This window comes from Micrococcus sp. Mcc89, from assembly GCF_024519795.1.
In the GTDB taxonomy this organism is placed as follows: Bacteria; Actinomycetota; Actinomycetes; order Actinomycetales; family Micrococcaceae; genus Micrococcus; species Micrococcus luteus.
On sequence record NZ_JALJRI010000007.1, the window covers coordinates 56,485 to 101,121 of the forward strand.

The 44,637-nt window shown below is 73.2% G+C and carries 44 protein-coding genes (1 of these 44 only partly in view); 23 read left to right on the forward strand and 21 right to left on the reverse strand.

Annotated elements, in window-relative coordinates:
• A protein-coding gene (locus NR072_RS00540) for a DUF808 domain-containing protein (RefSeq protein ID WP_041105414.1) crosses the window boundary here: on the forward strand, window positions 1-671 show its 3' portion. Its footprint begins 277 nt before the window's first position; the window shows 671 of its 948 coding nt (coding positions 278-948); its start codon lies beyond the left edge, outside the window; its stop codon occupies window positions 669-671.
• 126 nt (window positions 672-797) lie between these two features.
• Here NR072_RS00540 and NR072_RS00545 read toward each other — a convergent pair whose 3' ends face one another.
• The gene (locus NR072_RS00545; protein ID WP_041104952.1) at window positions 798-1,631 is read right to left on the reverse strand and encodes an alpha/beta fold hydrolase; all 834 of its coding nucleotides are present in this window, start codon (window positions 1,629-1,631) and stop codon (window positions 798-800) included.
• 128 nt (window positions 1,632-1,759) lie between these two features.
• Between NR072_RS00545 and NR072_RS00550 the strand changes: the two genes are divergently transcribed.
• The 5 genes from NR072_RS00550 to NR072_RS00570 all read left to right on the forward strand — a co-directional run bounded on the left by NR072_RS00550 (window position 1,760) and on the right by NR072_RS00570 (window position 7,685).
• Window positions 1,760-2,494, forward strand: coding sequence for an NUDIX hydrolase (locus NR072_RS00550; protein WP_041104954.1), 735 nt, complete (start codon window positions 1,760-1,762; stop codon window positions 2,492-2,494).
• A gap of 28 nt (window positions 2,495-2,522) precedes the next feature.
• The gene (gene nadA / locus NR072_RS00555; RefSeq protein WP_061867051.1) at window positions 2,523-3,851 is read left to right on the forward strand and encodes a quinolinate synthase NadA; all 1,329 of its coding nucleotides are present in this window, start codon (window positions 2,523-2,525) and stop codon (window positions 3,849-3,851) included.
• On the forward strand, window positions 3,848-4,768 hold the full coding sequence (gene nadC / locus NR072_RS00560) for a carboxylating nicotinate-nucleotide diphosphorylase (RefSeq protein ID WP_041104958.1): 921 nt from the start codon (window positions 3,848-3,850) through the stop codon (window positions 4,766-4,768). The genes nadA and nadC overlap by 4 nt, the downstream gene beginning before the upstream one ends.
• Window positions 4,765-5,937, forward strand: a complete 1,173-nt coding sequence (locus NR072_RS00565) for a cysteine desulfurase family protein (RefSeq protein WP_041104960.1) — start codon at window positions 4,765-4,767, stop codon at window positions 5,935-5,937. Before nadC ends, NR072_RS00565 begins: the two co-directional genes overlap by 4 nt.
• Before the next feature lie 110 nt (window positions 5,938-6,047).
• Window positions 6,048-7,685 (forward strand): alkaline phosphatase, encoded by a 1,638-nt coding sequence (locus tag NR072_RS00570; protein WP_052520106.1) that lies wholly within the window; start codon window positions 6,048-6,050, stop codon window positions 7,683-7,685.
• A gap of 27 nt (window positions 7,686-7,712) precedes the next feature.
• Here the strand turns inward: NR072_RS00570 and NR072_RS00575 are convergent, their stop codons facing one another.
• From NR072_RS00575 to NR072_RS00590, 4 genes are read right to left on the reverse strand one after another with little or no spacing between them, the layout of a single operon-like run.
• Entirely contained in the window at window positions 7,713-8,720 is a 1,008-nt protein-coding gene (locus NR072_RS00575) for a glycine betaine ABC transporter substrate-binding protein (protein ID WP_134416720.1), read from the reverse strand.
• On the reverse strand, window positions 8,717-9,469 hold the full coding sequence (locus NR072_RS00580; RefSeq protein WP_036316433.1) for an ABC transporter permease: 753 nt from the start codon (window positions 9,467-9,469) through the stop codon (window positions 8,717-8,719). The genes NR072_RS00575 and NR072_RS00580 overlap by 4 nt, the downstream gene beginning before the upstream one ends.
• Window positions 9,466-10,473: an ABC transporter ATP-binding protein gene (locus NR072_RS00585; protein ID WP_134416722.1), complete on the reverse strand. Its 1,008-nt coding sequence runs from the start codon at window positions 10,471-10,473 to the stop codon at window positions 9,466-9,468. Before NR072_RS00585 ends, NR072_RS00580 begins: the two co-directional genes overlap by 4 nt.
• Entirely contained in the window at window positions 10,470-11,111 is a 642-nt protein-coding gene (locus NR072_RS00590; protein ID WP_002855197.1) for an ABC transporter permease, read from the reverse strand. Before NR072_RS00590 ends, NR072_RS00585 begins: the two co-directional genes overlap by 4 nt.
• 228 nt (window positions 11,112-11,339) lie before the next feature.
• Between NR072_RS00590 and NR072_RS00595 the strand changes: the two genes are divergently transcribed.
• Entirely contained in the window at window positions 11,340-12,641 is a 1,302-nt protein-coding gene (locus NR072_RS00595; protein WP_158183880.1) for a dicarboxylate/amino acid:cation symporter, read from the forward strand.
• Between the two features lie 73 nt (window positions 12,642-12,714).
• Here the strand turns inward: NR072_RS00595 and NR072_RS00600 are convergent, their stop codons facing one another.
• Window positions 12,715-14,196, reverse strand: coding sequence for a sugar porter family MFS transporter (locus tag NR072_RS00600; RefSeq protein ID WP_141843619.1), 1,482 nt, complete (start codon window positions 14,194-14,196; stop codon window positions 12,715-12,717).
• A 138-nt stretch (window positions 14,197-14,334) separates the two neighbouring features.
• Here NR072_RS00600 and NR072_RS00605 point away from each other — a divergent pair, with 138 nt between their 5' ends.
• From NR072_RS00605 to arfB, 3 genes are all read left to right on the forward strand, one after another.
• Complete coding sequence (locus NR072_RS00605) at window positions 14,335-16,077, forward strand: bifunctional 3'-5' exonuclease/DNA polymerase (protein WP_256835771.1); 1,743 nt, start codon at window positions 14,335-14,337, stop codon at window positions 16,075-16,077.
• Window positions 16,078-16,209: 132 nt separating this feature from the next.
• Complete coding sequence (locus tag NR072_RS00610) at window positions 16,210-17,655, forward strand: MFS transporter (protein ID WP_256835773.1); 1,446 nt, start codon at window positions 16,210-16,212, stop codon at window positions 17,653-17,655.
• On the forward strand, window positions 17,648-18,103 hold the full coding sequence (arfB, locus tag NR072_RS00615; protein WP_036338705.1) for an alternative ribosome rescue aminoacyl-tRNA hydrolase ArfB: 456 nt from the start codon (window positions 17,648-17,650) through the stop codon (window positions 18,101-18,103). Before NR072_RS00610 ends, arfB begins: the two co-directional genes overlap by 8 nt.
• Before the next feature lie 24 nt (window positions 18,104-18,127).
• Here the strand turns inward: arfB and NR072_RS00620 are convergent, their stop codons facing one another.
• Window positions 18,128-19,594 (reverse strand): beta-lactamase family protein, encoded by a 1,467-nt coding sequence (locus NR072_RS00620; RefSeq protein WP_256835775.1) that lies wholly within the window; start codon window positions 19,592-19,594, stop codon window positions 18,128-18,130.
• Window positions 19,595-19,627: 33 nt separating this feature from the next.
• A complete protein-coding gene (locus tag NR072_RS00625) occupies window positions 19,628-20,635 on the reverse strand; it encodes a cation diffusion facilitator family transporter (protein WP_256835777.1) in 1,008 nt (335 codons plus the stop codon).
• A gap of 143 nt (window positions 20,636-20,778) precedes the next feature.
• Between NR072_RS00625 and NR072_RS00630 the strand changes: the two genes are divergently transcribed.
• Window positions 20,779-21,909, forward strand: a complete 1,131-nt coding sequence (locus NR072_RS00630) for a trans-acting enoyl reductase family protein (RefSeq protein WP_256835779.1) — start codon at window positions 20,779-20,781, stop codon at window positions 21,907-21,909.
• Window positions 21,910-21,937: 28 nt separating this feature from the next.
• Here NR072_RS00630 and NR072_RS00635 read toward each other — a convergent pair whose 3' ends face one another.
• From NR072_RS00635 to NR072_RS00645, 3 genes are all read right to left on the reverse strand, one after another.
• Complete coding sequence (locus NR072_RS00635; protein ID WP_036338696.1) at window positions 21,938-23,590, reverse strand: AarF/ABC1/UbiB kinase family protein; 1,653 nt, start codon at window positions 23,588-23,590, stop codon at window positions 21,938-21,940.
• Between the two features lie 43 nt (window positions 23,591-23,633).
• Window positions 23,634-24,956 (reverse strand): DUF4921 family protein, encoded by a 1,323-nt coding sequence (locus NR072_RS00640; protein ID WP_225348576.1) that lies wholly within the window; start codon window positions 24,954-24,956, stop codon window positions 23,634-23,636.
• A 70-nt stretch (window positions 24,957-25,026) separates the two neighbouring features.
• Entirely contained in the window at window positions 25,027-26,037 is a 1,011-nt protein-coding gene (locus NR072_RS00645) for an NADP-dependent oxidoreductase (protein WP_206482132.1), read from the reverse strand.
• Between the two features lie 187 nt (window positions 26,038-26,224).
• Between NR072_RS00645 and NR072_RS00650 the strand changes: the two genes are divergently transcribed.
• Window positions 26,225-27,739, forward strand: coding sequence for an acetyl-CoA hydrolase/transferase family protein (locus NR072_RS00650; RefSeq protein WP_256835782.1), 1,515 nt, complete (start codon window positions 26,225-26,227; stop codon window positions 27,737-27,739).
• Window positions 27,740-27,878: 139 nt separating this feature from the next.
• Here NR072_RS00650 and NR072_RS00655 read toward each other — a convergent pair whose 3' ends face one another.
• Together NR072_RS00655 and NR072_RS00660 are read right to left on the reverse strand one after the other, a co-directional pair.
• Window positions 27,879-28,304, reverse strand: a complete 426-nt coding sequence (locus NR072_RS00655) for a membrane protein (protein WP_036382887.1) — start codon at window positions 28,302-28,304, stop codon at window positions 27,879-27,881.
• Window positions 28,304-28,723 carry an organic hydroperoxide resistance protein gene (locus NR072_RS00660; protein WP_002855232.1) on the reverse strand — a complete coding sequence of 140 codons (420 nt, stop codon included), beginning with the start codon at window positions 28,721-28,723 and terminating at the stop codon, window positions 28,304-28,306. The genes NR072_RS00655 and NR072_RS00660 overlap by 1 nt, the downstream gene beginning before the upstream one ends.
• A 111-nt stretch (window positions 28,724-28,834) precedes the next feature.
• Here NR072_RS00660 and NR072_RS00665 point away from each other — a divergent pair, with 111 nt between their 5' ends.
• Window positions 28,835-29,326, forward strand: coding sequence for a MarR family winged helix-turn-helix transcriptional regulator (locus NR072_RS00665; protein WP_049145888.1), 492 nt, complete (start codon window positions 28,835-28,837; stop codon window positions 29,324-29,326).
• A 33-nt stretch (window positions 29,327-29,359) separates the two neighbouring features.
• Here the strand turns inward: NR072_RS00665 and NR072_RS00670 are convergent, their stop codons facing one another.
• The 4 genes from NR072_RS00670 to abc-f form a co-directional block, all read right to left on the reverse strand.
• On the reverse strand, window positions 29,360-30,166 hold the full coding sequence (locus NR072_RS00670; RefSeq protein WP_256835783.1) for an alpha/beta fold hydrolase: 807 nt from the start codon (window positions 30,164-30,166) through the stop codon (window positions 29,360-29,362).
• Window positions 30,167-30,192: 26 nt separating this feature from the next.
• Window positions 30,193-31,203 (reverse strand): NADP-dependent oxidoreductase, encoded by a 1,011-nt coding sequence (locus NR072_RS00675; RefSeq protein WP_129043965.1) that lies wholly within the window; start codon window positions 31,201-31,203, stop codon window positions 30,193-30,195.
• A 42-nt stretch (window positions 31,204-31,245) separates the two neighbouring features.
• Window positions 31,246-31,929, reverse strand: a complete 684-nt coding sequence (locus NR072_RS00680) for a type 1 glutamine amidotransferase domain-containing protein (protein WP_041103944.1) — start codon at window positions 31,927-31,929, stop codon at window positions 31,246-31,248.
• A gap of 114 nt (window positions 31,930-32,043) precedes the next feature.
• Window positions 32,044-33,696 carry a ribosomal protection-like ABC-F family protein gene (gene abc-f / locus NR072_RS00685; RefSeq protein WP_256835786.1) on the reverse strand — a complete coding sequence of 551 codons (1,653 nt, stop codon included), beginning with the start codon at window positions 33,694-33,696 and terminating at the stop codon, window positions 32,044-32,046.
• A gap of 208 nt (window positions 33,697-33,904) precedes the next feature.
• On the opposite strand from abc-f, the gene NR072_RS00690 reads away from it, so the two are divergent.
• From NR072_RS00690 to NR072_RS00720, 7 genes are read left to right on the forward strand one after another with little or no spacing between them, the layout of a single operon-like run.
• Window positions 33,905-34,993 carry a catalase family protein gene (locus tag NR072_RS00690; RefSeq protein WP_256835788.1) on the forward strand — a complete coding sequence of 363 codons (1,089 nt, stop codon included), beginning with the start codon at window positions 33,905-33,907 and terminating at the stop codon, window positions 34,991-34,993.
• A gap of 53 nt (window positions 34,994-35,046) precedes the next feature.
• Complete coding sequence (locus NR072_RS00695; protein ID WP_044659971.1) at window positions 35,047-35,742, forward strand: hypothetical protein; 696 nt, start codon at window positions 35,047-35,049, stop codon at window positions 35,740-35,742.
• Window position 35,743: 1 nt separating this feature from the next.
• Window positions 35,744-37,150 carry a Dyp-type peroxidase gene (locus tag NR072_RS00700; RefSeq protein WP_256835792.1) on the forward strand — a complete coding sequence of 469 codons (1,407 nt, stop codon included), beginning with the start codon at window positions 35,744-35,746 and terminating at the stop codon, window positions 37,148-37,150.
• Window positions 37,147-37,536, forward strand: coding sequence for a hypothetical protein (locus NR072_RS00705; protein WP_256835794.1), 390 nt, complete (start codon window positions 37,147-37,149; stop codon window positions 37,534-37,536). Before NR072_RS00700 ends, NR072_RS00705 begins: the two co-directional genes overlap by 4 nt.
• A gap of 30 nt (window positions 37,537-37,566) precedes the next feature.
• Window positions 37,567-38,292, forward strand: a complete 726-nt coding sequence (locus tag NR072_RS00710) for a histidine phosphatase family protein (protein WP_256835796.1) — start codon at window positions 37,567-37,569, stop codon at window positions 38,290-38,292.
• On the forward strand, window positions 38,289-38,831 hold the full coding sequence (locus tag NR072_RS00715; RefSeq protein WP_049145873.1) for a DUF3090 domain-containing protein: 543 nt from the start codon (window positions 38,289-38,291) through the stop codon (window positions 38,829-38,831). Before NR072_RS00710 ends, NR072_RS00715 begins: the two co-directional genes overlap by 4 nt.
• Window positions 38,831-39,613 (forward strand): SCO1664 family protein, encoded by a 783-nt coding sequence (locus tag NR072_RS00720; protein ID WP_256835797.1) that lies wholly within the window; start codon window positions 38,831-38,833, stop codon window positions 39,611-39,613. The genes NR072_RS00715 and NR072_RS00720 overlap by 1 nt, the downstream gene beginning before the upstream one ends.
• 43 nt (window positions 39,614-39,656) lie before the next feature.
• Here the strand turns inward: NR072_RS00720 and NR072_RS00725 are convergent, their stop codons facing one another.
• Genes NR072_RS00725 through NR072_RS00735 form a run of 3 tightly spaced genes read right to left on the reverse strand, consistent with a single transcriptional unit; the run spans window position 39,657 to window position 40,740 of the window.
• Window positions 39,657-40,223: a mismatch-specific DNA-glycosylase gene (locus NR072_RS00725; RefSeq protein ID WP_041103934.1), complete on the reverse strand. Its 567-nt coding sequence runs from the start codon at window positions 40,221-40,223 to the stop codon at window positions 39,657-39,659.
• A gap of 1 nt (window position 40,224) precedes the next feature.
• A complete protein-coding gene (locus NR072_RS00730; RefSeq protein ID WP_041103932.1) occupies window positions 40,225-40,479 on the reverse strand; it encodes a Txe/YoeB family addiction module toxin in 255 nt (84 codons plus the stop codon).
• Window positions 40,480-40,740, reverse strand: coding sequence for a type II toxin-antitoxin system Phd/YefM family antitoxin (locus NR072_RS00735; RefSeq protein WP_036340860.1), 261 nt, complete (start codon window positions 40,738-40,740; stop codon window positions 40,480-40,482).
• A gap of 326 nt (window positions 40,741-41,066) precedes the next feature.
• Between NR072_RS00735 and NR072_RS00740 the strand changes: the two genes are divergently transcribed.
• The 3 genes from NR072_RS00740 (at window position 41,067) to NR072_RS00750 (ending at window position 43,835) form a co-directional block, all read left to right on the forward strand.
• Window positions 41,067-41,982 (forward strand): IS5 family transposase gene (locus tag NR072_RS00740; protein WP_256748804.1). Its coding sequence is split into 2 segments (ribosomal slippage): window positions 41,067-41,441 and window positions 41,443-41,982, totalling 915 coding nucleotides; the frame shifts between segments, so codons are not numbered across the junction.
• 135 nt (window positions 41,983-42,117) lie between these two features.
• Window positions 42,118-42,528, forward strand: coding sequence for an FAD-dependent oxidoreductase (locus NR072_RS00745; RefSeq protein ID WP_070708869.1), 411 nt, complete (start codon window positions 42,118-42,120; stop codon window positions 42,526-42,528).
• Between the two features lie 185 nt (window positions 42,529-42,713).
• Window positions 42,714-43,835: an L-dopachrome tautomerase-related protein gene (locus tag NR072_RS00750; protein WP_049145958.1), complete on the forward strand. Its 1,122-nt coding sequence runs from the start codon at window positions 42,714-42,716 to the stop codon at window positions 43,833-43,835.
• Between the two features lie 174 nt (window positions 43,836-44,009).
• Here NR072_RS00750 and NR072_RS00755 read toward each other — a convergent pair whose 3' ends face one another.
• The gene (locus tag NR072_RS00755; RefSeq protein ID WP_002855901.1) at window positions 44,010-44,420 is read right to left on the reverse strand and encodes a four-helix bundle copper-binding protein; all 411 of its coding nucleotides are present in this window, start codon (window positions 44,418-44,420) and stop codon (window positions 44,010-44,012) included.
• Between the last annotated feature and the right edge of the window lie 217 nt (window positions 44,421-44,637).

Here is a 44,637-nt window from a genome sequence, read left to right on the forward strand (position 1 = left end):
TGCCGTGGCTGCTGCTGGCCGGCGGCACCTACCTGTCCTATGAGGGCGCGCACAAGGTGTGGGGCAAGCTCACCGGCCACGGGCATGCCGACGACGAGGAGCCCGCCGTCGAGCGGGGTCCGGAGGCCGAGGACACCGTGGTGCGCGGGGCCATCACCACGGACTTCATCCTGTCCCTGGAGATCATGGTCATCTCCATGAACGAGGTGGCCGACCTGGGCTTCTGGATGCAGGCGGCGGTCCTGGCGGTGGTGGCCGTCCTCATCACCGTGGGCGTGTATGGGGCCGTGGGGCTGATCGTGAAGATGGACGACGTCGGCCTGCACCTGCACCAGAACGCCTCGACCTCCGGCGGCCGCTCGTTCGGCGCCGGGCTGGTCAAGGCCATGCCGCACGTGCTGCGCGTGGTGACCGTCATCGGCACCGTGGCGATGCTCTGGGTGGGCGGCCACATCGCCCTCGTGGAGCTGGACGCACTGGGCGTGCCGTGGCCCTACGCCGTGCAGCACGGGATCGTCGAGCCCGTCACACACGCCGCCGGCGCGTTCCTCGGCTGGCTCACGGAGACTGCGACGTCGGCTGTGTGGGGCCTGCTCTGGGGCTCGGTCGCGCTCGGGGTGGTCCTGCTCGTCGGACGCCTGCGCGGGAAGAAGGCCGCGCCCGCCCACTGATGCGGCGGCTGACGGGTCTACTCCCACCCGCGCCCGACGCCGAGGCCCGCAGACGCGCCGCTACGCACGGAACGTAGCGGCGCGTCTGCGGGCCTCGGCGCTGTCTCCGTCTCCCGACGGGCCCCGTCAGTCGGCGGTGAGGAAGGTGCGCACCGCGGAGACGAAGGCCTCGGGCTGGTCGGCGTGCAGCCAGTGGCCGGCGTCACGGACGGTCACGCGCACGACGCGCGGGAACAGCTCCTTCATCCGCGGCACGTCCTCGTCCTGGACGTAGTCCGACTCGGCGCCGGCCAGCCACAGGACCGGATGGTCGAACACGCGCGCCGGGTCCTCGGGGACCACCGGGTCCGGGAACGAGCCGATCTCCCGCAGGTGCTCGAAGAGCATGGCCACGTTGGGCTGCCACGCGAAGTGGCCGGCCGCGCGCCGCAGGTTCTGCAGCAGGAAGCCGCGCACCCGCGCGTCGTGGACGTGCTCGGCCATGGCCGCGTCGGCCTCGGCCCGCGAGTCGTACGCGTCCAGGTCCATGCGCAGCATGGTGCCCAGCAGGTGCACGAACTCGTCCGTGGCCTGCGGTGAGAGCCGCGGGGAGATGTCCTCCACGATCAGCCGGTCCACGAGCTCCGGGTGCCGCAGGGCGAGCACCATCGCGACCTTGCCGCCCATCGAGTGGCCCAGCAGGTGGACCGGCCCGTCGGCGGCGAGACCGCCCCGCAGGTGGGCAGCCACCCGGTCCGCGATCTCGCGGTAGTCCACCCGGTCCGTCCAGGGCGAGGCGCCGTGGTCCGGCAGATCGATCAGCTCCACCGTGAAGTCGTCCCCCAGCTCCTTGGCCGGGCCGGTGAAGTTCCGGCCGCGGCCCATGAGGCCATGCAGGAACGCGACGCGGCGCGAGCCCTCCCCGATGCGGGTGGAGGCCAGGGGTGCGTCGGACAGGGCGGAGGCGGCGGTCGTGTTCACCCGACTCAGGCTAGCGCGGGACCGGACCGGCGCCTCCCCCGACTTCCAGTCATCTTGACCCTCTGAGATGGGCGGGAACAGTGTCATACTGACCAGAACAGCCCCGCCAGTCCACTCCGGGAGGTCCCATGCCCGTCGCTGAGGCCCGCGTCAGCGTCGCCGTGTCCACGGCCGTCTTCGGCGTGCGCCCGGACCCGCACGGCGTGCCCCGCCTCTGCGTCGCCCTCGTCCCGCGGATGCGCGAGCCGTTCCTGGACCGGTGGGCGCTGCCGGGCGCGTGGCTCGGCGCGGACGAGGAGCTGGCCGACGTCGCCGCACGCGTGGCCGCCGAGTGCGTGCCCGGTCCCGTCCGTCGCCTCGAGCAGCTGGCGGCGTTCGGCGCCGTGGACCGTTCCCCCACCGGACGCGTCCTCACGGTGGCCCACTGGGCGCTCAGCCCCGTCCTGGACGACGACGGCGCCGCCCCGGCGTCCCGCCCGGACCCGGACGTGGCCGGGCTGCCCATCGGGGTCCATGTGCGCTGGCACCGGGCCGACGCGCCGCCCGCGCTGGCGTTCGACCACGCCCAGATCCTGGCGGCGGCCGTGGCGCGTCTGCGCGCGGACCTGCCGCGAGCCGGCGTCGGGCACGCGCTGCTGGGGCCCTCCTTCACCCTTGCCGAGCTGCGCGCCGTGCACGAGGCCGTCCTCGGCCGCGGCCTCGACGCCGCCAACTTCCGCCGCGCCACCCTCGCCGCCGGGGCCCTCGAGGAGACCGGCGAGGTCCGCGGCGGCACCCCGCACCGCCCGCCCAAGCTCTACCGCTACCGGCCCGCCGGGCCCGGGACCGACCCCGATCCCGCCGGGCCGGACGCCCGCCGCTGACCCACCAGCCCCGACCCAGGAGTCACCCATGACCACCCCGACCGGGACCACCGCCTCGGTGGCCCGCACCCTGACCCTGATCGACAAGGACGCCGCGCGCGGCTCCTCGTGCTCCCCCGACCTGACCCGCGGCCCCTGGGCGTTCGACGCCGGCCTGCCCGCCTACGGCCCCGGCGCATCGCAGGACGACGCCGTCCCGGCCGACGCCCCCGTGCAGGGCCGCATCCCCGAGGAGTACCAGCGGGCCTCCGACGAGGAGCTCCACGCCCGGATCAGCGCGGCGCGGCAGACGCTCGGCGAACGCGTCGTCGTGCTGGGCCACTTCTACCAGCGCGACGAGGTCGTCCAGCACGGCGACTTCGTGGGCGACTCCTTCCAGCTCGCGCGGGCCTCCCAGGGCCGGCCCGAGGCGGAGGCGATCGTGTTCTGCGGCGTGCACTTCATGGCGGAGACCGCGGACCTTCTCTCCACCCCGGACCAGGCCGTCATCCTGCCCAACCTCGCCGCCGGCTGCTCCATGGCGGACATGGCCGACCTGGACTCGGTCGAGGACGCGTGGGAGCAGCTCGAGGCGGTCTACGGCACCGAGCCGGACGACGACGGGCGCGTGCCCCTGCTGCCCGTGACCTACATGAACTCCTCCGCGGCCCTCAAGGGCTTCGTCGGCGAGCGCGGCGGCATCGTGTGCACGTCCTCCAACGCCTCGGCCGTGCTGGACTGGGCGTTCGAGCGTGCCCAACGCGTCCTGTTCTTCCCGGACCAGCACCTGGGCCGGAACACGGGCCGCGCCAGGGGGATCCCACTCGAGCAGATGCCGACGTGGAACCCCCGCCTGCCGCTGGGCGGGAACTCCGAGGACGCCCTGCGGGACGCGAAGGTCCTGCTGTGGCACGGCTTCTGCTCGGTGCACCGCCGCTTCACCGTGGCGCAGATCGAGCAGGCCCGCGCCGAGCACCCGGACGTCCAGGTGATCGTGCACCCCGAGTGCCCCCTGCCCGTGGTGGAGGCCGCGGACTCCTCCGGGTCCACCGACTTCATCGTCAAGGCGATCCAGGCGGCGCCGGCCGGCTCGACCTTCGCGATCGGCACCGAGATCAACCTCGTGCAGCGCCTGGCCGCCCAGCACCCCGAGCACACGATCTTCTGCCTCGACCCCGTGATCTGCCCGTGCTCCACCATGTACCGCATCCACCCCGGCTACCTCGCGTGGGTGCTCGAGGAGCTCGTGGCCGGCCGCGTGGTCAACCGGATCACCGTGCCCGCGTCCGTCGCCGACCCGGCCCGCACCGCGCTCGAGCGGATGCTGGCCGTCGCGCCGAAGCAGTCGGCCGCGCAGTCCGCCGGGGCCGGGACGTGACCCCGGCCGACCGCGCCCCGGCGACGCCGGCCCCGCAGCCGGACGTGGAGCGGATCGTGGCCGCCGCGCTCGCCGAGGACGCGCCCTGGGGTGATGTCTCCTCGGAGGCCTTCGTCCCGGAGCAGGCCCGGATCACCGCGCGCGTGGTGGCCCGCGAGCCCGGGGTGCTCTCCGGCACGAACGCCCTCGAGGCCGCCTTCCGGCTCGTCGACCCGGCCGTGTCCGTCACCCTGCACCTGACCGACGGCGCCGACCTGTCCCCCGGCGCCGTCGTCGCCGAGGTCGCGGGCCCCGCCCGCTCGGTGCTGCGCGCCGAGCGCGTGGCGCTGAACCTCGTCCAACGGCAGTCCGGGATCGCCACGACGACGGCCGCCCACGTGGCCGCCGCGCGCGCCGGCGGCGGGCACGCGCGGGTGGTGGACACCCGCAAGACCACCCCGGGTCTGCGCGTGCTCGAACGGCAGGCGGTGCGGGACGGAGGCGGGCACAACCACCGCTTCAGCCTCTCGGATGCCGTGATGCTCAAGGACAACCACCTGGCCGCGCTGGGGTTCGGCGGTGCCGGCGACCCGGGCGAGGCCCTCACCGCGGCCCTGCGCGCCGGGATGGCCCGCCTGCCGCACACCACCCACGTGGAGGTGGAGGTCGACCGGCTCGAGCAGATCCCGGCGGTGCTCGCCGCCGGGGTCGACACGATCATGCTGGACAACTTCTCGCCGGCCGAGCTGCGGGCCGGCGTCGAGCTCGTGGCGGGCCGCGCCGTCGTCGAGGCCTCCGGCGGGGTGAGCCTCGAGACGATCGGGGCGATCGCGGCCACGGGCGTGGACGTGATCTCGGTGGGAGCACTGACCCATACCGTCCAGTCCCTGGACCTGGGCCTGGACGCCGTGGTCGAGGAGGGCTCGCCGCGCCGATGAGCACCACCCTCGACCTGGACCACGCGGCCACCGCGCCCGTCCGGCGCAGCGCGCTGGAGGCGATGTGGCCCGCCCTCACCGGCGTCTACGGCAACCCGTCCTCGGCGCACGAGGCCGGCCGGGCGGCGGCGGCCCTGCTCGAGGACGCCCGCGCGCGGGTGGCCCGCGCGATCGGCGCCCGGGCCGGGCAGGTCGTGTTCACCTCGGGCGGCACGGAGGCCGACGCGCTCGCCGTGCTCGGCACGGTGCGCGCCCGGATCCTCGCCGGACGCCCGGCGGGCCACGTGCTGACCACGGGGATCGAGCACAGCGCGGTGCGGCAGTCCTGTGACCAGCTGGCCCGGCTGCACGGCGTCGAGGTCGAGCACCTCGCGCTGGACCGTGACGGTTTGACCTCGGCGGACGACCTCGCCGCCCGCCTGCGCCCGGACACCGCGCTGGTCAGCGTGCACCTGGCCCACAACGAGGTGGGCACGGTGCAGCCGGTGGCCGAGCTGGCCGCCGTCGCCCGGGAGGCGGGCGTGCCGCTGCACGTGGACGCGGTGCAGGCCGCGGGGCAGATCCCGGTGGACGTGCGCGCCCTCGGGGCGGATCTCGTGGCGCTGTCCGGGCACAAGGTCGGCGGGCCCAAGGGGGTCGGCGCGCTGTGGGTGCGCCCGGGTCACGCCCTGGAACCGCTCGTGCCCGGTGGCGGCCAGGAGCGGGGCCGGCGGTCCGGGACGCAGAACGTGGCCGGTGCCGCCGGGTTCGCGGCGGCCTTCGAGGAGGCCGAGGCGGAGCGCACCGCGGCCGCGGACGCGTGGTCCGGGCTGCGGGACCGGTTCGCGGCGCGCGTGCTCGACGGCGTCCGGGCGCTCGTGCCCGACGCGCGGCTGACCGGCCATCCCGCGCGGCGGCTGCCGCGTCACGCCTCGTTCGTGCTGCCCGGCGTGAACGGCGAGTCGGTGCTGGAGGAGGCGGCCCGCCGGGGCGTGCTGGCCTCGGCGGGGTCCGCGTGCTCGGCCCACGACGCCGAGCCGTCCCCGGCCCTGCTCGCGCTGGGCCTCAGCGAGGACGAGGCCCGCACGGCCCTGCGCTGCACGTTCGGCCCGGACGCCGACGCCCCGCTGCTCGACGCCGCGGCGGACGCGATCGTCGACGCCGTCCGGACGGTCACCGCCCTGCGCTGAGCGGCCCCGGGCCGGTCGACCCCGATGCCGCCGGGGGCCGGCGTCGGACGTTCACCCGGGGGTCAGCCCGAGGCCACATGTCCCTCGCCTGCGTGCCCCACCCTGGCCCCGTGAAGCAGACCACCGCACCCCTGTCCCACTCCGCCTCCCGCCGTTCGGTGCTCGCCGCGGCGTCCGCCGCCGTACTCGCCCCCGCCGCCCTCGCCGGCCCCGCCGCCGCCCGTCCGGCCCGCCACACCCCCGGTGGCCTGGTCGCGTCCCGTCTGACGCTGCCGTCCGGCGTCGCCACCGGCGACGTCACCTCGAACTCGGCCGTGCTGTGGGCGCGCTCGTCCGGCCGTTCGCGCCTGCACGCCACGCTGCGCGCGGTCGACGAGGACGGGAAGGTGCTGCGCGGCCGCTTCGCCCGCGGGCTGACCCTGCGCTCCGGCTGGGTCGACGGGGCCACCGACCACACCGCGAAGATCCTCGCGGACACGCTGCCCTCCGACACCCGCTTCGAGGTGACGTACGCGTTCGAGGACGAGGCCGGCCGCCTGGGCGAGTCGGCCGTGGCCCGCTTCACGACGGCGCCCGGCGCGCGGTTCGGCCGGAAGACCTCCGCCGCCCAGTCCTTCGTGTGGACCGCGGACACCGCGGGGCAGGGCTACGGCATCAACCCGGAGATCGGCGGCATGCGCGGCTACGCGGCGATGCACGCCACGATGCCCGACTTCTTCCTGCACTCCGGCGACACGATCTACGCGGACAACCCCATCCCGGAGACCCTCGAGGTGGCCGGCGAGCCCACCTGGCGCAACCTCGTCACGGAGGAGACGTCCAAGGTCGCCGAGACGCTGAACGAGTTCCGCGGCCGCCACCGCTACAACATGATGGACGACAACCTCCGCGCCCTGTACGCGGACGTCCCCGTCATCGCCCAGTGGGACGACCACGAGACGACCAACAACTGGTGGCCGGGTGAGGTCCTCGAAGACCCGCGCTACACCCAGGTCCGTGACGTGGACACGCTGGCCGCCCGCGCCCGCCGCGCGTGGCAGGAGTACATGCCGATCGCCGACTCCACAGCCCTGCGCCGCGGCTCGGGCTTCGAGCCCGCCCGCATCTACCGCAGGATCCCCCGCGGCGCGACCCTCGACGTGTTCGCCCTGGACATGCGCACCCACAAGGGCGAGAACACCCCGGGGCTCGAGACCCACGAGACCCCGATCCTGGGCGACGAGCAGCTGCAGTGGCTCATCCGTGGGCTGCGCGCGTCGACCGCCACGTGGAAGGTCATCGCCAACGACCTGCCTCTGGGCCTGATCGTCCCCGACGGCACGGGGCAGGAGTCCCTGTCCAACGGCGACGACGGCGCCCCGCTGGGCCGCGAGCTGGAGATCGCCCGCCTCCTGAAGGCGATCAAGGACCACGGCGTGAAGAACGTCGTGTTCCTCACCGGCGACGTCCACTACTGCGCGGCGCACCACTACTCCCCCGACCGCGCGGCGTTCACCGACTTCGAGCCGTTCTGGGAGTTCGTGGCCGGCCCCATCAACGCCGGATCGTTCGGCCCGAACACGCTGGACGGCACCTTCGGCCCGCGCCTGGACTTCGAGGCGCACGGGCCGGTCATGGGCTCGCCGCGCTCCGGCGAGCACCAGTACTTCGGCCACGTCGAGATCCCCGAGGACGGCCGCGAGTTCCGGGTGCGTCTGATCAACGCCGCCGGCCGGACGGTCTACTCGCGCACGCTGACGGCGGCCTGATCCGCCGTGCCACGCGGCGGGTGACCGTCAGTCGGTGATCAGGCCCTCCTCGCGGAGCCAGTCCCACGCGACCTGGGTGGGCTCCTCGCCGTCGACGTCCACCCGGGCGTTCAGGCGCGCGGCCGTCGCGTTGTCCAGGCGCGCGGTCACGGGCGCCAGCAGGTCGGCGATCTCGGGGTGCTCGGCCAGGACCTCCTCGCGCACGATGGGGGCCGCGTTGTACTTCGGGAAGAAGCTCAGCGGGTCCTGCAGGGTCGTCAGGTCCAGCGCGGCGATCCGCCCGTCCGTGGCGTACGCCTCCCCGAAGGTGCACGACCCGTCCGCCACCGCGGCGAACACCGCCCCGATGTCCATCTGGCGCAGCCGGGATCCGGTGGGCCGTTCGATCCCGTAGGCCTCGAGCATGGGCAGGAACCCGTCGTTGCGGGCGGCGAATTCGGCGCTCACGCAGAAGGACTGGTCCTCCGTGGGGAGGTCCTTGATGTCCGCCAGGGTCTCCAGGCCGAGCTCCTCCGCCCGGTCCTGGCGCACGGAGAAGGTGTAGGTGTTGTCGAGTTCGGCCGGCGGCAGCCACACCAGGCCCTGCTGCGCGTCCTCGTCCCGGACCGCGGCCCACTGCGCCTGGGCGTCCGGGATCGGATCGGTGTGGCCCAGGTACGTGATCCAGGCCGTCCCCGTGTAGTCCCACTCGACGTCCACGACGCCTGCGACCTGGGCCTGGCGCGCACTGAGCGAACCCGGCATGTTGGTCAGATCCTCGACGTCGGCCCCCGCGGAGCGCAGCAGGATCGCGGTGATCTTGCCGAGCACGACGCCCTCGTTGAAGTTCTTGGAGCCCACCGCCACGTGGGCGCCCTCGAGGTCGATCCCGGCGACGTCGCCGGCGGGCGTGCCCGAGGGCAGGTAGCCGCCGGCGGTGCTCAGCCCGCACCCGGACAGGACCAGGGAGGCCGCCAGGCCGAGCGCGGCGAGCGCGGCACGAGCGGGGGTCCGGCCGCGGCGGCGGGACGGGGTGGTCGCGCGCGGGGTGGTCATGCGAGCCCCCTCGGCGTGGCCAGCGTCTCGACGAGGCGGCCGATCCACTCGATCATCAGGGCGAGGGCGGCCACGAGGATCGCCCCCGAGACGAGCAGCGGGAAACGGAACAGGACGATCCCGGTCTGGATGAGCAGGCCGAGGCCGCCGGCGTCGATGAACGTCGCGAACGCCCCGGTACCCACCAGCAGCACCAGGGCGGTCCGCAGACCCGCCATGATCACGGGCAGGGCCAAGGGCAGCTCCACCCGGAGCAGGGTCTGCAGCGGCGACATGCCCATGCCGCGGGCCGCCTCGACGACGGTGGGGTCGACGCCCCGCAGCCCGGCCAGCGTGTTGGCCAGCACGGGCAGGAACGCGTAGAGGGACAGGGCCAGGACGGCGACCCGGAAGCCGAACCCCCACGCCATGGCGAGCAGGACGATCACACCGATCACGGGAGCGGCCTGGCCGGCGTTGGCCAGCCCCATGGCGACGGGGGTGAACCGCCGGGCGGCGGGGCGGCTCAGCAGCACGCCGAGCGGGACGGCCGTCGCCACGACCAGAACGGTGGACACGCCGACGAGGGCCAGGTGCTCGGCGGTGAGGCGCAGGACGGTGGGCCAGGTCAGCAGCCGGGCCTCGACGTCGTCGAGGGCGGCTCCGCGCACCCAGACGGTCCACCCGATCAGCAGGGCGGCCACCAGCAGCGGCAGGCCGATCAGGAGCAGGCGGTCCTCGGCGGAGGCCGCACGCAGCCGGGCGATCACGGCCGAGCCTGCTCGTCGCCGGCGCGGGCGTGCGCGCGCAGTGTCGGATAGTCGAGCAGACCGATGACCGTGCCATCACGGACCACGGCGATCTCCTCCGCCGGGGCCGTGACCAGCACGGCGAGGGCCTCGCTGATCGGGGTGGCCGCGTCGAGCACGGGCCCGCCCGGCAGCGTGCCCGTCGGGTGCTGTGCGATCGGGCGCAGCGGCAGCGAGTCGACCGACCGCAGCCCCAGCCGCTTGAGCCCCGCCCCCGACCCCACGAAGTCGGCCACGAACTCGGTGGCCGGCCGCGCCAGGACCTCTTCGGGGGTGGCGTACTGGGCCACGTGCGCGCCGGGTTCGAGCACCAGGATCCGGTCGCCCAGGAGCACGGCCTCGTCCACGTCGTGGGTGACCATCACGATGGTCTTGCCCACCCTGGCCTGGATGTCGAGCATCTCCTTCTGCAGGCGCTGGCGGGTGAGGGGGTCCACGGCGCCGAAGGGCTCGTCCATGAGCAGCACGGGTGGATCCGCCGCGAGGCCCCGCGCCACGCCGACGCGCTGCTGCTGTCCGCCGGACAGCTCGCGCGGGAAACGGTCCCGGTAGATCGCCGGGTCCAGGCCGACCAGGTCGAGCAGCTCGTCCACGCGGTCGGCGATGCGCCGGCGGTCCCACTTGAGCAGGCGCGGCACCAGGCCGACGTTCTCGGCGACGGACAGGTGGGGCATCATCCCGCCACCCTGCACGACGTAGCCGATCTGACGGCGCAGCCGGGTGGGGTCGCGGCGTGTGATGTCCTCCCCACCGATCAGGATCCGCCCGGAGGTGGGCTCGATGAGGCGGTTGATCATCTTCAGCGAGGTGGTCTTGCCGCAGCCGGACGGGCCGACGAACACCACGGTCTCCCCCGCGGGGATGATGAGGTCCAGGGCGTCCACGGCGGGACGGTCCTGCCCCGGAAAGAGCTTCGTCAGGGACTCGAGACGGATCTCGGCCCCGGCGTCACGGTCGGTGCTCATGCGCGCAGTCCCTTCGAGATGGTGAGCCGGCCGAGCAGCACGAGCAGCCCGTCCAGGACGAGGGCGACGACGACGATGCCGAGGGTGCCCACGAGGGCGTAGTTCAACGCGTTGGCGCCGCCCAGGGAGACCAGCCCCGTGAAGATGTACGAGCCCAGTCCGGGCCCCAGGACGTAGGCCGCGACCGCGGCCACGCCCATGCCGAGCTGGCCCGCGACCCGGATGCCGGTGAGGATCACGGGCCAGGCCAGCGGGAGACGCACCCGGGTGAACAGCGCCACCGGCCCCATGCCCATCCCCCGGGCGGCCTCCAGCACCTCCGGGTCCACGCCGCGCAGACCCACGAGCGCGTTGCGGAGGATGGGCAGCAGGGCATAGAAGACCACCACCACGACGGCGGGGACGGTCCCGATGCCCACCAGGGGGATCAGGACGCCGATGAGCGCGAAGGAGGGCAGGGTCAGCCCGACGGCCGTGAAGGCGTTCGCGATCGGGGTCAGGGCCTTGATCCGCGTGGCGATCACGGCCAGCGCGATGGCGAGCACGGTGGCGATGGCCAGCGCCTGCAGCACGAGCCACCCGTGCTGCCACGCCCGGAAGAGGATGTCGGGCCAGCGTGAGGCGAGGAACTCGCTCATGCGGCCTCCACGCCGGCAGCGCGCCCCTGGGCGGCCCGGGCGTCTGCGGGGCGGGGCAGGACCGTCATCGTCGTCTCCTTCGGTCCGGGTGGGTCGGGCGTGCTCTTGCACGCTCCCCGAGACGGTGGCGCTCCCTGTGTTCTGCGCCACGACGGGGGTCGCCGGCACCGCCAAGGATGGCCTACCGACCGGGCGACGGGCAGGACGGCCTGCGCTAGCGTGTCGGCCATGTCTCGCTCCCACTCCGATGCCCTCGACGCGTCCGGCCCCGACTCCGGGGGCGCCGTCGCCGTGCCCCGCCGCCGCGTCGGCCTGCTGCCCCGCATCCTCGTCGCGATCGTGGCCGGCGTCCTCGTCGGCCTGGTCGCGCCGACCTGGCTCGTGCAGGCCTTCGCCACCTTCAACGGGCTGTTCTCGAACTTCCTGGGTTTCATCGTCCCGGTGCTGATCCTGGCGCTCGTCGCCCCCGCCATCGGCGACATCGGCCGGGGCGCGGGGAAGCTGCTGGCCCTGACCGGCGGCATCGCCTACGGCTCCACCCTGGTCGGCGGCTTCGGCGCCCTGCTGGTCTGCCTGCTCGTCTTCCCGCTGATCCTCACGCCCGGGTCCTTCGAGGGGATGGCCAACCCCGAGGACGCGCTGCTCGGCCCGCTGTTCGAGGTGCAGATGGACCCGCCCTTCGGCGTGATGACGGCCCTGCTGCTCGCGTTCGTGCTCGGCATCGGCCTGACGATGCTGCCGCGCGGCGCCCTGCACGAGAGCTTCGACCAGCTGCGATCGATCATCGAGCGGGTCGTCATGGGCCTGATCGTGCCGCTGCTGCCCGTCTACATCTTCGGCGTGTTCCTGAACATGACCGCCGCCGGCGAGGTCTTCAAGGTCATCACCACGTTCCTCGGCGTGATCCTGCTGGTCTTCGGCCTCACCGTGGTGCTGCTGCTCCTCCAGTACGTCGTCGCGGGCGCGATCGCGGGCCGCAACCCGTTCACGGCACTGAAGACGATGCTGCCGGCCTACGCGACGGCCCTGGGCACCTCGTCCTCGGCGGCGACCATCCCGGTGACCCTGCGCCAGACCCTGCTGCTCGGCGTGCGCCGGCCGATCGCCTCGTTCGTCGTGCCGCTGTGCGCGACGATCCACCTGGCCGGCTCCACCGTGAAGATCGTCTCGTTCTCCATCGCGGTGCTGTTCCTCTCGGGCCAGTCGATCGACGTCCCGGTGTTCGTGGGCTTCATCTTCATGCTGGGCGTCACCATGGTCGCGGCGCCCGGCGTGCCCGGCGGCGCGATCGTGGCGGCCTCGGGCCTGCTGACCTCGATGCTCGGCTTCACCGAGCCGCAGGTCGCGCTCATGGTCGCCACGTACATCGCCATCGACTCCTTCGGCACCGCCACCAACGTGACCGGCGACGCCGCCATCGCGATGATCGTCGACAAGATCGCCGGAGACCGTCTCATCGAGGACTCCGAGGACGAGGGCCTGGAGCGCCGCGACGACGAGGGGGCCGCGACCGGCGCCGACGCCGGCTGACCCGCCCCGCACACACCACGGCCCCCTCCCTGTCTGCAGCTCCGGGACGGGGCCGTCGTCGGGACTGGCGGTGTCAGCCGCGCAGGCCCTGCTCCGCCTCGGCGCGCACCGCGCGCCGTTGCCCCGGGGAGCGCACGACGACGTCGCTCATCTCCTCGAGCGTCTTGCCCTTGGTCTCGGGCACGAAGGCCGCCACGAAGGCCAGGGACAGCGCCGCCATGACCGCGTACAGGCCGTAGGCGAGGGTCAGGCCGATGTCCGCCAACCACGGGAACGTGGTGGAGACGGTGAAGTTGGCCGCCCACTGCGCGGCGGCGGCCACGGCGAGCGCGCCGGCGCGGATGCGGTTCGGGAACATCTCGCCCAGCAGCACCCAGACCAGCGGACCCCAGGTGGCACCGAAGAACACCACGAAGGCGTTCGCGGCCACCAGCGCCACCGTGGACCACGGCTGCGGCAGGGACACGGACTCGGCGCCGCCGGTCTCCGCGAAGGAGAAGGCCAGTGCCATCAGGCCGAGGCTGACCGCCATGCCGGCGGAGCCGGCGATCAGCATGGGGCGACGGCCGACGCGGTCCACCAGGGCGATCGCGATGAAGGTGACGGCGATGTTCGTGACCGAGGTGATCACGGTGACCGTGAGGGCGTCCGACTCTCCGAAGCCCACCGAGCGCCACAGGGTGGTGGAGTAGTAGAAGATCACGTTGATGCCCACGGCCTGCTGGAAGACGGAGAGCAGGATGCCGATCCACACGATCGGCTGCAGGCCCGCCGCCGGTCCGCGCAGGTCCGCCAACGACTCGCGGTGCTCCGAGTCCAGCGAGCGCCGGATGTCCTCGATCATCAGGTTCACCCGGTCCACGCCGGTGAACTCGTGCAGGACCTCGGCCGCCTCGTCCGTGCGACCGCGGGCGACCAGGTAGCGCGGGGACTCCGGCAACTTCAGGGCGAACAGGCCGTACAGCACCGCCGGGACGGCCTCGGCCAGGAACATCCAGCGCCAGGCGTCGACGCCGAGCCAGAACGGCTGCGCCGCTCCCCCGGCCATCGTCGCGAAGAGCGCGTCCGTGAGGAGCGCGACGAAGATGCCCAGGACGATCGCCAGCTGTTGGAGCGAGCCGAGGCGACCGCGCACATGGGCCGGGCTGACCTCCGCGATGTACGCCGGGGCGATCACGGACGCGGCGCCCACGCCCAGGCCGCCGACCATGCGCCAGACGATCAGGTCGACCACGCCGAACGCCAGGCCCGAGCCGATGGCGGAGACCAGGAACAGGATCGCGGCGATCACCATCACGGGCACGCGGCCGCGGCGGTTGGCGATCGGCCCGGCGAACCAGGCGCCCAGCGCGCAGCCGATCAGCGCCGAGGAGACGGCGAAGCCCGTGAGACCGGCGCCGAGGCCGAACTCCCCGGCGAGCGCGTCCACGGCGCCGTTGATGACGGAGGTGTCGAAGCCGAACAGGAAGCCGCCGAGCGCGGCGGCGACCGAGATGCCGACCACCTTGGCGTTGAGGCGCGACGTCGCGGCGCCGCCGGACCGGGTCGCTGTCATGGTGGGTCCTCTCTGGGTGGCGCCCGACGGCCCGCTGCGCGCCGGTGCGTCCGCACAGTGTGTTCTCCGCTCGGCGAGCGTGCAAGTCGCACAGCCCCTCTCCCCGCGCAGAGGAGGCGGCGGGGCAGAATGAGGGCCATGTTCGTCGTCCTGGGCCCCGCCCCCGCCTCCGTCGGCAGCCCCGGCGCCTGGTGGGCCCTGGACGGGGAAGGCGACGGCGCCTCTCCCCTGGGATCCTGCGCCGCCGGGTCCGTGGCCGGGCTCGTGGCCGGTCTGCCCGCCCGCCTGGGCGTGGACCCGAGCACGGTCCGCTGGGTGCTCGCCGACGTCGGGACGGAGTACGCCGCCTGGCTGGTGGCGGGGGTGCGGGTGGATCGGTGCTGGGACCTGGCCCTCGTCCAGCGGATCCTGCGGCACGCGGCGACGGCGCCGGGCAGCGGGGTGCGTTACACGCCCGTGGCGCAGCTCGAGGTCGCCGACCCGACGGAGCCCGAGCGCCCGGCGCGGGTGCCCGCCGGTCAGGAGTCCTTCTTCGACCTGCCGGACGAGGCCGGCCCCGCTCCGGACGTCACCGTGCTCGCGGCGGAGCTGGCCGCGCAGCGGGCGGCCGTCGAGGGCTCGGCCCACCCGCACCGGCTGCGGCTGCTCGCGGCGGCGGAGTCGCAGGGCGCACTCGTGGCCGCGGAGATCCGGGCGGCGGGTCTGCCGTGGGACCGGGGCGTGCACGAGGCGCTCCTCGCCGAGCAGCTCGGCCCCCGGCCTGCACCGGGCGAGCGTCCCGCCCGCCTGCAGACCCTGGCCGAACGCATCGCCGACGTCCTGGGCTCCCCCGGGCTGAGCCCCGACTCGCAGCCCAGCCTGCTGCGGGCGCTGCAGACGGCGGGCGTGGCCGTGGAGTCCACGCGGCAGTGGGACCTGAAGCACTGGATCGACGCCGGCGGCGCGGAACGCGAGGCGCGGGCCGCGCTGCTCGCGCCGCTGCTGGAGTACAAGGCCCTGGCCCGGCTGTGGACGGCCAACGGCTGGCACTGGCTGGACCAGTGGATCGGCGACGACGGCCGGTTCCACGCCGCCTACCTGGTCGGCGGCGTGGTGACCGGGCGGTGGGCCGCCCACGGCGGTGGGGCCATGCAGATCCCAGCCGGGGTACGCGACGCCGTCCGCGCAGACCCCGGGTGGACGCTGACCGTGGCCGACGCCTCCCAGGTGGAGCCGCGCATCCTCGCCGCGATGGCCGCCGACGAGGCGCTGGCCCGTGCCGGGACCACGCCCGACCTGTACCGGGAGGTCGCGGAGCAGGGCCGGGCGGCCGGCACCGCGCTGGCCGACCGCGGGCGCGCGAAGATCGCCCTGCTGGGTGCGATGTACGGCTCGACGACGGGCGACTCCGCGGCGCTCATGCCGCACCTGCGCCGGCTATACCCCCGAGCGATCGGCCTGCTCGAGCGGGCGGCCACCGTCGGCGAGGGCGGCGGCCAGGTGTCCACGTGGCTGGGCCGCTGGTCCCCCGCACCGGGGCGGAAGTGGCAGGAGTCCGTGTCCGACGTCGACACCCAGGCCGCCGAGTCCGCGGCCCGGCGACGGCGACGCTCCCAGGGCCGCTTCACCCGGAACTTCGTGGTGCAGGGCACCGCAGCCGAGTGGGCGCTGTGCTGGATGGGCGAGATCCGCCGTCGACTGCGCTCGGCCGGCATGCACACGGAACTCGTGTTCTTCGTCCACGACGAGGTCGTCCTGCACGGCCCGGCCGCGGAGGCCGAGGCCGTGCGGACGGTCGTGGCGGAGTCCGCGAGCGCCGCCGGCCGCCTGCTGTTCGGTCCCGCCCCCGTGGACTTCCCGCTCACCGTCTCCAGCGTGGGGTCATACGCGGACGCGAAGTGAGGGGCGGCAGGGCGACGGTCGCGGTCATGGCCTCCGTGCGCCGCACCGGGCCGAGGACCCTCGGACCTGGCACGATGCGGGACGAGGGCCGATCCTGGAGAGCGCCCGAGACACCCTTGTGAAGGAGACCGCATGCCCGTCGCCCCGCGTCCGTCCGACGGCGCCGCGTCCTCGGTCTTCACCCCGCACCAGCAGCGCATCCTCGCGGTGCTCCTCATCCCGATCTTCATGTCCCTGCTGGCCGTGTCCAGCATCAACGTGGCCCTGCCCGCCCTGCAGCGGGGCCTGGACGCCAGTGACGCGGAGCTGCAGTGGGCCATCTCCGGCTACACCCTCGTGTTCGGCACGGTGCTCGTGCCGGCGGGCCGGGCGGGTGACCTCTTCGGACGACGCCGGCTGTTCATGGTGGGCCTCGGCGTGTTCGCGCTCGGTGCGCTCCTGTCCGGCCTGGCGCCCACGGGCGTCCTGCTCGTGCTCGCGCGCCTGGTCATGGGCGTGGGCGCGGGCCTGCTCAACCCGCAGGTCACCGGCTTCATCCAAAGCGAGTTCTCCGGCGCCTCCCGCGCCCGGGCGTTCGGGGCGCTCGGTGCCGTCGTCGGGGTGTCCGTGGCGGTGGGGCCGCTGCTCAGCGGCGGGCTCATCGCGTGGCTCGGCGGCGACCTCGGCTGGCGCGCGACCTTCCTGGTGAACGTGCCGATCGCCCTCGGCGCCCTCGTCGTGGCCCGCCAGTGGCTGCCGCGCACCGCCCCCGAGCGGGCGCGGCGCCCGGACCTGGACCCGGTCGGCGTCGTCCTGCTGGCCGGCGCCCTCGTGGCCGTCATGCTCCCGTTCCTGGACCGTGAGCTCGGGCCGTGGCGGTTCGTGCTCGTGCCCGTCGGCATCGGCCTGGCCGCCCTCTGGACACGCTGGGAGGCCCGCTACGCCCGACGGGGCCGCGCCCCGATGGTGGACCTGCGCCTGTTCCAGACCCGCAGCTTCGCGTGCGGCGCCCTGCTGATCGCCATCTACTTCACCGGCTCGACCAGCATGTTCGTGGTGATCGCCATGTTCATGCAGAACGGGCTGGGCTACCCGGCGCTGCACGCCGCACTCATCGGCCTTCCCTCGGCGGTCATGTCGAGCGTGATGTCCACCGTGGCCGGTCGCGTGGTGCTGCGCACGGGCCGGAAGATCGTCGTCCTCGGCATCGCGCTGGCGCTGCTCGCCGTCGTGGGCTCCATCGGGGTGGCGTGGGCCAACCGGGAGTTCGGCCTGAGTCCATGGTGGCTGCTGCTCACCCTCGCCATCTTGGGTGCCGGGCAGGGGCTGGTGGTCTCCCCCAACCAGACCCTCAGCCTGGCCGAGGTCCCGCCGCGGCACTCCGGCACGGCCGGCGGCGTCCTGCAGACCGGCCAGCGCGTCGGCACGGCCGTCGGCACCGCCGTGATCGTGGGGGTGTTCCTGGGCGTCGCCTCCGGTGCCGACTGGGACGGGGCGTTCATGGCCGCCTTCACCCTGGTGGCGGGGTGCATGGCGCTCGCGCTCCTCGTCGCACTCGCGGACCTGCGCGGACCACGGACGGCGGCGCCCCGTGGCTGAGCCCCGCCCCGGCGACGTGCGCGTCACCCCCGGCCCCGGCGCACCCCGCGGGCTGGTCATCCCCGCGGGCGAACTCGTCGAGCGCTTCTCCCACGCCTCCGGCCCGGGCGGTCAGGGCGTGAACACGGCGGACTCGCGGGTCCAGCTCAGTCTGGACCTGGCGGCCACCTCCGCCCTCGACGACGTCCAGCGCGCCCGCGTCCTCGCACGGCTGGCGCCCCGGCTGGCCGGCACGGTGCTCACCGTCAGCGTGGCGGAGCACCGGGCCCAGCGGCGCAACCGGGTGGCCGCCCGCGAGCGGCTCGCGGCGCTGCTGCGCGAGGCCCTGGCCCCGCCGACGCCGCGGCGGGCTACCAAGCCGACGCGCGGCTCTCGGCGGCGCCGCCTGGAGGCCAAACACCGTCGCTCCGAGGTGAAGCGCACGCGCCGCCGCCCCGGTCTCGACTGAGGCCGCCCGCCCGCAGGCGGCGGCTCAGTCCCGCCCGGTCACCCCACGGCCGGCGGCCGAGCGGTGACCCCACGCGTCGCCACGCCGGGCGAGGTAGTCCTCTTCGGGCCAGCTGCTCACCCCGGACACGCGCATCCTCACCACCCGGCCGTCGTCGCCGAGGTCGAACGGGATGCGCTCCCCCGACGCGCCGAAGCCATCCTCGTCCTCGGGCAGGAACGTGGTGGCGTCCAGCGCTCGCAGCTCGTGCATCCTGTCCCGGGGGCCGGGCGTGCCGGGGTCGATCAGCACGAGGCGCTCGCCGGCGCGAACCACGTCCGTCTCGCCCCACAGGGAGACGTAGCGGCCGGTCAGCCGGTCGAGGTCGTCGGTCGTGACACCGGTGGGCAGCGCCTGCCCGTCGGCGGCGTCCTGGGCGAGCAGGTCGATGAGCTCGACGAGGCCCACCGCGAGCGCGTCCGCCGGACCGTCCACGGCGTTGGTGAGCACGCTGACGGTCAGGCCGGTCACCGGGTCCACCAGGGTCCGGGTGATCTGCCCGGGGAAGCCGCCGGAGTGGCCCACGAGCCGTCGTCCGCCCACGCTGATCCCGATCAGGCCGAGCCCGTAGGTGCCGGTCCCGGTCCCCCGCGGGAAGGAGGCCTCGGCCCGGTGCATCAGGCGCAGCGCGTGCTCGTCCAGCAGCTCACGCCGATCCAGTGCGAGAGCGGAGAAGAAGCGGCTGAGCTCCTCCGCCGTGGAGACGAAGCCGGTGGCCGCGGCCAGCGCGCCGGTGGCGGTCGGTGCCACGCTCACCCGACGCCCACGGCCGTGGGCCCGGGTGTGGCCGACGACGGCCCGGCCCGCCGCGTCGTCGTCGATCTCGGGGCGGGTGTCGGTGAGGCCGAGCGGGACGAGGATGTCCTCCGTGACGTGCTCGGCGTAGCCGCGGCCCGTGACTGCCTCGATGATCGCCCCGAGCAGGCCGTACCCGATGTTCGAATACTTGAACCGCTCCTGCGGGGCGTAGGTGGCGCCGTGGTCCCGGACGATCGCGCGCAGGGCGTCGGCGTCCGGGAAGGGGCCCTCGAGCTGCCAGTGGTCCGCGTCCACTCCGTCGCGGATGGCGCCGGAGGTGTGCGAGAGCAGCTCGCGGACGGTGACCCGGGCCAGCGGGGTGTCGGCACAGTCGGGCAGTCGTTCGGCCACGGTGTCGTCCAGGCGCAGACGACCGGCGGCGACCAGGCGCAGCACGGCGACGGCCGTGAAGGTCTTGGAATGGCTGGCCACGCGGAACAGGTGGCCGGTGGTCAGCTCCGCCCCGGTGGCCTCGTCGGCCACCCCGAACGCGGCGGAGAGCACCAGCTCGTCGCCGAGCCGCACGGCCACCTGGGCGCCGGGCACGTGCCGCGTCTCCACCTGGGTGGCCAGCCACCGGGACAGGTACGGGGCCGCCTCCCGGAGGCGGTCGAGGGACGGAGCGGGCGGCGGGGCGGGGGTGGTCTGGGTCACGAGAGGCCACTGTACGATGCCGGCCGCGCGGGCTCAGGCGCGGGCGTTCTGCGATTCCGGGTCCAGGGGCGCGTGGGCGGGGTTGGACAGGGAGAGCACGACGGCGGCCACGCGCGGGTGCTCGAGGAGGGCGTCCTCCACGCGCTGGAGCAGGACCGCGGCCTCGCTCTCCCGCTCGTCCCCGGCCAGGTCCACGGCCCCGACGACGAAGAGCTTCTCCGGACCGACGTACTCGAGGTGCAGGTAGCTCACGGAGAGCACCTCGGGCCGCTCCAGCAGCCAGCGCAGCACCCGGGTCCGGACCACCGGGTCGGCGACCTCGCCGACGAGGAACGCCATGTTCCGCGAGAGCAGGAAGATCGCGACGACCCCGAGCAGCACGCCCACGAGGATCGAGCCGGCGGCGTCCCACCGGGGGTCCCCGGTGAGCTGGTGCAGGGCGAGGGCGGCCGCCGCGATGACCAGGCCGATCAGGGCCGAGGCGTCCTCCACCCACACGGCGCGCAGGGTGGGGTCCGAGGTCTGGCGCAGGAACATGGCATCGCTGATGTGCCGCCGCTCCGCGTCGCGGCGGACGCGCCGATGCGCGTTCAGGAAGGAGACGCACTCGAGCACGAACGCGACGGCGAGCACGATGTACGCGATCGTGTACTCCGCCTCCTCCTCGGGGGCGGACCAGGCCGTGATCCCGTGCCAGACCGAGACCGCCGAGCCCACCGCGAACAGGCCGAAGGCCGCGACCATCGACCACACGTAGGCCGCCCGCCTGTAGCCCAGCGGGTGCCGCGCGTCGGAGGCTCGGCCGGCCCGACGCTCCGCCAACAGCAGGAAGACCTCATTGCCGGCGTCGGCCCAGGAGTGCGCGGCCTCCGCCACCATCGCGGCTGAGCCGGTGACCGCGCCCACGATCGACTTGACGACGGCGATCACCGCGTTCACGCCGAGGGCGATCAGGACGGTCAGCAGGCTCTCGCCGCCGGTCTCGGCGGCGGGCGAGGCGGAGTGAGCGGGCGAGGCGACGGCGGGCGGGGTGCGGGTCATCCTCCGAGTCTGCCCCTGCAGGCGCATGCCGGACCAGGCTCGCCATGTCCGGGTCCGCCGGTCCAGGAGCGCGAGACGGGGTCCACGCGGATCGGCGTCGCCGAGCCCGTGAGGTCTCCGCGTGCGCGGCCTAGCGTGGGGCCATGACGGATTCTCCCCTGCACCTCGACCACCCCGACGCCCCCCGCATCATCGTGCTCGGCGCGACGGGCTACGCCGGATCCCTCGTCGTGGACGCCCTCGTGGCCCAGGGCGCACGGCCCGTGCTGGCGGGCCGGAACCGGGACTCGCTCCAGCACGCGGCGAGGCGGCACGACGGGCTGAAGGTCGCCGTCGCCGACGCCGGTGACCCCGCCTCGCTGAGGGCCCTGGTCACGGAGGGCGATGTGCTGGTCTCCACGGTCGGCCCCTTCGAACGCTACGGCCGACCGGTCGCCCGCGCCGCCGCGGAGCGGGGCGCGCACTACGTGGACTCGACCGGTGAGGTCGGCTTCGTGAAGGACCTCAAGGCGGACCTGGACGCCACCGCCCGACGCACGGGCGCCACCCTGCTGCCCGCCCTCGGCTTCGACTACGCGCCGGGCATGCTCGCGGGCGGGCTCGCGCTGGCGGAGGCCGGTGGACGCGCACGGTCCCTGCAGATCGGCTACTTCGCCGACGGCGAGCTGGACCCGCGCGTCGACCTCAGCCACGGGACGCGCCAGACGATGGTGGACGCCCTCACCGAGCGGACGATCACGTGGCGCGGCGGGCGGCTGGCGACGACGGGCCCGGCCAGCCGGTCGGCCGTCTTCCGGGTCGACGGGCAGGATCGCCGCGGCGTGCTGTTCGGCGGCACGGAGTCCCTGTTCCTGCCGCGGATGCAGCCCGGCCTGGATGAGGTCGAGGTCTTCAACGGCTGGTTCCCGGCCCGGCCCACGCAGATCGGCGCCGCCGCCCTCGGCGCGGTGGGGTGGCTCCCCGGCGTCGCCCGCGGCGTGCAGGCCCTGCTGCGGCCCTTGGCCGGGGACCCGGGTGGCCCCGACGCCGCAGACCGGGCCCGCACGGGCTCCCGAGTCGGGGCGATCGCGCGGGACGCGGCCGGCCGCGTCGTGGCGGACGTGCACCTGCGCGGCCCCAACGCCTACACGTTGACCGGGGACCTCATGGCCTGGGGCGCCCGTCAGCTCGCCGCAGGCCGGGCCCGCGAGGCCGGCGTCGTCAGCCCGATCCAGGCGTTCGGCCTCGACGACTTCGAGACGGCCTGCGCCGCGGTCGGCCTGGTGCGGGCATGATCCCGACGACTGACCCCGCCCGTGGCCCTCAGCGGGGGCGACGCCGCGGGCGGCTGATCCAGGCCAGATAGGCGCTGCCGCCGGTCAGGGCGGCGCCGCCGGCGGCCACCACCGGCCCGGCGAAGCGGCCGAGCCGGTCCTTGTACGCCACGAGCACGTTCGTGCCGCCGGTGATCATCGCGGCCACCACCATGGCGGCCACCACCCGGTCGCCCGTCCGCTCGAGGCGCGTCACGAGCGGCTCGAGCTCGCTCGCGCGGACGGTGACGTCGATCCCGCCGTCGTCGATGCGTTCCATCACCTTGCGGGCGTACTCCGGCAGGTCGATGCCGAGCTCGGCCGCCGCGATCGTGGCCCGGCCGATCCGGCCCGCCACCCGCCGGGGGTCGAGGTGCTCCCCCACGAGGCGCAGGGCGAACGGGTCGAGCACGCGGGTGTAGTCGAAGCCGGGGTGCAGGCGGCGGCCGATGCCGTCCACGATGATCAGCATCCGCAGCAGCTGCACGAGCTCGGGCGGCAGGGACAGCCGGTGGCGCCGCACCAGGGCGAAGATCTCCGAGATCAGCTGCGCCACGCGGATGTCCTCGAGCTCGCGCCCCTCGAGGCGGCCGACGATCCGGGCCACCTCCAGCCGGAGCCGACGGCGGTCCACCGGGCCGCGCGGCGGGGCGATGTCCAGCAGGGCCCGCACCAGCCCGTCGGTGTCCTGCCGGGCCAGCGCCATGGCCAGGCCCGCGAACCGGCGCCGGAGGGACGGGGAGATCCGCCCCACGGAGCCGAAGTCGATGAACCCGACGGTCCCGTCCGGCTCGATGAACAGGTTGCCCGGGTGCGGGTCCGCATGGAACACGCCGTGCTCGAACACCATGGCCAGCAGCACGTCGGCGGCCCGGTACGCCAGCTCCTCCCGGTCGATGCCGGCGGCGTCGAGTCCGGCCAGGTCGTCCACGCGCAGCCCGGAGAGCTCCTGCATGGTCAGCACGCGCGAGGTGGTCAGGTCCCACTCGATCCACGGGAACCGCACGCCCGGGGTGTCCCGGAAGCCGGCGGCGATCTCCTCGCAGGCCCGCGCCTCCACCACGTAGTCGAGCTCGGCGCGCAGCGAGCGGTCGAACTCGTCCACCATGGCCGGCACGTCCAGGTCGGCGAAGGTCCGTGAGGCCCGCGACCACGTGGCCGCCAGCGTCCGCAGGATCTCCAGGTCCGCCTGGACCTGCTCCACCACACCGGGCTTGCGGACCTTCACGACGACGGCGCGCCCGTCATGCAGGCGCGCGCGGTGGGCCTGACCGATGGAGGCGGTGGCCAGGGGCGCCCGGTCGAACCAGGCGAACAGGGTGTCGACGTCGGCGCCGAGGTCCTCCTCGACCGTCCGGGCGACGGCCTCGAAGGGCACCGCCGACGTGCTGTCCGTGAGGCGGGCGAACGCCGCGCAGTAGGCCTCGGGGAACACGTCCGGGCGCGCCGAGATCAGCTGCCCGAGCTTCACGAAGGTGACGCCCAGCTCCTCGAACGTGCGCACGAACAGCTCGGGGCGGGCCTCGGCGTCGATGCCCAGGTGCGGCTCCCCCTCCTCGAGGGGCAGCCACCGGGAGAGCCCGGCCTGCACGGCCGTGGCCATGAGGCCGTTGCGGGCCATGACGTGGGCGATCTCGCGGTAGCGCTGCAGGTGGAGGGCCATGACGCCCACGCTACCGACCGCGCGGAGGGACGGGCCCCGCCGCTCAGTCCGCGTACCGGAGCATGCCCGGCCGGACCCGCGCGTCGGCCCCGATCCGCATCCCGTCCGCGAGCGCGCCCGCCGCCCGCAGCTCCCGCAGCCTCGCCAGCACCCGGTCCCGCACGTCCCACGGGCTGAGGGTGTTGACGTTGATCTTGGTGGCGCCCTCGAAGCCGGCGAGCGTGGAGACGCGCCACTTGAGCATCACACGCCACGGCATCGGGTCCGCGACGCCGGGCGGGCGGGTGTGCCACTCCTCGTTGGAGGGGACGTCCGGGCCGGTGGCCGCGTGGGCGGCATGCAGCAGGTCGGAGACGGCGCGCAGCTCGGCCGCGGACTGCCGCCACGGCTGCCCCACCGGGCTCGTGGAGTAGACCTCGACCGTCGGGTACCGGTGGCCGAAGCCGGCGAACATCACGGCGTGCTCGTTCTCGGCGATCACGAGGTCGTGCGCCACAGCCACGTCCAGCGCGGCGTGGTTGAACACCTGCGGGTCCTCGCGCAGCCGGTCCAGGACGGCGGCGTTCTGCGCGCCGACCTCGTCGATGGCCACGAGCTGCTTGTGCAGGTGGTCGAAGGAGGCACCGGCGGGCTTGAGCCAGTTCTGGAACACGGAGACGTACCGCACGGCGGGCGTGGTCGCGTAGAGGTCCCGCATCGCGTCGGCGGTGAGGGCCAGGAAGGCGTGGTGCTCGTCCGGGGTGAGGGTGCCCGAGGAGGCCAGCTGGTGGTCGTCCACGGCGTCGTCGACGAAGTGCCGCCGGGCGATCACCACGTCGTGCGTGCCGCCGAAGAATGCGGCCGACGCCGCGATCAGCTCCGCCTCGGACATCGCCGCCGCCTCCTCGGCGGAGCGGCCGGAGGCGCGCAGCTTCGCGGCGACGACGGCGCGCACGTGGGCGCGGCCGGCCTCGGTGGCCAGGTACTCGTCACGGCGGCGGCGCGCGTCCGGGGGGAGTTCGTAGCCGTGGTTGAGACGCCAGTAGTCGTAGCTGAGGATCTCGAAGAGGTTGGGGACCCGGCGGAAGGCCGGGGTCGTCTCCCCGAGCCGCTCCGCGGCCGGATGCCGCAGGATCTGCCAAGCCGGGGCGCCGTCGTCGGCCCTCGTGGAGACGATGCGTGACTTCTCCGGCGGCGTCTCCAGCAGGCGGTGCTCGCAGAAGGCACAGTGCCGACCCTGCTGGGCGGGGTCGAGCGGCTGCGGGGCGGGCCGGACGAGGCCGAGCGGGCGGTGGCCGCGGCCGGGCACGGTCCAGACCTCGGTGCCGGTGAAGGGGTTGCGCTGCTTGACGGTGCCGTCCGGCAGTCGGGTGAGGGGCTCGCTCACAGACGGGTGCACGAGGCCAGGATACGAGGCGGTGCCGACCCGGGCAGGCCGGCGCCGACGCGCCCGCCGGTCAGAATTCGAGCAGCACCTTGCCCTTGGCATGGTGGGACTCGAGACGCTCGAACGCCTGCTCCCAGTCGGCCAGGGGGTAGCGGCTGTCCACGGTCACGGCCAGCTCGCCGGCGTCCACGAGCCGGACGAGCTCGGCCAGGCCCGCCCCGTCCGGATGCATGAGGAAGAACTCGTAGGTCACCCCGGCCTTCTTCGCGGCCCGGCGCACCTTCGCACTGGCCACCCGGGAGACGACGGCGGCCAGCGGCCGACGCGACGGGCGCGCGGTCTCACGAAGGCTGCCGGGGCTCGGCGGGCCCGCGATGGTCACCAGCCGGCCGCCGGGCTCGATCGAGCCGAGCAGCTCGGCCATCTGATCACCGCCGATGAGGTCGAACACCTTGTCGAAGCGCTCGCCCCCCTCTGCGACGGTGCGGGCGCGATAGTCGATCACCGCGTCGGCGCCGGCCTCGCGGACGTACGGCTCACCCGCCGCGGAGGCGGTCACGGTCACGTGCGCGCCGCGCAGGTGTGCCAGGCGCGTGGCGATCAGCCCGACGCCGCCGGCGGCCCCGGTGATCAGCAGCCGCTCCCCGGGCTGCAGGTCCAGGTGCTCCGGGCCGAGTGCCTGCTGGGCGGTCAGGCCGGCGAGCGGCAGGCCGGCCGCGTCCGTCAGGGGCATGCGGGCGGGCGCGGCGGCCACCCAGTCCGCGCGCACCGCGGCCAGCTCGGCGAACGCCCCGTGGCCGGAGGGGTCCACGCGGGTGATCACCGCGTCACCCGGGGCGAACGCGGTCACCCCGGCGCCCACGGTCTCGACGATGCCGCTGAGCTCGTTGCCGGCGACCGTGGGGAAGGCGTCGGGGGCGATGGCCTTGAAGTCGCCTTCGCGGTGCATCGCGTCGACGGGGTTGAGGCCGACCGCGCGGGTGCGGATCAGCACCTCGCCGGCGCCGGCCGTGGGGGCGGGGACGTCGGTGAGGGCCATGGCCTCTCGGCCGCCGTAGGACTGGAGGACGAGTGCTCGCATGCCGCCGAGCCTAGGCGCGCCGCCCCGGAGTGCCGAGCCCTGTTCGCCGTCGTCGATCACGCAGGTCGGGCTCGGCGACCTCCGGCGTGATCATCCCCACGGCCACCCGTGACGCGGGTACGCTGATCGCTGTTCCACGTCACAGCGCTCTCGCTCGACTCGTCTCACCCGCACGGAGGCCTCACCCATGTCGTCCCGCATCCACCACCCCGGCCTCCGGTCGAAGGTGATGTCCGCCGCGGAGGCGGCGGCGTTCATCCAGCACGGCACCACCGTGGGCATGAGCGGGTTCACGGGGTCCGGCTACCCGAAGGCCGTGCCGATGGCGCTGGCCGAGCGGGCCAAGGAGCTGCACGCGCGCGGCGAGGAGTTCCGCATCAACCTCCACACGGGGGCGTCCACCTCCGCGGAGATGGACGGTGCGCTGGCCGAGGCGGACGCCGTCGCGCTGCGCACCCCGTTCCAGTCGGACCCGACGATGCGCGCCAAGATCAACGCGGGCGCGATCGAGTACATCGACACGCACCTGTCCCACCTGGCGCAGACCGTGTGGAACGGCTTCTACGGGCCCATGACCACCGCGGTGATCGAGGTGTCCGGGATCCGCGAGGACGGCCGTCTCGTCCCCAGCTCCTCCGTGGGCAACAACAAGTCCTGGATCGACCTGGCGGATCAGGTGATCCTCGAGGTCAACTCGTGGCAGAGCGAGGACCTCGAGGGTCTGCATGACGTCTACTACGGCACCGCGCTGCCCCCGCACCGCTCGCCGATCATGCTCACCCACCCGGCAGACCGCATCGGTGAGACGTACCTGCGGTGCGATCCGGCCAAGGTGGTGGCCGTCGTCGAGACCCACGCCCCGGACCGCAACTCTGCCTTCAAGCCCGCCGACGCGGACTCGATCGCGATCGCCCAGCACCTCGTGGAGTTCTTCGAGCACGAGGTGGCCCAGGGCCGGTACGACGAGCGGCTGCTGCCGCTGCAGTCGGGCGTGGGCAACATCGCGAACGCGGTGATGTCCGAGCTGGTGAAGTCCCGGTTCACGGGCCTGTCCGCGTTCACCGAGGTGGTGCAGGACGGCATGCTCGACGCCCTGGACTCCGGCACCCTGGCGACCGCGTCCGCGACCGCGTTCTCCCTGTCCACCGAGGCCGCCGAACGGTTCAACGACAACGCCGCGAAGTATCGGGACAAGCTGATCCTGCGCACCCAGGAGATCTCCAACCACCCCGAGCTCGTGCGCCGCCTCGGCATCCTCGCCATGAACGGCATGCTCGAGGCCGACCTGTACGGCAACGTGAACTCCACGCACCTGATGGGCACGAAGATGATGAACGGCCTCGGCGGCTCCGGCGACTTCGCCCGCAACGCGTTCACCTCGTTCTTCCTCACCCCCTCCACGGCCAAGGGCGGGGACATCTCCTGCATCGTGCCGATGGTCTCGCACGTGGACCACACCGAGCACGACGTGCACGTGGTGGTCACCGAGCAGGGGCTGGCCGACCTGCGCGGCCTCTCCCCCAAGCAGCGCGCCCGCACGATCATCGACACGTGCGCGCACCCGGACTACAGGGAGCAGCTGCGGGACTACTTCGACCGCGCGATGCGCGAGTCGGACGGCCTGCACACCCCGCACCTGTTGGGCGAGGCCCTGTCCTGGCACCAGCGCTTCCTCGAGACCGGGACGATGCGTCACGGCTGACGGCCCGCAAGACCGGACACCTGCGGGACACCTGCGACGGGGCACCCTACAGTGGGCCGCGCCTCGCGGCGGGGTGAGATCACGCCGGCTCCGGGCACGTGCCCGGAGCCGGCCCAGGGCCGCAGGACCGGCGACGGCGTCAGCGGCGCCCGCCCTGCTCCCGCTCGGGGATTCCCGCGGCCCACAGGGCGGCGGCGATGAGGGCGGGCTGGCCGAACAGCCGCGCCAGGCGGCGGCCGTCGGTGTCCAGCCCGAAGCCGTCCTTGCGCTCGGCGTACTGCCCGATGTTCCCGGGGTAGATCGCGGTGTAGAAGGCCGCCAGGGCGGTGCCGGTCAGGCGGCGCTGCCCGGGGAGCGCCAGCAGAGCGGCCCCGAGGCCGATCTCGGCCACGCCGGATCCGAGCACCACGAGGTCCGCCGGGAGCGGGACCCACGAGGGCACCTGGGCGCGGAACTCACGGCGTGCCACGGTGAGGTGGGACAGCCCTGCGGCGGTCATGAACCCGCCGAGGCCGAGGCGGGCGGCGGTCTGGGAGAGGGGGACGGGCTGCCGGTGCTTCGTCATCATGCCTCCCCGAGCTCGAGGACGACGTCGATGTTGCCCCGGGTGGCGTTCGAATAGGGGCACACCTGATGCGCCTGCTCCATGAGGGCGCGGGCCTGATCCGCGGGGACATTGGGGAGCACGACCTCGAGGGTGACCTCCAGGCCGAAGCCCTCACCCTGGCGGCCGATGCCCACGCGCGCGCCGACGGAGGAGTCGGTGATGTCGGCACGGGAGGCACGGGCGACCATCTGCAGGGCCGAGTGGAAGCACGCGGCGTAGCCGGCGGCGAACAGCTGTTCGGGGTTGGTGCCCTGGCCGGAGCCGCCCATTTCGGTGGGCACGGCGAGGTCGAGGTCGACCCGCCCGTCGGTGGTGCGGACATGGCCGTCGCGGCCGGCGCCGGTGCTGAGCGCCTCGGCGGTGTAGATGGTCTCCATGGGAGGTCCTTTCATCCGCCCGCCCCGTGCGGGACGAGTCGGCTCCAGCCTGCCACCCTGTTAGGTCGCGCGCAACCAAGTCGCTCCCCAGCGACCACTAGAATCGCTCCCATGGATGCCGCGCCGACCCCCAGCCTCGCCCTCGAGGACCAGCTCTGCTTCGCCCTGCACCGGGCGGCGCGCGCCGTCACGCGCGGCTACGGCCCCCTGCTCTCCCGCCTCGGCCTCACCTACCCGCAGTACCTCGTGATGCTCACCCTGTGGCAGGCGGAGAGTGATGCCTCGGCTGAGACGGAGGCGTCGACGTCGGACGCCGCCGGCGCGCTGGGGGTCGGCGCGCTGCGGGACCGGCTCGGCATGGACAACGGGACGATCACACCCCTGGTGCGGCGCCTGGCCGGCATGGGGCTCGTCACGCGGGAGCGCGACGTCCACGACGAGCGACGCGTGCTGGTCCGGCTGACGGACGAGGGGCGGGCGCTGCGGGCGTCCGCCCGGACGGTCCCGGTGGACGCCCTCACCCGGATCCCCCTCGACACCACCGAGCGCCAGGTCCTCATGGACCTGCTGAACCGGATCACCGAGGCCGCCGGGCCGCGCTGAGACGGCGGGAGCGGCCCGCGCACGGAGCCCGGGTCAGCGCACCCGGTCCAGGGTCGCCCGGGCGACGGCGTCCGCCTCACGCTCGGGCAGCCAGTGGTCCGCGTCGAGCTTCACGAACCGGTACTCCCCCGCCACCTGCCCGGCCGTGAGCTCGGCGGCCCGCGGCCCCAGGGCCGCGTCCCGGGTGCCCCACACGTACGTGGTGGGCACCGTCACGGGCGCGCTGCGCGTGGTGGTCACCAGATCCGGGTTCGCCCGATACCAGTTCACCGGGCCGCGCAGGCTCTGCGGGGTGGAGAACCGGCGGGCGTAGTGCTCCGCCCCGGGGACCTGCCCCCGCTGCAGCAGGGAGCCCAGCCGTCGCGCGAGGATCCGTTCGGGGAGGGCCGGTGCCTGGAAGGCGGCGATGTACCAGCTGCGGCGCAGCTGGTCCGGGCCGCGCAGGGCGCGGGCCAGGGCGGCCGGGTGCGGCGTGGACAGGACGGTCAGGGACGCAACGCGCTCGGGGCGGGCGGTGGCCAGCGCCCAGGCGACGGCGCCGCCCCAGTCATGGCCGACGACGTGGACGCGCCGCGCCCCCGCCGCGTCCGCCAGCGCGACGGCGTCCCCCACGAGCGCCGGGAGGCGGTAGGCCGCCGTCGCCCGCGGCGCGGCCCCCGGGGAGTAGCCGCGCTGGTCCGGCGCGAGGGTGCGCAGCCCCGCGGCGTGCAGCAGCGGCTCGACGTGCCTCCAGGACGTGGCGTCCTGCGGGAAGCCGTGCAGCAACAGGACCGCCTCCCCCTCGGCCGGCCCGCCGTCGCGGACATCGAAGGTCAGGCCCTGATGCCGGAAGGTGGCCATGCCGCCCCCGAGTGCGCCGTCGCTCGTCACAGCCGGACGACCATCTTCCCCGTGTTGGCGCCCTCGAGCAGGTCGATGAACGCCTGGGGTGCGTTCTCCAGGCCCTCCCGGACGGTCTCGTCCCACTGGATCTTCCCGTCGGCGACCCACGGGCCCACGCGCTCGAGGAACTCGGGGCGGACCTGCGCCGCGTACTTCTGCAGGACGAAGCCGCGCAGGGTCAGCCGCTTGCCGATTGCCAGCGCGAGGTTGCGCGGGGCGGCCGGCGGCTCCGTCGAGTTGTACTGGGCGATCGCACCGCACATCGCCACGCGGCCGTCGACCCGCATCGCGGCGATGGCGGCCTCGAGGTGGTCGCCGCCCACGTTGTCGAAGTAGACGTCGATCCCCTCCGGCGCGGCCTCGGCCAGCAGGTCCGTGGGCGAGCCGTCGTGGTAGTTGAACGCGGCGTCGAAGCCCAGCTCCTTCACCCACGCCACCTTCTCGGGCGTGCCGGCCGAGCCGACGACGCGCGAGGCGCCCAGGAGGCGGGCGATCTGGCCTGCGACCGAGCCGACGGCCCCCGCGGCGCCCGAGATGAACACGGCGTCACCCTCCTGCATCTCGGCCACGTGCACGAGGCCGGTGTAGGCGGTCAGACCCGTCATGCCCAGCACGCCCAGGTAGGCGCTGTCCGAGAGCTGGGAGGTGTCCACGGCCTGGACGGTGTCGCCGTCGAGGACAGCGTGCTCGCGCCAGCCGAGGCCGTGGAGCACGGACGTGCCCTCCGGCACGTCCGCGTGGCGCGAGGCGATCACGGTGCCCACCGCGCCGCCGTCGAGGGGGGCGTCGAGCTGGAACGGGGGCACGTAGGACTCGACGTCGTTCATGCGGCCGCGCATGTACGGGTCCACGGACATCACGGTGTTGCGCACGAGGACCTGGCCTTCGGCGAGCTCGGGGAGCTCGACCTCGGTGAGGCGGAAGTTCTCCGGCGTCGGGGCGCCGTGGGGGCGGGAGGCGAGGTGGATCTCGCGCGTGTGGGTGGGGGTGCTCATCGAGTGGTCTCCTCGGGGTCGAAGTGGTGGGCTCGGCGGGGGTCAGCGCGCGAGCAGGTCGAGGACGCGGCGGGCGGCGTCGGCGGAGGAGGCCGGGTTCTGACCGGTCACCAGGGTGCCGTCCGTGACCACGAAGCTCTCCCCGTCCGGGCCCTTGCGGTAGTCCGCGCCGGCGGCGATCAGCGAGTCCTCGACGAGGAACGGGACGACGTCCGTCAGCTGGGCGGCCTCCTCCTCGCCGTTGGTGAACCCGGCGACCTGACGGCCGCGCACGAACGGGGTGCCGTCGGCGGCGGTGATCGGGTGCAGGATCCCGGGCGCGTGGCAGACGAGGCCGAGCGGGCGCCCGGCCGCGTCGCTGTCGAGGATGATCCGCGTGGAGTCGGCGTCGGACACCAGGTCCCACAGCGGGCCGTGACCGCCCGGGTAGAAGACGGCGTCGAACCCGTCCACGTCCACCTGGGCCAGGGGCGTGGTGTGGGCCAGGGCGGCCTTGGCCTCCTCGTCCTGGTCGAACCGGCGGGTGGCGTCGGTCTGCATCTCCGGCTGCGAGCTCGTCGGGTCGATGGGCGGCTGGCCGCCGCGGGGCGAGGCCAGGGTGACCTCGTGGCCAGCGTCCGTGAAGACGTAGTAGGGCGAGGCGAACTCCTCGAGCCAGAACCCGGTCTTGCGGCCGGTGTCTCCCAGCTGGTCGTGCGAAGTGAGGATCATCAGGATGCGGGACATGTCTGGGGCCCTTTCGTCGGTGGGGACTGAACCCTCATGGTCGTACACAACCGAATCTCGGGCAAGGGTGACGGCGCCCACCAGCCTCACGCCGCGGCCGCCGTGCCCGGGACATCAGCGCTCCGTCACCCGCCCGTCCTGGACCTGCCAGCGGCGGTCGGTGCGGACGGTGTCCAGCATGCGGCGGTCGTGGGTGACGAGCAGCAGGGCGCCCTCATAGGTCTCCAAGGCCTGTTCGAGCTGCTCGATGGCCTCCAGGTCCAGGTGGTTGGTGGGCTCGTCGAGCACCAGGACGTTCACCCCGCGGGCCTGGAGCAGGGCCAGGGATGCCCGGGTGCGCTCGCCGGGAGAGAGCTCGTCCACGGGGCGGTTCACGTGGTCGGCCCTGAGGCCGAACTTGGCCAGCAGGGTGCGCACCTCCCCGGAGGCCATCTCGGGCACGAGCGCCTCGAAGGCCGCAGCGAGCGGGGCGGTCCCGGCCAGCAGTGAGCGCGCCTGGTCGATCTCCCCGATCTGCACGCTGGATCCCAGGGCGGCCGTGCCCTCGTCCGGGGCCTGGCGGCCCAGCAGCCCGCGCAGCAGGGTGGACTTGCCGGCCCCGTTGGGCCCGGTGATGCCGATCCGCTCTCCCGCGTTGACCTGGAGGGACACCGGGCCGAGCGTGAAGCCACCCAGCCGGAACACGGCATCGTTGAGGGTGGCGACCACGGAGCTGGAGCGCGGCGCCGCGCCGATGGTGAACTCCAGCCTCCACTCCTTGCGTGGCTCCTCCACCTCCTCCAGGCGCGCGATGCGGCTCTCCATCTGCCGGACCTTCTGGGCCTGCTTCTCGCTCGACTCACTGTTGGCCTTGCGGCGCAGCTTGTCGTTGTCCGGAGACTTCTTCATCGCGTTGCGCACGCCCTGGCTGGACCACTCCCGCTGCACGCGGGCGCGGGAGACGAGGTCCTGCTTCTGCTCGGCGAACTCCTCGTACTTCTCCCGGGCCTGGCGGCGCAGGGTGGCCCGCTCCTCGAGGTAGGCCTCGTAGCCGCCGCCGTAGACGCGGTTGGTGCGCTGGGCGAGGTCGAGCTCCAGGACGCGGGTGACGCTGCGGGCGAGGAACTCGCGGTCGTGGCTCACCAGCACGACGCCGCCGCGCAGCTCCTGCACGAAGGCCTCCAGGCGGGTCAGACCGTCGAGGTCCAGGTCGTTGGTGGGCTCGTCCAGGAGCACGACGTCGAAGCGGGAGAGCAGCAGCGCGGCGAGGCCGACGCGGGCGGCCTGCCCACCGGAGAGGGAGGTCATGAGGACCTGTTCCGGGGAGGCGGAGAGGTCCAGGCCGAGGTCGGCCAGGACGGCGGGGATGCGCTCCTCCAGGTCCGCGGCGCCGGAGGCCAGCCAGCGGGTGAGGGCGGTGTTGTAGCGGTCCGCGGCGGCGTCGGTGACGTCCGGGTCGGCCAGTGCCTCGGCAGAGGCGTCCATCTCGCGGGTGGCCTCGGCGCAGCCGGTGCGGCGGGCGATGTACCCGGCCACCGTCTCCCCCGACACGCGCTTGTGCTCCTGCGGGAGCCAGCCGACGAAGGCGTCCGAGGGGGCGAGGGACACGGTGCCGGCCTGCGGGGCCAGGTCCCCGCCGAGGATGCGCAGCAGCGTGGACTTGCCTGCGCCGTTGGCCCCCACGACGCCGACGACGTCCCCCGGCGCGACGGTGAGGTCGAGCGCGTCGAACAGCGTGCGATGGCCGTGGCCGCCGGCCAGGCCGGAGGCGACGAGGGTGGCGGTCATGCTTCTCCTGGCTCGAGTGCGCTTCCCTGGGGCGGGTCACCGCCACACTGTCACAGATCCCCCGGGGCACCGCCCCCGGGCCCCGACTCCCAGACCTGCGGCGCGCTTCCTTCCTTGCCCTGACATGGGGAGGGTCATAGCGTCGCCAGGGTCAGGTGCGCGGCTCCGCGCGGCGCACACGGCGCTCCAGAGAGAAGGCAGAGCACTGATGACTGAACCGGTGAAGTACACGCCCGACATCGAGCATTCGGTCGACCGCGAGGAGGACCTGACCCGCGAGATCCTGGCCCAGATGGGCGCGGCACAGCGCCGCGCGGCGGGAGAGCACAAGCACGCCCACCGCGACGCCCACGCCAAGAGCCACGCCGTCCTCAAGGCCACGCTGGAGGTCCATGAGGGCCTGGCTCCCGAGCTGGCGCAGGGCATCTTCGCCCGTCCGGGCACCTACGAGGCGGCGGCGCGGCTCTCCTCCGCACCCGGGGACATCCACACCGACCGCACTCCCGCCCCGCGGGGCTGGGCCTTGAAGGTGCTGGGGGTGGAGGGCAAGCGGCTGCTGCCGGACCTGGACAGCCACAATCAGGACTTCCTCATGGTGAACTTCCCGACGCTCGCCTTCGGCACCGTGGCCCGCTACAAGGAGATGTTGAGCCTGCTGGAGAAGAACTCCCAGTCCCCCGAGCTGCTGCAGCGCCTGACGACGGGCGCCGCGCGCGTGGTCCGGGGTGCGGTGGAGACCGTCGGGGGGACCCCCAGCGACACCCTGGAGGGCCTGGGGCGGGACAACGCCCACGTCCTCGGCGAGACGTACTTCACCCAGGGCGCCCTGCGCTACGGGGACCACGTCGCGAAGATCTCGCTGGCCCCGGCGTCCGAGAACGTGCGCGCCCTGACCGGTCAGGACATGAAGGTGGAGGACTTCTCCTCGATCAGCGAGATCGTCGCCGACTTCTTCTCGCGTGAGAGCGCAGAGTACGTCCTGCGGGCGCAGCTGGCGACCGACCCGGAGCGCATGCCGGTGGAGGACGCCTCCGTCCTGTGGGACGAGGAGGAGGCCCCGCACCAGCCCGTCGCCACCCTGCGCATCGAGGCGCAGGAGAGCTACAGCCATCCCCGCCGCGTCTACGGCGACGACGCCCTCACCTTCAACCCCTGGAACGGCGTGGTCGAGCACCAGCCGTTGGGCTCCATCATGCGCGTCCGCAAGCGCGCCTATGAGCAGTCCACTCGCTTCCGCCACGAGTTCAACGACCGCCCGGCCCCCGAGCCGTCGTCGCTCGACGACATCCCGGACTGATCCCGGCCCCACCCCTCACCATTCACCCCAAAGGATTCTCGAAGGAGGACCTCATGACTGACCGCTCAGACCCCCGGCTCCAGGACGAGAGCCGTCTCGACGCCGTCAAGCGCGCCGTCGAGGACGTCGCCCAGGACGCCCCCACGCTGGCCAAGATCGCCCTCGAGGCGATGATCCGCGAGCACAACCCGGACCTGTCCGGCACGGCCGACTCCGCCGGCCGCGTGGGGATGCGCTCGGGCAAGGTCTCGGAGCTGACCGCGATCGCCCGCCTCAAGCCGGGCGGCGCCGAACGGCTGCAGCGCATCTTCGACCTGACCCGCGGCAACATGGACGGCGCCCAGCGCGTGTCCACGCTGCACGACATGCGCTTCGTCTTCTTCGACGACAACACCCGGATCCTCTTCGCCACGGCCTACGACGGCGACTGGGATGCGTACATCAACGACTTCGCCACCAAGATCCCCGAGCTGATGGACCTCCTCTTCCAGAACGTGGAGGGGTGGCCGGGCATCGACAGCCCGACCGTGAAGGACTTCATCGCCGACCACCAGATCACCGCCTCCGGGTGGTTCGTGGCGAACCCGCAGGTCACCGTGGTGGACACGCGTCGACTGCAGCGCACCGAGGACGCGGTGAACACCTTCCTGGACCAGATGGCCGGGCGCACCGACCTGGACGAGGACACCGCGGCCGCCCTGAAGCAGCTCACCGACACGATCTCCACCCCCGAGGCGGTGGACTACTGAGATGGGCGTGCTCAAGGACCTGAAGGAACGTTTCGATCGGGAGCGGGTCGAGCTGGACCTGGACGACATCCAGGGCCTGGTGCTGCGGTCGCGGCCTGAGCCCTACGTCGGCGCCCACGCCATGCTGACCGTGGAGGAGGCCGAAGGCGGTCGGGACTTCGTCCGTCGCCTGGCCGAGTACGTGACCTCCGCGCAGGACTGGGCCGACGACCTGCAGTCCTGGACCGGCGTGGCGATCAGCTATGCCGGCCTGCGCGCCCTGGGGCTGCCCGAGGACTCCCTGTCCAGCTTCCCGCTGCCCTACCAGCAGGGGATGGCCGCCCGCGCTCAGCAGCTCATGGACACCGGGCCGAACGCCCCGGAGCACTGGGACGAGGCGTTCACCCAGGACGCCTGTCACATCGCGCTGACGATCTACGCGGCCGACGCCGATGCCCTGGACGCCGCCCTGGACCAGGCGGAGAAGGTGCTGGAGCACTCCACCGGAGTGACCCTGGTGGCCACCCACCGCTTCGGGGTGGACGAGCTGAACAAGAACCCCTTCGGCTTCCGGGACTCCATCTCGCAGCCGACGGTGGCCGGCAGCGGGGTGCGGCCACAGCCGGGCCAGGAGCGCTCCATCTCCGCCGGCGAGTTCATCCTGGGCGAGAACAGCGAGACCGGTTCCCCGCTGGCCGTGCCGCAGCCGGATGTGCTGGGCCGCAACGGGACCTACGTGGTGTTGCGCAAGTTCGCCAGTCGGGTGGGCGCCTTCAACGAGTACCTGGCCTCGCAGAGCCCGGACCCGGAGGAGCAGCACCGGATCGCCGCGAAGATGTTCGGCCGGTGGCGCAGCGGCGCCCCGCTGGTGCTCTCCCCGGACCACGACGACGAGGAGCTGGGCAACGACCCGGAGCGGCGGAACGACTTCACCTTCGAGGACGACCCGAAGGGCCTGATGTGCCCGCACTCCAGCCACATGCGTCGCCTCAACCCGCGGGACAGCGACCTGTCGATCATGACGGACGTGAACATCAAGCGGATCATCCGGCGCTCCTCGACCTACGGTCCCGGGTGGTCGCCGGAGGTGACCTCGGCCGACGACGCGAAGGAGGACCGCGGGATCTACTTCATCTTCATCAGCGCCCGGGCCTTCGACACGATCGAGTTCATGCAGCAGGAGTGGATCAACGGGGGCAACTTCGTGGACCTCGGCTCCGAGCGGGATCCGATCGTCGGTCTGCACGAGGACGACCCGACGCAGGGACGGTTCACCATCCCCGCCGAGCCGGCCCGCAAGCGCATCGACGGCATCACCACCTTCAACCGGATGGCCGGGGGCGAGTACCTCTTCATGCCCTCGCTCAGTGCCCTGCGGTGGATCGGTGAGGCGGGCTGGACCTCCGAGCAGTCGGACGCCGACGCGTGATGCAGCCCCCGTCCCCGGGCGGCCCCGCAGGCGCCCAGCCGTGGCAGGTGGACCTCGACTGGCTGTGGGGCACCCCGCCGGGCAACGACGGCTCCCCCGCGACCCTGCGGCTGGACGTCGTCGGCCCCGGGGCGGCCCGGGCCGCGGCCGCGTGGCTGAGCTCCCTGCCCGGGGACGAAGACGGCGTCCGGGGCCGGGGCGGCTGGCGCGCCGACCCGGGCGAGCAGCCCGACGCGGACGACCACGCCGTCCTGCTGCTCACCTCGGCCGGTGAAGACGTGGCGGACGGCCTGGAGGACGCCGCCGACGACGCCCACGCGGCGATGGCCGCCGTCGAGGGCCTCACCCTGCGGTGGACTCCCCTGTCCCGTGACCCGTCCCGCTGAGACGCTCCGCCACGCCAGTAGGCTGGAGTGATGGCGACGGTACTTCTCGTGCGGCACGGCCGCACCACGGCCAACGCGACCGGACTGCTGGCGGGCCGCACCCCCGGGGTCAGCCTGGACGACCACGGACGGGAGCAGGCGGCCCGCACCGGGGACCGGATCGCGGCCGTGCCCGTGGCCGCGGTGGTGGCCAGTCCCCTGGAGCGGTGCGCGCAGACGGCCCGCGCCCTCCTCGATCGCCAGCCGGGGACGGTGCCCTCGCTGGTCGACGACGACCTCACCGAGTGCGACTACGGCCAGTGGCAGGGACGCGCGCTCAGCGACCTGGCCACCGAGCCCCTGTGGGCGACGGTGCAGACCCAGCCGTCCGCCGTCGTCTTCCCCGGCGGGGAGTCCATGGCGGGCATGCAGGCCCGCGCGGTGGCGGCGATCCGCCGGCACGACGCCGCGGTCGAGGCCAAGCACGGGCCCGGGGCGGTGTGGGTGGCGGTGAGCCACGGGGACGTCATCAAGTCGATCCTGGCCGACGCGCTCGGCACGCACCTGGATCTGTTCCAGCGGATCGAGGTGGGGCCCGCCTCCGTGTCCATCGTGAGCTACGGGCCGAGCCGCCCGCGGGTCTGGGCGATGAACACCGACGCCGGGGACCTGTCCTGGCTCTCGACCCTCGGCCCGTCCGACGACGCCCCGGTGGGCGGCGGCACAGGCACGGGCGCCGGTGCAGTGGACAAGCAGACGCCTAGGATCGTGGCATGACTGATGCACCTGCCCCCGCCCATGAGTTCGACTGGCCGGATCGCGTCGTGATCGGGACGCTCGGGCGTCCCGGAGCACGCACGTTCTACCTGCAGGTGCGCACCGGGCCCCGGCTGGTGAGCCTGGCGCTGGAGAAGCAGCAGTCGGCCCTGATGGCGGAGATGATCGACGAGATCCTCGACGATCTCATGGCGCTGGAGGGCAACCCGCACAGCGTCCCGGCCAGCACGCCCGTGGAACTCGTGGACAACGATCCGCTGGACCCGGTGCAGGAGTGGTTCCGGGTGGGGGCCATCGGCCTGGGCTGGGACCCCACCACCGCGCAGGTGCTCATCGACGCGCACCCCCTCTCCGACGACGACGCCGACCCGGCGCTCGAGGCGGACGCCGAGGCCGTGCGCGTGCGCATGCCCGTCGGCGCGGCCCGGGCGTTCGCCCGGCGCACCCGGGAGGTCGTGGACGCCGGGCGTCCGTTCTGCTCGGACTGCGGCCAGCCCATCGACCCCGACGGCCACGACTGCACTCTCCCCGACTCCTGATGAGCGCCGCGGACGTGCCCGCCGGCGAGCTGGTGGCCGGGGAGCTGACGCTCACCGGCCGCATCACGACGGCGTCCAACGCCACGTTCCTGGGCAGCATCGGTGACACCTCGGTGGTCTACAAGCCGGTGGCGGGCGAGGCCCCGCTCTGGGACTTCCCCGCGGGCACCCTGGCCCGCCGCGAGGTGGCCGCGCACCTGGTGTCCGAGGCGCTGGGGTGGGACATCGTGCCGCGCACGTGGCTGCGCGAGGGCCCCTTCGGCGAGGGCATGGTGCAGCTCTGGCAGGAGGAGGATCCTGAGCAGGACGCCGTGGACCTGTTCCCGGCGGACGAGGTGCCGGGCTCGGGGTGGCTCACGATCCTGGAGGGCGAGGACGCGGACGGGAATCGGCTGGCTCTGGCCCACGAGGACTCGGCGGCCTTGCGCCGCATGGCGGTGTTCGACGTGCTCGTCAACAACGCCGACCGCAAGGGCGCCCACATCCTCGCCATGCCCGGCGGGCACCGGCACGGCGTGGACCACGGGCTCACCTTCCATGTGGAGGACAAGCTGCGGACCGTGCTGTGGGGATGGCTCGGCGAGGCGCTGAGCGACGAGGAGCGCGACGGCGTCGCCCGGGTTCTCGACGGGCTCGACGGTGAGCTGGGGCGGGGGCTGGCGGAGCTGCTCAGTACCGAGGAAGTCGGAGCCCTTGCCGAACGCTGTGCCCAGTTGCTCGACGACGGGATCTTCCCTGCCCCGAGCGGGCTGACGCCGGCCGTGCCCTGGCCGCTCTTCTGACGGGCCTGAGGCGTCAGCGCGGCCGCAGGGACAGCGGGCGCACTCAGTCCACGAGCCCCGCCGCGGCACCGGCCGCACGGTAGTCCGCGGCGAGCGAGTCCAGGGTGGCGTGAGCGTTGAGCCCGCTGGGGTTCGGCGCCACGAACAGCCGCGTGCCCGGCCACGGCGTCTGCTGCTCCCCCAGCACCGCCTTCGGGCGTCCGAACGCCTGCCGGTAGGCCGTCACCCCCAACACAGCGACGACGGCCGGCGCATGCGCTGCCACGAGCGCGTCCAGGCGGGCGGGGGCGGCGGCGAGCTCCTCCGCGGTGAGCTCGTCGGCGCGGGCGGAGGCCCGCGGGACGAGGTTGGAGATCCCGATGCCGCGGGCGTGCAGCTCGGCGAGGTCCTCGGCCTTGTAGCCGTCGGAGGCGTCGATCAGGTGTCGGGTGAGCCCGGCGCGGTGCAGGGCCGGGTAGAAGCGGTTGCCGCGGCGGGCGAAGTGCGCACCGGTGGCGGCGCTCCACAGGCCGGGGTTGATGCCGATGAACAGCAGCCGCAGCGGGTCCGGCAGCAGGTCGGGGACGGTGCGGTCGCGGAACTGCTGGAGCTCGGCCTGGGTGAAGCGCATGTCAGTAGTGATACCTCGCCTGGAGGATGATCAGGTCCTCGCCGTCGACGAGGTAGACGAGCCTGTGCTCCTCCGTGATGCGTCGGGACCATGCCCCGGGCGCGCCGTACTTCAGCTGCTCGGGCTTGCCGATCCCGTCGAAGGGATCACGCAGGGCGGCGTCGATGAGGGTGTTGATCCGCTTGAGGACCTTGCGGTCCGTGGTCTGCCAGTGCGTGTAGTCCTCCCAGGCCGAGCGGTCCCACACGAGGCGCACTCAGGCGTCCCCGTCCATGCGGTCCAGAGCGTGCTCCTCGACGCTCCCTGCGCGGGCGCGCTCGTAGGCGTCCAGCAGCCGGCGGGCGTTGGCCGGGGAGCGGAACAGGTAGGCGGTCTCCTGCCAGGCGGCGTACTCGTCCGCGGGCATGAGGACGGCATTCCCCTTGCGGGAGACGATCTCTACGGCGTCGCGGTCCGCATTCACTCGCTCGATGAGCGGGAACAGGGTCTTGCGGGCTTCACTGGCGCTGATGGACATGCTGGCCTCCTCGGGTGCGATGTGGTACTTGCTTATGGTACCAGTTGGGGCTGTCGAACTCGGGGGGTGCCGTGCGGGATGCAGATCTCCTTGCCCTCGTGGTCCGTGGGCGCGGCGACGGCGTCCCCTGCTCTCCCAGGAGCGCCTTGGGCTTCCCGAAGATGTCCACACCCGCTCTCCTGACGCAGGCCCCCGCGGGCCGTTCTATTGTCCTGAGGACCATCGAGACGGCCGAACCCTGTTCGCCACAACATCGCCGTTGAAGTCCCATCTGCCCTAGGGCGTGTCTCCCTTATCGGTGGTGAGGCTCGCGGCAGGCTGGTCGGGTGAGGTCGACAGGGTCGCGGTATCAGGTGTTCACGGACGAGCAGTGGGAGCGGATCGAGCCGTTGCTGCCCTCGAATCAGGGCCGGCGTGGGCATCCCTTCGGGGAGCACCGCAGGGTGGTGGAGGGCATCGCCTACCGGTATCGGACCGGGGTCCCGTGGCGGGATCTGCCCCGGGAGCAGTTCGGGCCCTGGCAGACGGTGTGGAAGCGCCACCGCCGCTACGCCGCGGATGGGACCTGGGATCGGGTGCTGACCCACGTGCTGGCCGAGGCCGATGCGGCCGGGATGATTGACTGGGCCGTCTCGGTCGATGCGACCATCGCCCGGGCCCATCAGCACGCCACGAACACCACTCGTCCGGACCAGGACACAGGGGGCCGGGGCGAATCACAAGAAACTGCCGCTGGATGAGGTTGAGCCGCCCGGGCACGGCATCGGGCGTTCCCGCGGCGGGCTGACGACCAAGATTCACCACGCCGTCGATGGCCGCGGCCGGCCGCTGGCCGCGATCGTCACCGGCGGGCAGCGCAACGACGAGGCCGTGCTGGCGCAGGTGCTGGCCGAAATCCAGATTCCCCGACTCGGCGCCGGCGCCGCCCGAGCCTGCCCGGAGGCGGTGATCGCCGACCGGGCCTATGCCACCGGAGTGATTCGCAACGAGCTGCGCCGCCGCCGAATCACCGCGGTAATTCCGGAGAAACGGGACCAGATCGCGGCCCGAGCCCGTCGCGGCAGCCGCGGCGGGCGGCCGCCGGCCTTCGACGCCCAGGCCTACCGCGGGCGCAACGTCGTGGAACGCCACTTCGCCCTAGCCAAGCAATGGCGCGGCTTGGCCACTCGTTACGACAAGCTAGCGATCACCTACCGCGCCGCCGTCACCCTCTGCGCCATCTTCACCTGGCTACGCGCATAAGGGAGACACGCCCTAGCCCAGAGAGGAAGGGGTCGCTGTGCGCGGTGACTGCGGGCTTACACAGCCCGCTGACGTCGTGGCAGCGGCCCTTCTCCTGCGGCGTATCGCTCATCACCAACAGATCGAGGAACCGCGATGACAGGAACTGACGACGGCGTTGCCACGACGCGTTCACCCGAGGTAGCAGCGATCGGGGGTGGGATCGTTGGTCTGTCGACGGCGTACGCGCTGCGGGAGCAGGGCGTGCCGGTGCGTTTGTACGAGGCTGGTCTGCCCGGGACGGGTCAGTCCGGAGGCGAGTCGCGGATCTTCCGACATGCCCACGACGACCCGCGACTCGTTGCTTTCGCGTGCGAAAGCCGCGGCGTCTGGGATGAGTGGGCCGAACACTTCAACGTCGGGCTGGTCTCATCAGACGGTGTCCTGGCGATCGGAGACAGCGCCCTGGCGCGGCTGCGGGTGCTCAACCAGGTCGGCGGCGTGGAAGCGCACGAGATCGACGCGGTCGCGGTCACCCTGCTCAGCGCCGTGGCCCGGACCAGCTGACCGGCGCACCACTCCCCTTACGTGACTTGGACGGGGGCTCTCCATGCACCGGGGTCCTGGGCACCGCACACCGCAACCCACTGGGACTGCCGGGCAGAACTGGTCCTGCCCGAAGGCTCCCGCCCCGGCGGCCGAGAACCCGGTGTACCGTTCCGAGCACGAGCCCGACTGACAGGAGCGATGTGATGGAGAATCGATCGGAAGGCCTGCCCGCGGAGCAGCCGGTGGGCGAGCTGGAGGAGGTGGCCCATTTCCACGGCGCCATGCTCACCGGCGTCACGGTCTCGCACCGGGGGCGGATCTTCGTCAATTACCCGAAGTGGGGCGATGACGTCGCCTTCACGGTGGCCGAAATTCGCGACGGCGAGGCGGTGGCCTACCCGAACGAGGCCATCAATCGCACCGATTCCGACGACCTGGCGAACACCCTGGTCTCGGTGCAGAGCGTGGTGGTGGACCCTGCCGATCGGCTGTGGATCCTGGACACCGGAAGCCCGCTATTCAAGCCCACGACCTACGGCGGGCCCAAGCTCGTCTGCGTCGACCTGACCAGCGACACAGTGGTCAAGACCATCCTGTTCCCCCAGGATGTCGCGTTGCCCACCAGCTACCTCAACGACGTGCGCTTCGACCTGCGCCGCGGAGCCGAGGGCGTCGCCTACCTCACCGACTCCTCCGACCAGGGACCCAACGCGCTGGTGGTGGTGGACCTGGCCACCGGTCAGAGCTGGCGGCGGCTGCACGAGCACCCCTCCACGAAGGCCGAGCCGCTCACAGACTTCATGCCGGTTGTCGAGGGCCGCCCGATGGTCGCCCGCCAGGAGGACGGGACCGTGGCGCCGGCGATCGCGATGGGCGCGGACGGAATCGCCATCGGCGCCGACGGCGCCCGCCTCTACTACTGCCCGCTGGCATCCCGGCGGCTCTACAGTGTGGCTACCGACGCGCTGGTGGACCGAGCCCTGGATGAGGCGGCGGTGGCCGCGACCGTGCGTGATGAAGGCGACAAGGGCGGGGCCGGCGACGGCCTGGAGTCCGACGCACAGGGCAACGTGTATGCGACGAACTACGAGCACAACGCGGTGCTGCGGCGTCGGGTCGACACCGTCGGGGCGTGGGAGACCGTGGTCAGCGACCCTCGGTTGCTGTGGCCGGACACGCTCTCGGTCGCGGCCGACGGCTACCTCTACATCACCGCGAACCAGCTCCACCGCCAGGCCGACTACCGGCAGGGGCAGGATGAACGGGTCAAGCCCTACACCCTCTTCCGCACCCGCATCGACGCCCGACCCGTCCTGCTGCGCTGACCACAGCGGGACGGAACTGGATGCAGCCATGCACAAGTGAAGCGCCCTGTCTTTGACACGTCGAGTTCTCCTCCTGCGGGGATGTTCTTTTACCGCCGGGCCAGTCAGGGACGGCAGCACATGTTCCACGCCTGCTGGCCCTGACTGGCATTACGGCATGGGCCTGGACTGCGCTCAGCCCAGGGAGGCGAGCAACTCGGCGCAGGCCCGCTCGCAGCGCCGGCAAGCCTCAGCGCAGATCTTGCAGTGCTCGTGCATTTCAGCGTGGGAGGCGCACTCGTCCCCGCACGTCTTGCAGGCGGTCCGGCAGGCCTCCAGCAGGGCACGAGTGGTCTCGACGTTGTTGCCGGTCTGCCTGGACAGCACCGCCCCGGTGGTGGCGCAGATGTCGGCGCAATCCAAATTGAACCGGATGCACTGCCTCAGTTCTGCGACCATGTCCTCGGCCAGGCACGCGTCCGCGCAGGCCGTACAGGTCTGAGCGCACTCGAAACAGGCCTCGATGCACTCGGCCAGCTTCTGCCGGTCGATGTCCCCCAAGTCTTTCGGGTAGGTCTCCAGCATCGAGCTCACGTGATGGGTCATGGCTTACTCCTTCATCGGTGCGGTTCGGAAAACGAACCGGCCGGAACCGGCCCGCCATGCAACCGACCATAGACCCCCCGCCCGGCCCGGAAAAGGGGCTCAACTTTAAAGATTCCGTAAAGATCCCAGCCGGCCACGGGCTCCGCCCGAGCCGTTCGAGCGGGCGGCTAGGGCGTGTCTGAGAATAGATGCACGAGTCAGCTGAGACCCTGGGGAC

What these genes read in the sequence shown, in the direction of transcription:
- NR072_RS00745 (WP_070708869.1), top strand. Translation starts at nt 42,118, where the DNA reads ATGACAGGAACTGACGACGGCGTTGCCACGACGCGTTCACCCGAGGTA.
- NR072_RS00630 (WP_256835779.1), top strand. Translation starts at nt 20,779, where the DNA reads ATGACGGATTCTCCCCTGCACCTCGACCACCCCGACGCCCCCCGCATC.
- NR072_RS00605 (WP_256835771.1), top strand. Translation starts at nt 14,335, where the DNA reads ATGTTCGTCGTCCTGGGCCCCGCCCCCGCCTCCGTCGGCAGCCCCGGC.
- NR072_RS00725 (WP_041103934.1), bottom strand. Translation starts at nt 40,223, where the DNA reads ATGCGCTTCACCCAGGCCGAGCTCCAGCAGTTCCGCGACCGCACCGTC.
- NR072_RS00695 (WP_044659971.1), top strand. Translation starts at nt 35,047, where the DNA reads ATGACTGACCGCTCAGACCCCCGGCTCCAGGACGAGAGCCGTCTCGAC.
- NR072_RS00720 (WP_256835797.1), top strand. Translation starts at nt 38,831, where the DNA reads ATGAGCGCCGCGGACGTGCCCGCCGGCGAGCTGGTGGCCGGGGAGCTG.
- NR072_RS00635 (WP_036338696.1), bottom strand. Translation starts at nt 23,590, where the DNA reads ATGGCCCTCCACCTGCAGCGCTACCGCGAGATCGCCCACGTCATGGCC.
- NR072_RS00670 (WP_256835783.1), bottom strand. Translation starts at nt 30,166, where the DNA reads ATGGCCACCTTCCGGCATCAGGGCCTGACCTTCGATGTCCGCGACGGC.
- NR072_RS00655 (WP_036382887.1), bottom strand. Translation starts at nt 28,304, where the DNA reads ATGACGAAGCACCGGCAGCCCGTCCCCCTCTCCCAGACCGCCGCCCGC.
- NR072_RS00575 (WP_134416720.1), bottom strand. Translation starts at nt 8,720, where the DNA reads ATGACCACCCCGCGCGCGACCACCCCGTCCCGCCGCCGCGGCCGGACC.
- abc-f (WP_256835786.1), bottom strand. Translation starts at nt 33,696, where the DNA reads ATGACCGCCACCCTCGTCGCCTCCGGCCTGGCCGGCGGCCACGGCCAT.
- NR072_RS00750 (WP_049145958.1), top strand. Translation starts at nt 42,714, where the DNA reads ATGGAGAATCGATCGGAAGGCCTGCCCGCGGAGCAGCCGGTGGGCGAG.
- NR072_RS00610 (WP_256835773.1), top strand. Translation starts at nt 16,210, where the DNA reads ATGCCCGTCGCCCCGCGTCCGTCCGACGGCGCCGCGTCCTCGGTCTTC.
- nadA (WP_061867051.1), top strand. Translation starts at nt 2,523, where the DNA reads ATGACCACCCCGACCGGGACCACCGCCTCGGTGGCCCGCACCCTGACC.
- NR072_RS00645 (WP_206482132.1), bottom strand. Translation starts at nt 26,037, where the DNA reads ATGCGAGCACTCGTCCTCCAGTCCTACGGCGGCCGAGAGGCCATGGCC.
- NR072_RS00595 (WP_158183880.1), top strand. Translation starts at nt 11,340, where the DNA reads ATGTCTCGCTCCCACTCCGATGCCCTCGACGCGTCCGGCCCCGACTCC.
- NR072_RS00665 (WP_049145888.1), top strand. Translation starts at nt 28,835, where the DNA reads ATGGATGCCGCGCCGACCCCCAGCCTCGCCCTCGAGGACCAGCTCTGC.
- NR072_RS00715 (WP_049145873.1), top strand. Translation starts at nt 38,289, where the DNA reads ATGACTGATGCACCTGCCCCCGCCCATGAGTTCGACTGGCCGGATCGC.
- NR072_RS00585 (WP_134416722.1), bottom strand. Translation starts at nt 10,473, where the DNA reads ATGAGCACCGACCGTGACGCCGGGGCCGAGATCCGTCTCGAGTCCCTG.
- NR072_RS00565 (WP_041104960.1), top strand. Translation starts at nt 4,765, where the DNA reads ATGAGCACCACCCTCGACCTGGACCACGCGGCCACCGCGCCCGTCCGG.
- NR072_RS00675 (WP_129043965.1), bottom strand. Translation starts at nt 31,203, where the DNA reads ATGAGCACCCCCACCCACACGCGCGAGATCCACCTCGCCTCCCGCCCC.
- NR072_RS00680 (WP_041103944.1), bottom strand. Translation starts at nt 31,929, where the DNA reads ATGTCCCGCATCCTGATGATCCTCACTTCGCACGACCAGCTGGGAGAC.
- NR072_RS00650 (WP_256835782.1), top strand. Translation starts at nt 26,225, where the DNA reads ATGTCGTCCCGCATCCACCACCCCGGCCTCCGGTCGAAGGTGATGTCC.
- NR072_RS00550 (WP_041104954.1), top strand. Translation starts at nt 1,760, where the DNA reads ATGCCCGTCGCTGAGGCCCGCGTCAGCGTCGCCGTGTCCACGGCCGTC.
- NR072_RS00735 (WP_036340860.1), bottom strand. Translation starts at nt 40,740, where the DNA reads ATGTCCATCAGCGCCAGTGAAGCCCGCAAGACCCTGTTCCCGCTCATC.
- NR072_RS00700 (WP_256835792.1), top strand. Translation starts at nt 35,744, where the DNA reads ATGGGCGTGCTCAAGGACCTGAAGGAACGTTTCGATCGGGAGCGGGTC.
- NR072_RS00590 (WP_002855197.1), bottom strand. Translation starts at nt 11,111, where the DNA reads ATGAGCGAGTTCCTCGCCTCACGCTGGCCCGACATCCTCTTCCGGGCG.
- NR072_RS00710 (WP_256835796.1), top strand. Translation starts at nt 37,567, where the DNA reads ATGGCGACGGTACTTCTCGTGCGGCACGGCCGCACCACGGCCAACGCG.
- NR072_RS00755 (WP_002855901.1), bottom strand. Translation starts at nt 44,420, where the DNA reads ATGACCCATCACGTGAGCTCGATGCTGGAGACCTACCCGAAAGACTTG.
- NR072_RS00660 (WP_002855232.1), bottom strand. Translation starts at nt 28,723, where the DNA reads ATGGAGACCATCTACACCGCCGAGGCGCTCAGCACCGGCGCCGGCCGC.
- NR072_RS00600 (WP_141843619.1), bottom strand. Translation starts at nt 14,196, where the DNA reads ATGACAGCGACCCGGTCCGGCGGCGCCGCGACGTCGCGCCTCAACGCC.
- NR072_RS00690 (WP_256835788.1), top strand. Translation starts at nt 33,905, where the DNA reads ATGACTGAACCGGTGAAGTACACGCCCGACATCGAGCATTCGGTCGAC.
- NR072_RS00625 (WP_256835777.1), bottom strand. Translation starts at nt 20,635, where the DNA reads ATGACCCGCACCCCGCCCGCCGTCGCCTCGCCCGCTCACTCCGCCTCG.